Origin of the sequence: Curtobacterium sp. 22159, from assembly GCF_052045775.1 — a bacterium.
Classification (GTDB): Bacteria; Actinomycetota; Actinomycetes; order Actinomycetales; family Microbacteriaceae; genus Curtobacterium.
Window position 1 is genome coordinate 1 of record NZ_JBQEPN010000008.1, and the last position, 53,211, is coordinate 53,211.

The 53,211-nt window shown below is 71.3% G+C and carries 47 protein-coding genes, 1 tRNA gene and 2 pseudogenes; 42 read left to right on the forward strand and 8 right to left on the reverse strand.

Annotation, left to right across the window (positions count from 1 at the left end):
* The first annotated feature begins 16 nt into the window (after positions 1-16).
* The 6 genes from cydB to ACTJKO_RS10580 all read left to right on the forward strand — a co-directional run bounded on the left by cydB (position 17) and on the right by ACTJKO_RS10580 (position 8,482).
* On the forward strand, positions 17-1,021 hold the full coding sequence (gene cydB, locus ACTJKO_RS10555; protein ID WP_440688418.1) for a cytochrome d ubiquinol oxidase subunit II: 1,005 nt from the start codon (positions 17-19) through the stop codon (positions 1,019-1,021).
* A 9-nt stretch (positions 1,022-1,030) separates the two neighbouring features.
* The gene (gene cydD, locus ACTJKO_RS10560; RefSeq protein ID WP_440688420.1) at positions 1,031-2,680 is read left to right on the forward strand and encodes a thiol reductant ABC exporter subunit CydD; all 1,650 of its coding nucleotides are present in this window, start codon (positions 1,031-1,033) and stop codon (positions 2,678-2,680) included.
* Positions 2,677-4,365: a thiol reductant ABC exporter subunit CydC gene (cydC, locus tag ACTJKO_RS10565; protein ID WP_440688422.1), complete on the forward strand. Its 1,689-nt coding sequence runs from the start codon at positions 2,677-2,679 to the stop codon at positions 4,363-4,365. The genes cydD and cydC overlap by 4 nt, the downstream gene beginning before the upstream one ends.
* 111 nt (positions 4,366-4,476) lie before the next feature.
* Complete coding sequence (gene leuS / locus ACTJKO_RS10570; protein WP_440688424.1) at positions 4,477-7,038, forward strand: leucine--tRNA ligase; 2,562 nt, start codon at positions 4,477-4,479, stop codon at positions 7,036-7,038.
* 93 nt (positions 7,039-7,131) lie between these two features.
* Positions 7,132-7,875: a helix-hairpin-helix domain-containing protein gene (locus ACTJKO_RS10575; RefSeq protein WP_440688426.1), complete on the forward strand. Its 744-nt coding sequence runs from the start codon at positions 7,132-7,134 to the stop codon at positions 7,873-7,875.
* 223 nt (positions 7,876-8,098) lie between these two features.
* The gene (locus ACTJKO_RS10580) at positions 8,099-8,482 is read left to right on the forward strand and encodes a hypothetical protein (protein WP_440688428.1); all 384 of its coding nucleotides are present in this window, start codon (positions 8,099-8,101) and stop codon (positions 8,480-8,482) included.
* 53 nt (positions 8,483-8,535) lie between these two features.
* On the opposite strand, the gene ACTJKO_RS10585 is transcribed toward ACTJKO_RS10580, so the two are convergent.
* Both ACTJKO_RS10585 and ACTJKO_RS10590 read right to left on the reverse strand, forming a co-directional pair.
* Entirely contained in the window at positions 8,536-8,760 is a 225-nt protein-coding gene (locus tag ACTJKO_RS10585) for a cold-shock protein (protein ID WP_440688430.1), read from the reverse strand.
* A gap of 25 nt (positions 8,761-8,785) precedes the next feature.
* Positions 8,786-10,078 carry an arginase family protein gene (locus ACTJKO_RS10590; protein WP_440688731.1) on the reverse strand — a complete coding sequence of 431 codons (1,293 nt, stop codon included), beginning with the start codon at positions 10,076-10,078 and terminating at the stop codon, positions 8,786-8,788.
* Positions 10,079-10,616: 538 nt separating this feature from the next.
* Here ACTJKO_RS10590 and ACTJKO_RS10595 point away from each other — a divergent pair.
* Positions 10,617-11,678, forward strand: a pseudogene (locus ACTJKO_RS10595) (ComEC/Rec2 family competence protein); the annotation flags it as partial.
* A 611-nt stretch (positions 11,679-12,289) separates the two neighbouring features.
* Positions 12,290-13,309 carry a DNA polymerase III subunit delta gene (gene holA, locus ACTJKO_RS10600; protein WP_440688432.1) on the forward strand — a complete coding sequence of 340 codons (1,020 nt, stop codon included), beginning with the start codon at positions 12,290-12,292 and terminating at the stop codon, positions 13,307-13,309.
* A gap of 188 nt (positions 13,310-13,497) precedes the next feature.
* Here the strand turns inward: holA and rpsT are convergent, their stop codons facing one another.
* Positions 13,498-13,758 (reverse strand): 30S ribosomal protein S20, encoded by a 261-nt coding sequence (gene rpsT / locus ACTJKO_RS10605; protein ID WP_440688434.1) that lies wholly within the window; start codon positions 13,756-13,758, stop codon positions 13,498-13,500.
* Positions 13,759-13,978: 220 nt separating this feature from the next.
* Between rpsT and lepA the strand changes: the two genes are divergently transcribed.
* The gene (gene lepA / locus ACTJKO_RS10610; RefSeq protein ID WP_440688436.1) at positions 13,979-15,826 is read left to right on the forward strand and encodes a translation elongation factor 4; all 1,848 of its coding nucleotides are present in this window, start codon (positions 13,979-13,981) and stop codon (positions 15,824-15,826) included.
* 3 nt (positions 15,827-15,829) lie between these two features.
* Here lepA and ACTJKO_RS10615 read toward each other — a convergent pair whose 3' ends face one another.
* A complete protein-coding gene (locus tag ACTJKO_RS10615) occupies positions 15,830-16,315 on the reverse strand; it encodes a hypothetical protein (RefSeq protein ID WP_440688438.1) in 486 nt (161 codons plus the stop codon).
* Between the two features lie 122 nt (positions 16,316-16,437).
* On the opposite strand from ACTJKO_RS10615, the gene ACTJKO_RS10620 reads away from it, so the two are divergent.
* Entirely contained in the window at positions 16,438-17,085 is a 648-nt protein-coding gene (locus ACTJKO_RS10620; protein ID WP_440688440.1) for a DUF1990 family protein, read from the forward strand.
* Here ACTJKO_RS10620 and ACTJKO_RS10625 read toward each other — a convergent pair.
* Positions 17,082-17,780 carry an HAD family hydrolase gene (locus ACTJKO_RS10625; protein WP_440688442.1) on the reverse strand — a complete coding sequence of 233 codons (699 nt, stop codon included), beginning with the start codon at positions 17,778-17,780 and terminating at the stop codon, positions 17,082-17,084. The genes ACTJKO_RS10620 and ACTJKO_RS10625 overlap by 4 nt on opposite strands.
* Positions 17,781-17,808: 28 nt before the next feature.
* On the opposite strand from ACTJKO_RS10625, the gene hemW reads away from it, so the two are divergent.
* Complete coding sequence (gene hemW / locus ACTJKO_RS10630; RefSeq protein ID WP_440688444.1) at positions 17,809-19,026, forward strand: radical SAM family heme chaperone HemW; 1,218 nt, start codon at positions 17,809-17,811, stop codon at positions 19,024-19,026.
* 16 nt (positions 19,027-19,042) lie between these two features.
* On the opposite strand, the gene ACTJKO_RS10635 is transcribed toward hemW, so the two are convergent.
* The gene (locus ACTJKO_RS10635; protein WP_440688446.1) at positions 19,043-19,432 is read right to left on the reverse strand and encodes a DUF4870 domain-containing protein; all 390 of its coding nucleotides are present in this window, start codon (positions 19,430-19,432) and stop codon (positions 19,043-19,045) included.
* Positions 19,433-19,539: 107 nt separating this feature from the next.
* Here ACTJKO_RS10635 and hrcA point away from each other — a divergent pair, with 107 nt between their 5' ends.
* From hrcA to ACTJKO_RS10725, 18 genes are all read left to right on the forward strand, one after another.
* The gene (gene hrcA, locus ACTJKO_RS10640) at positions 19,540-20,556 is read left to right on the forward strand and encodes a heat-inducible transcriptional repressor HrcA (protein ID WP_440688448.1); all 1,017 of its coding nucleotides are present in this window, start codon (positions 19,540-19,542) and stop codon (positions 20,554-20,556) included.
* Between the two features lie 128 nt (positions 20,557-20,684).
* Positions 20,685-21,794, forward strand: coding sequence for a molecular chaperone DnaJ (gene dnaJ, locus ACTJKO_RS10645; RefSeq protein ID WP_440688450.1), 1,110 nt, complete (start codon positions 20,685-20,687; stop codon positions 21,792-21,794).
* On the forward strand, positions 21,794-22,534 hold the full coding sequence (locus ACTJKO_RS10650) for a 16S rRNA (uracil(1498)-N(3))-methyltransferase (RefSeq protein ID WP_440688452.1): 741 nt from the start codon (positions 21,794-21,796) through the stop codon (positions 22,532-22,534). Before dnaJ ends, ACTJKO_RS10650 begins: the two co-directional genes overlap by 1 nt.
* Positions 22,535-22,584: 50 nt before the next feature.
* Positions 22,585-22,938 carry a histidine triad nucleotide-binding protein gene (locus ACTJKO_RS10655; RefSeq protein ID WP_440688454.1) on the forward strand — a complete coding sequence of 118 codons (354 nt, stop codon included), beginning with the start codon at positions 22,585-22,587 and terminating at the stop codon, positions 22,936-22,938.
* A 58-nt stretch (positions 22,939-22,996) separates the two neighbouring features.
* Positions 22,997-24,058 carry a PhoH family protein gene (locus ACTJKO_RS10660; protein ID WP_440688733.1) on the forward strand — a complete coding sequence of 354 codons (1,062 nt, stop codon included), beginning with the start codon at positions 22,997-22,999 and terminating at the stop codon, positions 24,056-24,058.
* Positions 24,055-24,516 (forward strand): rRNA maturation RNase YbeY, encoded by a 462-nt coding sequence (gene ybeY / locus ACTJKO_RS10665; RefSeq protein WP_440688456.1) that lies wholly within the window; start codon positions 24,055-24,057, stop codon positions 24,514-24,516. The genes ACTJKO_RS10660 and ybeY overlap by 4 nt, the downstream gene beginning before the upstream one ends.
* 4 nt (positions 24,517-24,520) lie before the next feature.
* Positions 24,521-25,843 carry a hemolysin family protein gene (locus ACTJKO_RS10670; RefSeq protein WP_440688458.1) on the forward strand — a complete coding sequence of 441 codons (1,323 nt, stop codon included), beginning with the start codon at positions 24,521-24,523 and terminating at the stop codon, positions 25,841-25,843.
* Positions 25,840-26,781: a GTPase Era gene (gene era / locus ACTJKO_RS10675; protein WP_440688460.1), complete on the forward strand. Its 942-nt coding sequence runs from the start codon at positions 25,840-25,842 to the stop codon at positions 26,779-26,781. Before ACTJKO_RS10670 ends, era begins: the two co-directional genes overlap by 4 nt.
* Positions 26,782-26,849: 68 nt before the next feature.
* Positions 26,850-28,109 carry a sensor histidine kinase gene (locus ACTJKO_RS10680; RefSeq protein ID WP_440688462.1) on the forward strand — a complete coding sequence of 420 codons (1,260 nt, stop codon included), beginning with the start codon at positions 26,850-26,852 and terminating at the stop codon, positions 28,107-28,109.
* Positions 28,106-28,780 (forward strand): response regulator, encoded by a 675-nt coding sequence (locus tag ACTJKO_RS10685; RefSeq protein WP_440688464.1) that lies wholly within the window; start codon positions 28,106-28,108, stop codon positions 28,778-28,780. Before ACTJKO_RS10680 ends, ACTJKO_RS10685 begins: the two co-directional genes overlap by 4 nt.
* Before the next feature lie 108 nt (positions 28,781-28,888).
* Positions 28,889-29,641 (forward strand): ABC transporter ATP-binding protein, encoded by a 753-nt coding sequence (locus tag ACTJKO_RS10690; RefSeq protein ID WP_440688466.1) that lies wholly within the window; start codon positions 28,889-28,891, stop codon positions 29,639-29,641.
* Positions 29,638-31,038: an FtsX-like permease family protein gene (locus ACTJKO_RS10695; RefSeq protein WP_440688468.1), complete on the forward strand. Its 1,401-nt coding sequence runs from the start codon at positions 29,638-29,640 to the stop codon at positions 31,036-31,038. The genes ACTJKO_RS10690 and ACTJKO_RS10695 overlap by 4 nt, the downstream gene beginning before the upstream one ends.
* 240 nt (positions 31,039-31,278) lie before the next feature.
* Entirely contained in the window at positions 31,279-33,048 is a 1,770-nt protein-coding gene (gene leuA, locus ACTJKO_RS10700) for a 2-isopropylmalate synthase (protein ID WP_440688470.1), read from the forward strand.
* A 235-nt stretch (positions 33,049-33,283) separates the two neighbouring features.
* A complete protein-coding gene (recO, locus tag ACTJKO_RS10705; RefSeq protein ID WP_440688472.1) occupies positions 33,284-34,135 on the forward strand; it encodes a DNA repair protein RecO in 852 nt (283 codons plus the stop codon).
* Entirely contained in the window at positions 34,132-34,929 is a 798-nt protein-coding gene (locus tag ACTJKO_RS10710; protein ID WP_440688474.1) for an isoprenyl transferase, read from the forward strand. The genes recO and ACTJKO_RS10710 overlap by 4 nt, the downstream gene beginning before the upstream one ends.
* Before the next feature lie 118 nt (positions 34,930-35,047).
* Complete coding sequence (locus ACTJKO_RS10715) at positions 35,048-36,433, forward strand: glycine--tRNA ligase (RefSeq protein ID WP_440688476.1); 1,386 nt, start codon at positions 35,048-35,050, stop codon at positions 36,431-36,433.
* A 154-nt stretch (positions 36,434-36,587) separates the two neighbouring features.
* The gene (locus ACTJKO_RS10720; RefSeq protein WP_440688478.1) at positions 36,588-37,322 is read left to right on the forward strand and encodes a DsbA family oxidoreductase; all 735 of its coding nucleotides are present in this window, start codon (positions 36,588-36,590) and stop codon (positions 37,320-37,322) included.
* Entirely contained in the window at positions 37,319-37,492 is a 174-nt protein-coding gene (locus ACTJKO_RS10725; protein ID WP_440688480.1) for a hypothetical protein, read from the forward strand. Before ACTJKO_RS10720 ends, ACTJKO_RS10725 begins: the two co-directional genes overlap by 4 nt.
* A gap of 23 nt (positions 37,493-37,515) precedes the next feature.
* On the opposite strand, the gene ACTJKO_RS10730 is transcribed toward ACTJKO_RS10725, so the two are convergent.
* The gene (locus ACTJKO_RS10730; protein WP_440688482.1) at positions 37,516-37,998 is read right to left on the reverse strand and encodes an aminoacyl-tRNA deacylase; all 483 of its coding nucleotides are present in this window, start codon (positions 37,996-37,998) and stop codon (positions 37,516-37,518) included.
* Positions 37,999-38,045: 47 nt separating this feature from the next.
* Here ACTJKO_RS10730 and dusB point away from each other — a divergent pair, with 47 nt between their 5' ends.
* The 12 genes and pseudogenes from dusB to ACTJKO_RS10790 all read left to right on the forward strand — a co-directional run bounded on the left by dusB (position 38,046) and on the right by ACTJKO_RS10790 (position 51,587).
* Positions 38,046-39,218: a tRNA dihydrouridine synthase DusB gene (gene dusB / locus ACTJKO_RS10735; protein WP_440688484.1), complete on the forward strand. Its 1,173-nt coding sequence runs from the start codon at positions 38,046-38,048 to the stop codon at positions 39,216-39,218.
* Positions 39,215-40,495 (forward strand): deoxyguanosinetriphosphate triphosphohydrolase, encoded by a 1,281-nt coding sequence (locus ACTJKO_RS10740; protein WP_440688486.1) that lies wholly within the window; start codon positions 39,215-39,217, stop codon positions 40,493-40,495. Before dusB ends, ACTJKO_RS10740 begins: the two co-directional genes overlap by 4 nt.
* 217 nt (positions 40,496-40,712) lie before the next feature.
* Positions 40,713-42,653: a DNA primase gene (dnaG, locus tag ACTJKO_RS10745; protein WP_440688488.1), complete on the forward strand. Its 1,941-nt coding sequence runs from the start codon at positions 40,713-40,715 to the stop codon at positions 42,651-42,653.
* 540 nt (positions 42,654-43,193) lie between these two features.
* Complete coding sequence (locus ACTJKO_RS10750; RefSeq protein WP_440688490.1) at positions 43,194-44,810, forward strand: ABC transporter substrate-binding protein; 1,617 nt, start codon at positions 43,194-43,196, stop codon at positions 44,808-44,810.
* Between the two features lie 74 nt (positions 44,811-44,884).
* A pseudogene (locus ACTJKO_RS10755) lies at positions 44,885-45,181 on the forward strand (ABC transporter permease); the annotation flags it as partial.
* A 114-nt stretch (positions 45,182-45,295) separates the two neighbouring features.
* Positions 45,296-45,982 carry an ABC transporter permease gene (locus ACTJKO_RS10760; protein WP_440688735.1) on the forward strand — a complete coding sequence of 229 codons (687 nt, stop codon included), beginning with the start codon at positions 45,296-45,298 and terminating at the stop codon, positions 45,980-45,982.
* Between the two features lie 2 nt (positions 45,983-45,984).
* Positions 45,985-46,980: an ABC transporter permease gene (locus ACTJKO_RS10765; RefSeq protein WP_440688492.1), complete on the forward strand. Its 996-nt coding sequence runs from the start codon at positions 45,985-45,987 to the stop codon at positions 46,978-46,980.
* Entirely contained in the window at positions 46,977-48,695 is a 1,719-nt protein-coding gene (locus tag ACTJKO_RS10770; RefSeq protein WP_440688494.1) for an ABC transporter ATP-binding protein, read from the forward strand. Before ACTJKO_RS10765 ends, ACTJKO_RS10770 begins: the two co-directional genes overlap by 4 nt.
* Before the next feature lie 145 nt (positions 48,696-48,840).
* Entirely contained in the window at positions 48,841-49,773 is a 933-nt protein-coding gene (locus tag ACTJKO_RS10775; RefSeq protein ID WP_440688496.1) for an ATP-binding cassette domain-containing protein, read from the forward strand.
* Positions 49,770-50,810 carry a D-isomer specific 2-hydroxyacid dehydrogenase family protein gene (locus ACTJKO_RS10780; RefSeq protein WP_440688498.1) on the forward strand — a complete coding sequence of 347 codons (1,041 nt, stop codon included), beginning with the start codon at positions 49,770-49,772 and terminating at the stop codon, positions 50,808-50,810. Before ACTJKO_RS10775 ends, ACTJKO_RS10780 begins: the two co-directional genes overlap by 4 nt.
* Before the next feature lie 123 nt (positions 50,811-50,933).
* Positions 50,934-51,006: transfer RNA gene (locus ACTJKO_RS10785), tRNA-Asn, on the forward strand.
* Between the two features lie 101 nt (positions 51,007-51,107).
* Positions 51,108-51,587, forward strand: a complete 480-nt coding sequence (locus ACTJKO_RS10790; protein WP_440688499.1) for a hypothetical protein — start codon at positions 51,108-51,110, stop codon at positions 51,585-51,587.
* A gap of 38 nt (positions 51,588-51,625) precedes the next feature.
* Here the strand turns inward: ACTJKO_RS10790 and def are convergent, their stop codons facing one another.
* Positions 51,626-52,201, reverse strand: coding sequence for a peptide deformylase (def, locus tag ACTJKO_RS10795; protein ID WP_440688501.1), 576 nt, complete (start codon positions 52,199-52,201; stop codon positions 51,626-51,628).
* A 39-nt stretch (positions 52,202-52,240) separates the two neighbouring features.
* Between def and ACTJKO_RS10800 the strand changes: the two genes are divergently transcribed.
* Positions 52,241-53,155 carry a multidrug DMT transporter permease gene (locus tag ACTJKO_RS10800; protein WP_440688503.1) on the forward strand — a complete coding sequence of 305 codons (915 nt, stop codon included), beginning with the start codon at positions 52,241-52,243 and terminating at the stop codon, positions 53,153-53,155.
* Positions 53,156-53,211 lie beyond the last annotated feature (56 nt).

Genomic DNA, 53,211 nt, shown 5'->3' on the forward strand with positions numbered 1-53,211 from the left:
GTGACGGTGTACTGAGATGGATCTGCCTGTTCTCTGGTTCGCGATCGTCGGGGTGTTCTTCGTCGGGTACTTCGTCCTCGACGGCTTCGACTTCGGTGTCGGCATGTCCCTGCCGTTCCTCGGGAAGGACGACACCGACCGGCGCGTGCTGATCAACACGATCGGCCCGGTGTGGGACCTCAACGAGACCTGGGTCATCGTCGCGGGCGCGTGCTTGTTCGCCGCGTTCCCGGAGTGGTACGCCACGATGTTCTCCGGCTTCTACCTCGCCCTGCTGCTCATCCTCGCCGCGCTGATCGCCCGCGGTGTCTCGTTCGAGTACCGCCACCAGAACAAGCACCACGAGTGGAAGCGCCGCTTCGACCTGATGATCATCGTCGGCAGCGCGGTCCCGTCGTTCCTCTGGGGCGTCGCGTTCGGCAACGTCGTCCGCGGCATCCCGATGGACTCGGGGCACAACTACACCGGCACCCTGTTCGACCTGCTCAACCCGTTCGCGCTCCTGACCGGCCTGGCGACGTTGCTGGTGTTCTTCACCCACGGCGTCGTGTTCGTCGCGCTGAAGACCGAGGGCGAGATCCGCGAACGCGCCAAGCGACTCGCGACCCGCGCGGGCATCGTCACGATCGTCGTCGGTGCCGTGTTCCTGGTCTGGATGGCCTTCGTCCGCTCCACCCCGGCGTCGCTGGTCCTGTCGGTCGTGGCCGCCGTCACGCTCCTCCTGGCGGTGCTGTGCAACGCGTGGGGGAAGGAAGGACGCGCGTTCACGCTGATGGCCCTGACCATCGCGGGGATCGTGCTGGCGATGTTCACCGCGATCTTCCCGGACGTGATGCCCGCGACGAACGACCCGGCGAACAGCCTCACGGTCTGGAACGCCTCCAGCGGGTCCTACACGTTGACGGTGATGAGCTGGGTCGCGTTGATCTTCGTCCCGCTCGTCTTCGCCTACCAGGCCTGGACCTACTGGGTGTTCCGCAAGCGCGTCTCCCGCACCCACGTCACCCAGGCTGCACACTAGGCGGCGACGGTGAAGCCGCTCGACCCACGACTCCTGCGTCTCTCGAGGACGGCCCGCGGCTTCATCGTCGCGGCGGCCGGCACCGGCGTGCTCCGGACCCTCGCGACGATCGGGATCGCGTGGGGGATCGCCGCGTCGGTCACGCTCGGCGTGGACGCCGTGCACCGCGGGGTCGTCCCCGCTGCGCTCGCGCAGACATTGACGATCCTCGGGGCGGCGTTCGTCGTCCGCGCCGGTGCCGCCTGGGCGACCGACGACCTCGCAGCGCGAGCCGCGGCGACGGTGAAGAGCGAGCTGCGCGCGACGGTCCTGGCACGTGCGGCCGAGCGCGGTCCGTCGTGGCTCACGACTCGGTCCAGCGCCGGGTTCGCCACGACGCTCGGCCCCGGGCTGGACGCGCTCGACGCCTACTTCGGGCGGTACCTGCCGCAGCTCGCGCTCACCGCCATCGCGACCCCGATGCTCCTGGTGGCCATCGGCCTGGGAGACCTGACGAGCGGGATCATCATCGTCTGCGCGCTGCCGGTGATCCCCGTCTTCATGATCCTCATCGGGCTCGCGACCCAGTCGCTGCAACGCAGGCAGTCCGATGCCCTGGCACGGCTCGGTGGTGCCTTCACCGAGGCAGTCGAGGGGCTCGCGACCCTCAAGGTGTTCGGCCGTGCCCGGCGTCAGGTCGGGCGGATCGCCACCGTCACCGACCAGTACCGCCGCGGCACCCTGGGCGTCCTGCGGCTGTCCTTCGTGAGCGGCTTCGCGCTCGAACTCGCCGCGAGCCTCTCGGTGGCCCTCGTCGCCGTCTCCATCGGCATCCGGCTCGTCGACGGCTCCCTCGGTCTCGGTGCCGCGATGTTCGTGCTCGTCCTCGCGCCGGAGGCGTTCGCGCCCGTCCGGCAGGTCGGCGCCGACTTCCACGCGGCACAGGACGGCGTCGAGGCCTCGGCCGCCGTGCTCGACGTCCTCGACGACGACACCGCGCCGTCGGCCGGCCCGGTCGGGGAACCGGCTGCGGACGACCTCGTGCTCGAGGGTGTGACCGTCCGCCGGCCGGACGTGGTGATCGGACCGGTGGACCTGCGTGCGACACCGGGGACGGTCATCGTCCTGGCCGGACCGAGCGGTTCCGGCAAGTCCAGCCTCCTCGCGGCCGTCCGCGGCGTCCTGCCGCACGACGGGACCATCACGGTGCCCGGGGCAGCCGGCAGCACGATCACCGACCGCACGACGTGGGCCGACCAGCGCCCCCGACTCGTCCGCGGCACGATCGCCGAGAACGTCGCGCTCAGCGCGACCCCGGACGACGACGCCGTCCGGTCCGCGTTGCGTGCGACGGGGCTGGGTCTCGACCCGCGCCTCCCGGTCGGGTCCGACGGCAGCGGCCTCTCCGGCGGCCAGGCGCAGCGCGTCGCCGTGGCGCGCGCCCTGTACCGCGCACGTCGCGTGGGGACACCGCTCGTGCTGCTCGACGAACCGACCTCCGCGCTCGACGCGGAGGCCGAGGCGCACGTCGTCGCCGCCGTGCGCCGGCTCGCCGAGGACGGCGCGGTCGTCGTCGTCGCGAGTCACCGGCCGGCCGTCGTCGCCGCGGGCGACGTCCGTGTCGACCTGCACAGCGGCGGATCGGTGACGGTCGCCCGGGCGGACGGAGCGCGCGCATGAGCCGGGAGGCACGACACGACCCGGTCCTGCGGCTCGCCATGCCGCACGGGGCCGGTTGGGGCAGAGCCGTCGCGGCCGGGGCGCTCAGCGCTGCGTGCGCGGTCGCGCTCCTCGCTGCGAGCGGTTACCTCATCACCCGGGCGGCGGAGCACCCCCCGATCCTCTACCTGACCCTCGTGATGGTCGGCGTGCGGGCGTTCGCACTCGGCCGGGCGGCGCTGCGGTACGTCGACCGGCTCGCCGGACACGACGCGTCGTTCCGGCAGCTGGCCGTCGTGCGGACCGAGATGTACCGACGGCTGTCCTCGGTCGCGCCCGCGGGCCTCGGGTCCACCGGACGCGGGGACCTCCTCACGCGGCTCGTCACCGACACCGACCGGCTGCAGGACCTGCCGATCCGCGTCGTCGGCCCGCTGGTCTCCGCCGGGTGCGTCGCGGTGCTCTCCGTCGTCGCGGTGGCGCTCGTGTCCGTCCCGGCGGCGCTCGTGCTGCTCGTCGCGCTCCTCGTGGCGGCCCTGCTCGGGTCGGTCGTGACGCTGTCGATCGCGAAGCGGTCCGACGAGCAGACCGCGGCGGAGCGGGGGCGCGTGGCGGACCTCGTGCTCGACACCGTGCGGACGCTCGACGTCTTCGTCGCCTACGGGACGCTCGACGAACGTCTCGCCCACATCGCCCGGCTCGACGCGCGGGTGACCGCGGCCGTGCGCCGCCGCGGGACGGTGGAGTCGCTCGTCGGCGCGCTCGTCGGGCTCGTCGGCGGGGGCGCGGTGGTCGGCATCCTGGCCGTCGGTGCTCCCGCGGTCGTCGCCGGCTCGCTCGACGGTCCGCTGTGGGCGCTGGCGGTGTTCGTGCCGCTCGCGCTCTTCGAGGTCATCGGCGGTGTGCCCCTCGCAGTGCTGACGCTCCGACGCGTCCGTGCCGCTGCCGACCGCGTCGAGCAGGTGGTGCCCGCGGTGGTGCCCGCCGGCATCGTGCCGGAACCCGAAGCGGCGGCCGACCCGGCGTCACTCGAGGTCGAGGGGCCCGTCACGGTCCGCCTGCGCGACCTGACCGTCCGGTGGCCCGGCGCGACGACGGCCGCCGTCGACGGGGTCTCGCTCGACCTGCGCCCCGGCGAGGTGGTCGTGCTCGAAGGGCCGAGCGGCGCGGGCAAGTCGACGTTGGTCGACGCCCTCGTCCGGTTCGTCGACCACGAGGGCTCCTTCACGATCGACGGCGTCGAGGCGAAGGACATGCACCCCGACGCCGTGCGCGCCCGCATCGGCCTGATCGAGCAGGACCCGTTCGTGTTCGACCAGTCGGTACGACAGAACCTGCTCTTCGCGCGGGACACCGCGACCGACGAGGAGCTGCTCGCCGTGCTCGACCGGGTCGGCCTCGGCGAGTGGGTCGCCCGACGCGGCGGACTCGACGCGGGCGTGGGAGAGCGCGGCGCCCTGGTGTCCGGCGGGCAGGCGCACCGGCTCGCGCTCGCCCGGGCGCTGCTGCACGCGTTCCCGGTCCTCGTGCTCGACGAGCCGACCGCCGACATCGACCCCGACCTCGGCGACGCCGTGCTGCGCGACGTCGTCCGGGCAGCACGCGGGGCGGGGCGCACCGTCGTCGTCGTGTCGCACGTGCCGGTGCCCGCGGAGCTCGTCGACCGGACCCTCCGGATGCGCGACGGGCAGCTGGTGACAACCTGACGGGCCCGGGCCGACGGACCGCGCCGATCCGCGCCTCCAGGCCTTGTACCCTTGGTGACCGGAGCGCGTCCGACGGACGTGCGCCGTGCCTCCAGAGTGAATGAGAGTTCCGTGACCACCGAGCCGTACCCCGAGGACCCGAACGCCTACGACTTCCGTCGTCTGCAGGAGAAGTGGCAGCCGCGCTGGGAGGAGCTCGGACTCTTCACCACCGACCTCGACGACACGCGCCCCCGGAAGTACATCCTCGAGATGTTCCCGTACCCGTCCGGCGACCTGCACATGGGCCACGCCGAGAACTGGGCGCTCGGCGACTTCGTGGCGCGGTACTGGCGGCAGCAGGGCTTCAACGTGCTGCACCCGATCGGGTGGGACTCCTTCGGGCTGCCGGCGGAGAACGCGGCGATCAAGCGCGGAGTGGACCCGAAGGAGTGGACCTACGCGAACATCGAGCAGCAGAAGGCCTCCTTCAAGCGGTACGCGCCGTCGTTCGACTGGACGACCGAGATCCACACGTCGGACCCCGAGTACTACAAGTGGAACCAGTGGCTGTTCCTCAAGATGTACGAGAAGGGGCTGGCCTACCGGAAGGACAGCTGGGTCAACTGGGACCCGGTGGACCAGACCGTGCTCGCCAACGAGCAGGTGCTGCCCGACGGCACCTCGGACCGGTCCGGCGCGGTCGTCGTCAAGAAGAAGCTGACGCAGTGGTACTTCAAGATCACCGACTACGCGGACCGGCTGCTGGACGACCTCAACCAGCTCGAGGGACGCTGGCCGGCGAAGGTCATCGCGCAGCAGCGCAACTGGATCGGCCGTTCCGTGGGCGCCGACGTCGACTTCGTGATCGAGGGTCGCGACGAACCGGTGACGGTGTTCACCACGCGTCCGGACACGATCCACGGCGTCACGTTCCTCGTCGTGGCACCGGACTCCGACCTGGCCGCCGCGTTGGTCGCCGACCCGTCGGTGCCGTCCTCCGTCCGTGACGACTTCGACGCGTACCTCGTCGCGACCCAGAAGACCTCCGAGATCGACCGGCAGAACGCCGACCGTCCGAAGACCGGCGTGCCGCTCGGCCGGTTCGCGATCCACCCGCTGACGGGGGAGCGCCTGCCGATCTGGGCCGCCGACTACGTGCTCGCCGACTACGGCCACGGTGCGGTCATGGCCGTGCCCGCCCACGACCAGCGGGACCTCGACTTCGCCCGTGCGTTCGACCTGCCGGTGAAGGTCGTCGTCGACACGAACGCTGCGGTGACCGGAGCGATCCCCGTGATCCCGGAGGGTGCGACGCTCGACGACTTCGACGTGCCCGTGCTCGACCCGGCATCGACCGGCGAGGCGCTCACGGGACAGGGCCGGATGATCAACTCCGGGCCGCTCGACGGGATGTCGAAGCAGCACGCGATCAGCGCCGCGATCAAGCTCCTCGAGGAGCGCGGGACCGGTCGCGCCGCGAAGACCTACCGGCTGCGCGACTGGCTCATCTCCCGCCAGCGCTTCTGGGGCACGCCGATCCCGATCATCCACGGCGCGGACGGCTCGGAGCACCCAGTGCCGTTCGACGAGCTGCCCGTGCGGCTGCCGTCGACTGAGGGGCTCGACCTCAAGCCGAAGGGCACCTCGCCGCTCGGCGGTGCGACCGACTGGGTGAACGTGCCGAACCCCGTCGACGGCACGCCCGCGCTCCGCGACACCGACACGATGGACACGTTCGTCGACTCGTCGTGGTACTTCCTCCGGTTCCTGTCCGCGAACGACGACACCCAGGCGTTCGACCCCGAGGCCGCACGCCGATGGGCTCCCGTCGACCAGTACATCGGCGGCATCGAGCACGCGATCCTGCACCTGCTCTACGCCCGCTTCGTCACCAAGGTGCTGTTCGACCTCGGGTACCTCGACTTCACTGAGCCGTTCTCGGCCCTGCTCAACCAGGGCATGGTGCTCTCCGGTGGCTCGAAGATGTCGAAGTCGAAGGGCGGCGTCTCGCTCGGTGACGAACTCGACGCGAACGGTGTCGACGCCATCCGTCTCGTGATGGGCTTCGCCGGGCCGCCGGAGGACGACATCAACTGGGAGGACGTCTCCCCGTCGGCGTCTGCGCGGTTCCTGGCGCGCGCCTACCGGTTGGCGCTCGACGTCACGTCGTCGAAGGACGTCGTCTGGGCGGACGGCGACCGGGCGCTCCGTCAGGTCACGCACCGCTTCCTCGCCGATGCTCCGGGGATGATGGAGTCGTTCAAGTTCAACGTCGTGATCGCGCGGCTCATGGACCTCGTGAACGTCACCCGCAAGGCGATCGACAGCGGCCCCGGTGCCGGCGACCCCGCCGTCCGCGAGGCCGTCGAGACCATCGCCCTCGGGCTCAGCGTGTTCGCGCCGTACACCGGCGAGGAGATGTGGGAGAAGCTGGGCTACGAGGCCACCGTTGCCACGTACGGCTGGCGCAAGGCCGACCCGACGCTGCTCGTGCAGGAGTCGCTGACCGCCGTCGTGCAGGTCAACGGCAAGGTGCGCGACTCGTTCGAGGTGTCGAAGTCGATCGAGCCCGACGAGCTCGAGGCCATGGCCAGGGCGTCGGCGAACGTGCAGCGGTACATCGGGGACCGGGAGATCGTGAAGGTGATCGTGCGGGCGCCGAAGCTCGTGAACATCGCCATCAAGGGGTAGTCCCGCTCCTCCACAGCGGGGTCGGCGGGCGGATCGTCCACCGCAGCACGGTGCGGAGCCCGGCCCGAGGGTCGGGCTCCGTAGCGTTCCGGCATGTCCTCGGGTCCGTCGTCGCCGTCATCGTCACCGTCACCGTCACCGCCCTCCACTCGTGCGGCGTTCGTCCTGACACCCCGCGCTGCCGTGGTGCTGGCGGCCCTGGTCGTCCTCGTCGCCGTGGTGGTCGTGCTGCTCGCATCGCGTTCCGGAACGTCGCCTGACGACGGCGGGCGGGTGACCGTCACGGGTGCGCCGTCGGCCGGAGCGCCGTCGGACCCGACCTCCGGGGTGTCGCCTCGGGGTGCGGCGCCCGACGGCGCGACGCCGAGCGGCCAGGTGGTCGTGCACGTCGTGGGTGCGGTCGAGCGAGCCGGCGTGGTGACGCTCCCGGGCGGCGGGCGCGTGTCCGCGGCGATCGAACGGGCCGGAGGTGCGACCGGAGACGCCGACCTGGCTCGGCTCAACCTCGCGCGGGTGGTCGAGGACGGGGAACGCCTGTACGTGCCGCGGGTCGGTGAGGCGGAGATCCCGGCGGCGCTCGACGGTCCGGCGAACGGCGCGGCAGCACCCGGAAGCGGTCCCGCGTCGTCGCCCGGTGGTGCCGGAGGGCAGGTCGACCTCAACACGGCCGACCAGGCGGCGCTCGAGACGCTCCCGGGCATCGGTCCGGGACTGGCCGGCCGGATCCTCGCCTGGCGGGACGAGCACGGTCGGTTCGGAGCGGTCGACGACCTGCTCGACGTCAACGGGATCGGTGAGAAGCGGCTCGCCGAGCTCCGCGACCGGGTCCGTGTGTGAGCACCGGGTCGACCTGGGCCGTGTGCGAGCCTGGGACCCAGCCGTTCCGGGGCTGGCGGGGAGGGGAACATGGGGACCGCGGGTCCTGGGAAGTCGTCCCGGTCGAGATGCTGCGGTTGTACCCGCACCTCGTCGACGTGAACGGGGACTGGCGTTCGGTTCGGCGTCCGTGACCCCGATCGTTCGTCAGGGTGTGCGACGAGGGCCGGGCTATGGTCGGGTCGTGGGGTCTCGGGGGCGGATGCAGTGGGGACAGCTCAACGTCCGCGCGCTCGGCGCGATCGCGCTGATCGTCCTGTGGGGTGCGGTGCTCGTCGCGACCGGGGTCTTCGACCCTTCGTCGCAGACTCCGCCGTCGCAGTTCGACTACGACAACGGGGCAGTGCCGCCGTCGGCTGATGATCGCGCCGTCTCGTCCCTCCAGGCGGCCGCACTGATCGCAGCCCTGCCGGTGACGGTCCTCACCCTCTGCATCGCGGCGAGCTCGCTCCGCCTCTGGAAGGAACAGGTGTCCGCGATCATCGCGACGAGCGTCGCGAGCCTCTCGGCCCTGATCAGCATCGGCCTCGCATGGATGGGCGTCGGGACGCTGGTCTTCTTCACCTAGGCCGTGGCTCCGACCGCGCCGGTGCTGGGGTCGGGCAGAGCGTCGGGTGATGGTCAGATGGCTGTGACGTTGTGCGCGCGGAAGAAGTAGCCGTCCTGCCCTCGCGGGTAGGGCTCCACCTCGAACTGCACCCGTTGCCCGGCTTCGAGCGCGGAGTACCCCGTCGAGACGACATCGGCGAAGTGCACGAAGACCTCGGTCTCCACCGCGTTCGAACGGAGCGCGCCCCAACCGTCCTCGTCGCTCCACCAGACACACTCACCTCGGACGACCTGCACGAGCGCACGTTACCTGAGGCGGCTCCTACAACTCACGGCCGAGGTCGCCGAGGCCCGCGGTGAGGACGTCCGTGAGGAGCCGGGCGTGTGCGCCGTCCGGATCGAGGTCCGGGTCGTACACCGTGACCGATGCTCCGACGGCTGACGGTGCGAGACCGCGCAACAGCGCCGTCAGTTCGTCTGGTGTGCACCCGCCCGGGTCGGGGCTGTCGACCGCGGGCATGATCGACGCGTCGAGCACATCGACGTCGATCTGCAACCAGTACCCCGCAGCCCCTGCCGCCGTCCGAAGGACCTCGACGACCGGAGCGGTGCCGAGGGTGCGCCACTCCGATGTCGGGACGACCGCACCGATCCGCGAGCGGACTTCGGGCAGATGGGCGTCGTCGTCGCGGCAGCCGACGTGGACCGTCCGAGCAGCATCGAAGTACGGGCCGGCGCCGTCGATGTCGGACAGCGCTGGCGAGTGGAGCCCGACGGCGGCGGCCAGGTCTTCGCCCGCCATGCTCGCACAGTCCTCGCTGTTCCCCGGGTGCCGGAAGTCGGTGTGTCCGTCCACGTGCACGAGGCCGACTCCGCCACGACGCCCCATCGCGAGGCCGACGCCGAGGAGCACGCTGCAGTCACCGCCGATGACCAACGGGGTCGCCCGGGCGGCGAGGATCCCGTCGAGGCGGTCCGCGAGTCGACGCGCGTGGTCGATCATCGAGCGCTGGTTGCGAACGACGCCAGGGGCACGGGTTGCGTCGTCGTCGATGTACCGGCCGGGCAGGACCACGCCCGCGTCGGTGGCGCCCTGCTCCGTGAACCGGCGGTGGAGCCCGGCTTCTCGGAACGCCTCTGGTGCTTTCGCTGCGCCGGGCACTGCGCCCGGCTCTGGTGGTCGCAGCCCGAGGTTCGTGGGGGCCGAGAGGAGTGCGATCACCCGACCGAGTCTGGCAGAACGGCACCGCTCCGGCTCGCGGAGTCCTCCACAGGGCAGCGGCGCGGGTGCGTTGTGCACGACGGTCGGCGGTCGAGGCCATCGGGCTGGTAGGCCTTCGTAGCGTGGCGGGATGACCGGGACGGATTCGGGTGCGCGAGCAGGCGTGGTGGCGGCGCTCGCCCGGCGGAGGTCGAGCGGGTCACCGGTCGGCGCGGTGCGCGACCACGTGCGGGCGTGAGGGGCGGCCACCATGGACGTCGTCCCTCGGATCGCCGATCTCCGGATCGCGCTGCCCGCCGTCGTCGCCTGGGTGAGCGCCGCGGTGCTCATCGGGGTCCCCGAGGCCGCCGCGTTCGTCCTGCTCGGCGGAGCGGCCGTCGCGCTGGCCTGCATCGTGGCGTTGGTCCGCCACGTCCTGGTCGTGGCGGCGGCCGTCGTGTTCACCGCAGTGTCGTTGGTGGCGCTCGTCGCCGTCGCGGTCCTCGTCGGGGACGATCGACGCACCCCGGACGTCGTCGCATCACAGGCCGGGCGATCGGTCGAGGTGGCGGTCGTGCTCGATCGGGACCTCGGCCCGGCGGACCGGTCGGTGCTGGCGACCCTGGTGCGTCTCGGCTCCGCTGACGGGCTCCGGGTCCCGGTGCGGGTCGTTCCCGAGCGCACGGACGATGCTCCGGCGTGGGCTGCCGGCAGCAGTCTCGTGACGCGGGGGGTCGTCGAGCCGGACGATCCCGGCAAGTCGACGGCGTACGTGGTCTTCCTGCGCGGGGGAGCGGCCGTCCGACCGCCGGACGGCTTGCTCCGGGCGACGGACCGTGCTCGCGGTGCCTTCGCGTCGGTGACGTCCTCGCTGCCGGAACCGGGCGGCTCGCTGCTGCGGGGGCTCGCGATCGGGGACCGGAGCGGGCTGGACCCGGCGACCGAGGCGGCGATGGAGACGTCGGCGCTGACACACCTGACGGCGGTGTCCGGGGCGAACTGCGCGGTGATCGTCGGGCTCGTGGTCTTCGTCGGACGCTCCGTCGGGCTGCCCAGGGTCGTCCGGGCGGGAGCAGCGATCGTGCTCCTGCTGGCGTTCGTCGTCCTCGTCCGCCCGGACCCCTCGATCGTGCGGGCGACCGTGATGGCCGTCGTCGTCCTCGTCGTCCACCTCTCCGGGCGCCCGGTCCGCGGTGTCCCGCTGATCGCCCTCGCCGTCGTCGGCATGCTCGTCGTCGACCCCTGGTACGCACGGTCGTTCGCGTTCGCCCTCTCGGTGCTCGCGACGAGCGGCATCGTCGTGCTCGGGCCACCGCTCACCGCGCTGTTCGCACGCCGGATGTGGACGCCGGTGGCCGCGGCCGTCGCGGTGCCCGTCGCTGCGCAGTCGGCGTGCTGGCCCGTCACGATCCCGTTGTCCGCGGCGTTCCCGACGTACGCGGTGCCGGCGAACCTGCTCACGGAGCCGTTGGCGCCGATCGTCACGATCGTCGGACTGGCGTCGTGCCTCGTCGCGACGGTCTGGCCCTGGGGCGCGTCGGTGCTCGCCGGCGTCGCGTGGGTGCCCGCCAGTGCGATCGGTGCCGTCGCGCACGGTGCGGCGGCACTGCCCTACGCCGCCGCACCGTGGCCGGCCGGGGTCACGGGTGTGGTGACGGCCGCCGTGGTCAGCGCGTGCGTGGCCGTGGCGGTCCTCGCACCCCGCCGCGCCCGGGGCCTCCTGCTCCTGTCGGCCGGCACGGTGGCCGTCATCGGGATCGTCGCCGTCGCGCTCCCGCGGCTCGTCGTCCGGGCGGGCCTCCCCGACGACTGGGCGGTGGCCGCGTGCGACGTGGGGCAGGGCGACGCCGTGCTCGTCCGGAACGGGGACGCGGTGGCGCTCGTCGACGTGGGTGACGACGAAGGCCTGCTCGTCGCCTGCCTGGACCTGCTCGGCGTCGACCGGATCGACCTGCTCGTCCTGACGCACTTCGACCGAGACCACGTCGGTGCCGTCCCGGCGGTCGCCGGCCGTGTGGAGACTGCGCTCGTCGGGCCGGTCGGGCGGCCGTCCGACGCCCGTGTGGTGCGGACGCTGCGGGAGGCCGGCGCGGACGTCCGGCAGGCGGACGAGCACGCCTCCGGGATGCTGGGGCGGATGCGGTGGCGGATCCTCTGGCCGCGCGCCGGTGGGGGCGTCGCGGGGAACGACGCGAGCCTGGTCCTCCGCACCGAGTCGGGACCGGGCTGTTCGACGTGTGTGTCCGGGCTCTTCCTCGGCGACCTGGGGGAGTCCGCGCAGCGGCGACTCCGGGCGTCGGGCTCGTTGGACGTGGCCGCCCCCGTGGACGACCGTTCCGCCGCCGCAGCTCCGCTCGACGTCGTGAAGGTGTCGCACCACGGCTCGGCCGACCAGGACGCCGTGCTCTACCGACAGGTGGCTGCTGCCGTCGGGCTGATCGGTGTCGGAGCGTCGAACAGCTACGGGCACCCGACCCCGACGGCGCTCGCGATGCTGGAGGCTGCGGGCACCACGGCGTACCGGACGGACCTGCAGGGCACGGTGGCGATCGGGCGCGACGGACCGGGTGCGCTCCGGGTGTGGACGGAGCGATCGGCGTCGGCGGTCGCCCGTAGGATCGAGGCATGGCCGCCAAGAAGCCCGTCCGCGCAGCAGCGAAGATCGACCAGGTCCCCTGGTCGGGCATCCGTCCTGCGCCGGTCGTGCTCATCACCGGGCCGGAGACGTTCCTCGCGGATCGCGCCAGTTCGGTGCTCCGCGACCTCCTCGTCGGTGAGGATCCTGCGCTCGAGGTCCACGACCTCGAAGCCGACCAGTACGCACCGGGCCTGCTCGCGACCCTGGCGAGTCCGTCGCTGTTCGGTGAACCGCGGCTGGTCCGTGTCACGAACGTCGAGAAGTGCACCGACGCGTTCATCACCGAGACGATCTCGTACCTCGGCGCTCCGGCGGACGACGTCACGCTCGTGCTCCGACACGGCGGCGGTGTGCGCGGCAAGAAGCTGCTCGACACGATCCGCAGCGGGGTCGGCGGCGGGGTCGAGGTGCAGTGCGACGAGCTCAAGCGCGAGACCGACCGCATCGACTTCGTCTCGGCCGAGTTCCGGGCGGCGCGCCGGAAGATCGCACCGTCGGCGGTCCGGACCCTGGTCGCGGCGTTCGCGGACGACCTCGCTGAGCTCGCGGCCGCGTGCCGACAGCTCCTCGCGGACGAAGCAGAGGAGATCACGGACAAGGTCGTCGACAAGTACTACGGCGGCCGGGTCGAGACGAACGCGTTCAAGGTCGCCGACATCGCGCTGGCAGGGCGGTCTGCTCCGGCCATCGTCGAGCTGCGGCACGCGCTGTCGACGGGGGAAGCACCGGTGCCGATCGTCGCGGCGTTCGCGAGCAAGATCCGCACGATGGCGAAGGTGAGCGCGTTCCGCGGGCCGAGCGGGCAGGCTGCCTCGGCGCTGGGCATGGCGCCGTGGCAGGTGCAGCGGGCTCAGCGTGACGTCGCGGGCTGGAGCGAGGCGGGGCTGGCGAACGCGATCACGAGCATCGCCGAAGCGGACACCGCGGTGAAGGGCGGCTCGCGCGATGCGCACTACGCGCTCGAGGTCATGGTCCGCACCATCGCGCGCCGCGGCGAGTCCCGCTGACCCAGGCGCGCCCCGCCGGCCCGACTCCACCGGCGCTGCCCCGCCCGCGCCGCGCCGCGCCCCGCCCGCGCCGCGCCCCGCGCCGCGCCGCGCCCCGCCCGCGCCGAGTCCGGCAACGACGAAGGCCCCGCACCAAACGACGAAGGCCCCGCACCATCGGTGCGGGGCCTTCGATCGAGATCAGTGCGTCAGAGCGCGGCGACCTTCTTCGCGATGGCCGACTTGCGGTTCGCGGCCTGGTTCTTGTGGATGACGCCCTTGCTCACGGCCTTGTCGAGCTTCTTCGACGCGAGGGCGAGAGCCGCGGTGGCCTTGTCCTTGTCGCCGGCGACGACGGCCTCGTTGGTGTGACGGATGACCGTCTTGAGCTCCGAGCGGTAGGCCTTGTTGCGCTCCTGGGCCTTCAGGTTGGTCTTGATGCGCTTCATCTGCGACTTGATGTTCGCCATGCGTGTTGCTCCTTGATCGTCTCTACGGGTGGTCGCGACCGCTGGGTAGAGGGGCCCTTGGTCGCATCGCGTTCCACCCGTGGGCGGGGAACGCGGAAGCCAGCCACCAACACTACCAGCCCGGAGCGACTCCGCCAAAGGACCGGCTCCGCGCGGGGCGACGCCGGCCGCCGGCATCCGTGGGAGAATCGTCGGACCGTCCGACCCACCCCGAGGAACCGTGAGCCCACAAGCATCCGCCCCGCTCGAGCCCGCCTCGACCCCGGCCGACGCGATCCGCAACTTCTGCATCATCGCGCACATCGACCACGGCAAGTCCACGCTGGCCGACCGCATGCTGCAGATCACCGGCATCGTCGAGGACCGCGCGATGCGTGCGCAGTACCTCGACCGCATGGACATCGAGCGCGAACGCGGCATCACGATCAAGTCGCAGGCCGTCCGCATGCCGTGGGAGCTCGACGGCGAGACCTTCGCGCTCAACATGATCGACACGCCGGGCCACGTCGACTTCTCCTACGAGGTGTCCCGCTCCCTCGCCGCGTGCGAGGGCGCGATCCTGCTCGTGGACGCCGCGCAGGGGATCGAGGCGCAGACGCTGGCGAACCTCTACCTGGCGCTGGAGAACGACCTCGAGATCATCCCGGTCCTCAACAAGATCGACCTGCCCGCGGCCGAGCCCGAGAAGTACGCGGCGGAGCTCGCCCAGCTGATCGGTGGTTCGCCGGACGACGTGCTGCGCGTCTCGGGCAAGACGGGTGTCGGCGTGCCGGAGCTCCTGGACCGCGTCGTGCGGACGGTGCCGGCGCCGGTCGGTGACGTCGAGGCCGAGCCCCGCGCAATGATCTTCGACTCGGTCTACGACAGCTACCGGGGAGTCGTGACGTACGTGCGGATGGTGGACGGCACCATCAAACCGCGCGAGAAGGTCCAGATGATGTCGACGAAGACGACACACGAGATCCTCGAGATCGGGGTGTCGTCGCCGGAGCCGAAGCCGACGAAGGGCCTCAGCGTCGGTGAGGTGGGCTACCTCATCACGGGCGTGAAGGACGTGCGCCAGTCGAAGGTCGGCGACACGGTCACGAACGCGCAGAAACCCGCGACGGACGCGCTGCCGGGCTACACGGACCCGAAGCCGATGGTCTTCTCCGGTCTGTACCCGATCGACGGCTCCGACTACCCCGACCTGCGTGAGGCGCTCGACAAGCTCAAGCTGTCGGACGCCGCCCTGGTCTACGAGCCGGAGACCTCCGTCGCGCTCGGGTTCGGGTTCCGCTGCGGGTTCCTCGGCCTGCTCCACCTCGAGATCATCACCGAGCGGCTCTCGCGCGAGTTCGGGCTCGACCTCATCACCACCGCCCCGAGCGTGATCTACGACGTCACCACCGAGGACGGCGCCACGGTCGAGGTGACGAACCCGTCCGAGTTCCCGTCCGGCCGCATCGTCGAGGTCCGTGAGCCGATGGTGCGCGCGGCGATCCTCGCGCCGAAGGACTACGTCGGCGCCATCATGGAGCTCTGCCAGTCGCGTCGCGGTTCGCTGCTCGGCATGGAGTACCTCGGCGAGGACCGCGTCGAGCTGCGCTACCAGATCCCGCTCGGCGAGATCGTCTTCGACTTCTTCGACCAGCTGAAGAGCAAGACGCAGGGGTACGCCTCGCTCGACTACGAACCCTCGGGCGACCAGGCGGCCGACCTCGTGAAGGTCGACATCCTCCTGCAGGGCGACCAGGTCGACGCGTTCAGCGCGATCGTGCACCGCGACAAGGCCTACGCGTACGGCACGATGATGGCCGAGCGCCTCCGGAAGCTCATCCCGCGGCAGCAGTTCGAGGTCCCGATCCAGGCGGCCATCGGCGCGCGCATCATCGCGCGCGAGAACATCCGCGCGATGCGCAAGGACGTCCTCGCGAAGTGCTACGGCGGTGACATCACCCGCAAGCGCAAGCTCCTCGAGAAGCAGAAGGAGGGCAAGAAGCGCATGAAGATGGTCGGTCGCGTCGAGGTCCCGCAGGAAGCCTTCATCGCTGCGCTCTCCGGTGACGTCGAAGAGAAGAAGAAGTAGCGGTCAGCGCGTCGACCGGGCGCGCGCGGCCGCCAGGACGAGTGCCGGGAGGCTCGCCGCGGCCAGTCCTGCGAGCGCGGTCCGCAGGATGACGAGTCCGGTGGCCGCCTCGGCGTCGCGCTGCACCCCCGCGGCGGACCCGGCCACCACCGCCCCGACCACCATGGCCAGCGTCGCGGACGCGAGGACGTAGGGCAGGCCGGGCGCCCGGTGTCGGCGCACCGCGAGCACGAGCGTCGCTGCGAGGAGGAGCACCCCGGCGCCCGCAGCACACGCGGCGATCGCGGCGACGGCGTCGGCCGCGTCGAACGTGCCCGAGACCGCGGGCGGCACGGACCGGTACCGGACCGGCGCGCCGGTGCCGGCCGTCGCCCACGTGACGGCGGCGCGGGCCGTCGCGGCCAGCCCGAACGCGGCGACGGTGAGCACGGCGAACGCCGCCGTCGTGCGGTCGACGGTCTGCCGGAGTGCGGGGGTGGGGCGTGGCACGGACCAACGATAGGGGCGCGGCGGACGTGTGTCGGGCCTCCCGTTCGGGGTGCGCGGATCGTGGGCCCGGCCGACCGACGCTGGTTCGTGTCGTGCCGGACCCCACAAGTAGCATGGGCGCCATGAGCACCCGCGGCAGCTACCGGACCGCCCTGACGTACGGAGCCGTGGGTGCGACCCAGGCGCCGGACCTCATGACGTACCCGCCGGAGGGCTTCGTCCCGTCCGAGTCGCGCTCCCGGATCGGTCACGGCGACCAGCGCTTCGAGACCGCGGTCACGCAGGCGCTCACGTGGCAGATCCAGGAGCGCAGCGGCATCCGGGTGCACGTCGAGGACCAGCCCGACGACGACGAGGTGCGCTACAACCCGGTGACGTTCGACGACGCCGGTGTGCCGATCGCGCCGGCGTCGATCGGGACGCCCCGCGTCGAGAAGTTCGCGCCGGACGGCACGCCGCTGCTGACGGCGGGGACGACGGCGACGCTCACCATGCACGCGTTCGGGCAGACGGTGCAGGCGCCGGTCCGGGTCGTGTCGATCATCGACGAGACCGACCGCAAGGGGTTCGCGTACGGCACGCTCGAGGGGCACCCGCTCTCGGGCGAGGAGTCGTTCGTGGTCGAGCGGACGCCGGACGGGTCCGTGTGGCTGCAGATCCGGCAGTTCTCGCAGCCGTCCAGCCGGAAGTGGCGGTTCGTCGCACCGCTGCTGCGTCGGCAGCAGAAGGTGATGGCGGAGAAGTACCTGGCCGCCCTCCGCGGCGACTAAGCGCTGCGGAGGGGCGGCAGCGCCGCGATCGCGTCCTCGATGAGCTGTGCGTCGTCGACGCAGTTCCGCGCGACGGTCACCGCGCTGGTCGCCCGCAGCGCGGCGACGTCGTAGACGCCGGTCGCGACCGCGAGGAACGGGATGCCGACGGCGTCGGCGGCCTCGCCGTCGCGCGGGGTGTCCCCGACGATGATCGCCCGTGTGCCCGCGAGGGCCTCGGCGGCGCGCGCGGTCACCCCGGCCCGCTCGACCTCGGTGTCACCGAAGAACGAGTGCGCCCAGTCGAACGCGTCGACGTCGAACCCCGCACCCTGCAGCTTCACCCGGGCACGGTACGCGGAGTTGCCGGTCAGCAGTCCGTTGCGCCAGCCGAGTGCTGCGAACCGGGCGACGAGCGCCGCGGCCCCGGGCGCGGGAGTGCGGTGGTCGCCGGAGCGGTGGCGTTCCTCGGTGAGGTCGCGCAGGTGCCCGCTGACCGTCGGAATGAGGTCGTCGTCGAGGTCGTGCGCGCGGACGTGTTCGGCGATGAGGCCGGCGTCGGTCCGGCCGTGCTGGTGTCCGACCCGCAGCACCAGGTCCCGCCCGACCGCGCGTTCGAGCGCCAGGTGGTAGAGGTTGCCCGGCGACGAGGCGTTCATCACGAGGGTGCCGTCGATGTCCCAGAGCACGGTGGTGGGGACGCTGTGGTGCTCCATGCCTCCATCATGACGGACAATGGAGTCCATGCCGAGTGCTCTCCCGATCGCCGATCCCGCCCCCGCGGACGGGCTGATCTCGCCGGTGACAGGAGCGGGCGAGGTGCCGTTCGGCGTCTACGTGCACGTGCCGTTCTGCCGGGTCCGCTGCGGCTACTGCGACTTCAACACGTACACCGCGTCCGAGCTGCGCGGGGTGCGGCGTGACGACTACGCCGGGCACGCGGTCCGCGAGATCGCGTGGGCGGCGTCGGTGCTCGACCACTCCGGGGTGCCGCGGCGGCCGGTCTCGACCGTGTTCTTCGGCGGGGGCACCCCGACGATGCTCCCGGCATCGGATCTCGCGATGATCCTGCGCGCGATCGACGACACGTGGGGGATCGTGCCCGGTGCCGAGGTCACGACGGAGGCGAACCCCGACTCGGTCGACGAGACCTCGCTGGCGACCCTCCGCGACGGCGGGTTCACCCGCGTGAGCTACGGCATGCAGTCCGCGGTGCCGCACGTCCTCGCGACGCTGGACCGCACGCACGACCCCGAGCGGGTCCCGCTCGTCGTGGACCTCGCGAAGCAGCAGGGCCTGGACGTCTCGCTGGACCTCATCTACTCCACGCCGGGGGAGTCCCTCGACGACTGGCGCACGTCGCTCGACGCTGCCCTCGCTTGCGAGCCGGACCACGTGTCGGCGTACTCGCTCATCGTCGAGGAGGGCACGGCGATGGGCCGGCAGGTCGCCCGCGGCGAACTGCCCGCGCCGGACGACGACCTCGCCGCCGACATGTACGAGCTCGCGGACCAGGTGCTCGGTGACGCCGGGTACTCCTGGTACGAGGTCTCGAACTGGGCGCGCGGCGAGCAGCACGCCAGTCGGCACAACCTCTCCTACTGGAAGGGGCACGACTGGTGGGGGGTCGGCCCGGGCGCGCACTCGGCCGTCGCGGGCACCCGCTGGTGGAACGTGAAGCACCCGGCCGCCTACGCGAACCGGGTGCTGCAGGGGGAGTCGCCGGCCGCCGGCCGAGAGTCCCTCGACGACGAGACCCGCTACGTCGAACGCGTGCTGCTCGCGGCGAGGGTGCGTGGCGAGCTCGCGACCTCGGAGCTCCGCCAGGAGGCGCGGGGCCGGGTCGCCGGCCTCATCGCACGCGGACTCGTGGACGGGGCGGCCGCGGTGCGGGGGCGCATCGAGTTGACCCTGCAGGGGCGTCTGCTCGCCGACGCGGTCGTGCGCGAGCTGCTCGACTGAGCAGGCGGCCCGGCGGCTACTGCTTGATGAACTCGATCGAGAGCGGGTAGCGGTAGAACTGCCCGCGGTTCGCGGCGACGGCGGCCATGATCCCGAAGACCACGGTGAGGATGCCGATCACCGGGAGGAGCAGCGCGCCGATCAGGACGATGGTCAGCAAGCCCGCGACGACGTAGGCGATCCCCATCGTGATGTGGAAGTTGAGGGCCGCACGGGTGTGCTCGCGGATGAACTGCCCACGGTCGCGCAGCACGAGGTAGGCGACGAGCGGCGCCACGAAGTTGAAGAAGATGCCGCCGATGTGGGTGAGCGTGGCCCAGAGGCGCTGGTCCTCGGGGGTCATCGGCTGCGGCGGGGTGTACCCGGCGGGGTACTGCGGGCCGCCGGGCTGCTGTCCGTAGGTCATGCGGGCAGCGTATCGGCAGGCTGTGGAGAAGTCCCGGTCCGTCGGCGGTCGGGCGTAGGATCAGCAGTCGACACGTCCGAGTGCCAGAACGAGTGGAAGGGGTCCGGGTGGTCAGCGAACGCAGCGTCGAGGTCCTCAAGGCCATCGTGCGGGACTACGTCGCCTCCCGCGAACCGGTGGGCTCGAAGACGATCGTGGAGCGGCACGCCTTCGGGGTCAGCGCCGCGACGATCCGCAACGACATGGCGCAGCTCGAGGACGAACAGCTCATCGCGGCACCGCACACATCGTCCGGCCGGGTCCCCACCGACAAGGGGTACCGGGTGTTCGTCGACCACCTGGCCGGCGCGCGCCCGCTCTCGAGCGCACAGCGGCACGCCATCGAGACGTTCCTCGGGGCGCCGAACGACCTCGACGAGGTCCTCGGCCGCACGGTCCGGCTGCTCAGCCAGCTCACCAACCAGGTCGCGCTCGTGCAGTACCCGTCGATGGTCCGCGCCCGGGTGCAGCACATCGAGCTCGTGCGCCTCGGCGACAACCGGCTCATGGTGGTGCTCATCACGGACACCGCGCGGGTCGAGCAGCGGGTCGTCGAGACCGACGTGGTCCTCGACGAAGCGGGGCTCACCGAACTCCGGGCCGTGGTGAACGGTGCCACCGTCGGGCTCCTGCTGCAGGACGTCGCACCGGCGCTCCGGGCCGTCCCGCAGCAGATCCGCCCCGACGCCCAGCCGCTCGCCGGCGTGGTCGTGGCCACGCTCATCGAACAGCTCGCGGCGAACCGGCAGGACCGCCTCGTGATGGCCGGCGCGGCGAACCTCGCGAAGAGCGAACAGGACTTCTCCGGCGGCCTCTTCCCCGTGCTCGAGGCGATCGAGGAACAGGTCACCCTGCTCCGGCTGTTCGGCGAGATGCAGATCGACGACGGCGTCGCGGCCCGCATCGGTGTGGAGAACGCCGAGTACGGGCTCGACGCGACCAGCATCGTCGCCGGCGGCTACCTGGCCGGCGGCGAGGTCGCCCGGCTCGGGGTGCTCGGGCCGACCCGCATGGACTACGGCACGAACATGGCCGCCGTGCGCGCCGTCGCCCGGTACCTGTCCAAACTCCTGGGCGAACATTGATCCCGGCCCCGCACGCCTGAGCGGGTCGACCCGAGCGGGCGATCCGCGCCTCCAGGCCCACCGACGACCACCCGGACCACGGCGACCGCCGCTCCGGACCGACCGAACCGAAACCGACTGAGGGATACGTGGCAGACCACTACGACGTCCTCGGCGTCCAGCCGGACGCCTCCGATGCCGACATCAAGAAGGCGTACCGCCGTCTGGCGCGCGAACTGCACCCGGACGTGAACCCGAGCCCGGAAGCGGCAGAGCGCTTCAAGGAGGTGACGCACGCGTACGACGTGCTGAGCGACCCCGAACAGCGACGCCGGTACGACGCGGGCCCGCAGGCCGACAGCCCGTTCGGCGGCGCCGGCGGGTTCAGCGACATCTTCGACGCGTTCTTCGGCGGCGGGGGCGGTGGTGGCCGCGGCAACGGGCCCCGGAGCCGTGCCGAGCGCGGTCAGGACGCCCTGCTCCGGATCGACGTCGACCTCGACGAGGTCGTCTTCGGCACCCACAAGGACGTCGAGGTCGACACCGCCGTCCTGTGCGAGACGTGCGGCGGATCGTGCGCCGCGCCCGGCACCCACCCGCAGACGTGCGACATCTGCGGCGGCACCGGGCACATCCAGCGGCAGGTCCGGTCGCTGCTCGGCAACGTCGTGACCAGCGCACCGTGCGGCACCTGCCGCGGCTACGGAACGGTCATCCCGAACCCCTGCCCGACGTGCCAGGGGCAGGGACGCGTGCGTGCCCGGCGCACCGTGCCGGTCGACGTCCCCGCCGGCGTCGAGACCGGTCTGCGCCTGCAGATGCCCGGCCAGGGCGAGGTCGGACCGGCCGGCGGCCCCTCGGGCGACCTCTACCTCGAGATCCGGGTCCGTCACCACGACGTGTTCAGCCGCGACGGGGACGACCTCCTCGCCACGCTCGAGGTGCAGATGACCGATGCCATCCTGGGCACCACGGCGACGATCGACGGGCTCGACGGGCCCGTCGACCTCGAGATCCGCCCGGGCGTGCAGAGCGCGGACGTCCTCGTGATCAAGGACCGTGGCGTCACGAAGCTCCGCGGGAACGGTCGCGGTGACCTGCGGGTCGGCGTGCAGGTGGTGACGCCCACGAAGCTGTCGCACAAGGAACGCCAGCTCGTCGAACAGCTCGCGAAGTCGCACAAGGCCGCCAAGCCGCAGCTCGCCCGCTTCCAGCAGGGCATGTTCGGCAAGCTCCGCGACCGGTTCTTCAACTTCTGATGGCCTCGCTCTACCTCGTCGGGTCGCTCGACGGCGTCGCGGTCGGCGACACGGTCCCGCTCGACGGGGCGGAGGGGCGCCACGCGGTGTCCGTCGCCCGGGTCCGCGTGGGGGAGACCCTGCGGCTCGGCGACGGTCGGGGCACGGTGGTGACCGGCGCCGTCACGTCCCTCGGTCGAGACACGCTCACACTGTCGGTGTCGTCCGTGACCGTCGACGAACCACCGTCGCCCTCGCTCACCCTCGTGCAGGCGCTCGCGAAGGGCGGGCGCGACGAGATGGCGGTGCAGGCGGCGACGGAGATCGGCGTCGACCGCGTCGTCCCCTGGTCCGCGGCGCGCAGCGTCTCCCGGTGGGAGGGCGCGAAGGTCGACAAGGGCCGCGCGCGGTGGGCGTCGATCGCGCACGAGGCGTCGAAGCAGGCGATCCGCTCGCGGGTGCCCGTGGTCGACGAGCCCGTCACCACCGCCCAGCTGGCCGCCGCGGGAGCGGGTGGTCCGCGTGCCGTGCTCGTGCTGGACCCGGTCGGCGACGTGCGGTTGTCCGAGTGGGCACCGGCGGCCGACGTCGACGAGATCGTGCTCGTCGTCGGGCCCGAGGGCGGCATCGACCCGTCCGAGTTCGACCGGCTCGTCGCCGCGGGAGCGGTACGGGTGCGGCTCGGCGACACCGTGCTCCGGACCTCGACCGCGGGCCCGGCTGCGCTCGCGGTCCTCCAGACGCGCCTCGGACGCTGGTGACCAGCCGATCGGGAAGGCGGTGCGTCGGTGCCGCGTTCTACGATGGAGCAATGAGCACCAGCACGCCGAGCATCTTCTCCCGGATCATCGCGCGCGAGATCCCGGCCACCGTCGTCGCCGAGGACGACCGCGTGATCGCGATCGAGGACATCGCGCCGAAGGCGCCCGTCCACGTGCTCGTCATCCCCAAGACCGAGGAGTACGCGAACGTCACCGAGCTCGCCGCCGGCGACCCGGACCTCCTCGCCCACGTGGTCGCCACCGCGCAGCGCATCGCCGACGAGCGCGCCGGCGGCCAGTTCCGACTCGTCTTCAACACCGGCGAAGCCGCCGGTCAGACCGTGTTCCACGTGCACGCGCACGTACTCGCAGGTGAACTGCAGGAAGGCACCCTTGCCGGCTAACGAACCAGCTTCCTCCGCTCCCGAGACGACCGTCGACATCCAGGTCGACGGCATCGCGATGGTGCAGCTCCTCGGTCCGCAGGACCGGCTGCTGAAGACCGTCGAACGGCAGTACCCCGGCGTCCGTGTGCTCGTCCGCGGCAACGAGGTGTCACTGTCCGGACCGGAGCGCGACGTCAGCCGCGCGCACGCCCTCGTCGACGAACTCGTCGCGATGGTCAAGCGCGGCCAGGACATCGGCCCGTCCGACATCCCCGTCTCGGCACGCCTCCTCGACGAGGACCGCAAGCCGTCCGACACCTTCGGCACGCCGATCGTGTCGAGCCGCGGCAAGTCCGTCCGTCCGAAGACCGACGGGCAGCGCGCCTACGTCGACGCGATCGACGAGCACACCATCACGTTCGGCATCGGCCCGGCCGGTACCGGCAAGACGTACCTCGCCATGGCCAAGGCCGTGCAGGCACTCCAGCGGCGTGAGGTGAACCGCATCATCCTGACGCGCCCCGCGGTCGAGGCCGGCGAACGGCTCGGCTTCCTGCCCGGCACCCTCACCGACAAGATCGACCCCTACCTGCGACCGCTGTACGACGCCCTCAACGAGATGATGGACCCCGAGCTGGTCCCGAAGCTCCTGGCGGCCGGCACGGTCGAGGTCGCGCCCCTGGCCTACATGCGCGGCCGCACGCTCAACGACTCCTTCGTGATCCTCGACGAGGCGCAGAACACCACGCCCGAACAGATGAAGATGTTCCTGACGCGTCTGGGCTTCGGGTCGAAGATGGTCGTCACGGGCGACATCACGCAGGTCGACCTGCCCGGCAACCTGTCGGGCCTCCGGCTCGTGACCCGGATCCTCGACAAGGTCGACGACATCCACTTCGCCCGACTCGGCAGCGAAGACGTCGTGCGGCACACGCTCGTCGGTCGGATCGTCGACGCGTACACCGCGTACGACGAAGAACGCCTCGCCGAGCAGGCCGGCTACCGGCCGGGTGGTCGCGGGTCGGCTCCGACGCCGAACCCGGCGGGTGCCAACCGCGCAGAACGTCGTGGTCGCCCGCCCCAGGACCGCCGTTCCGCGCCCTGGCCCCACAACGATCCCCGAGGAGGGAACCGGTGAGCATCGAGCTCAACAACGAGTCCGGCGTCGAGGTCGACGAGGCAGCTATCCAGCGTCTCGCCGCCTTCGCGCTCGACGCGCTGCACGTCCACGCCGACGCGGAGCTCGCGATCGTGCTCGTGGACGAGGGGGCGATGGAGCAGCTGCACGTCCGGTGGATGGACGAGCCCGGGCCGACGGACGTCCTGAGCTTCCCGATGGACGAGCTCCGCCCGGGCACCGAGGACGACCCGACCCCCGCGGGGCTGCTCGGGGACATCGTGCTCTGCCCCCAGGTCGCCGAGGAGCAGGCGAAGACCGCCGGACACTCCACGACCGACGAGATGCTCCTGCTGACCTGCCACGGCATCCTGCACCTGCTCGGGTTCGACCACGCCGAACCGGACGAGAAGGCCGAGATGTTCGGGCTGCAGGGCGAGATCCTCAGCGCGTTCGCCGCGCAGCGCCGCGGGCGGTGACCTGATGCTGCTCGTCGCCGTCATGCTCGCGGTGGCGTTCGTGCTGGTCGTGCTCGGCGGCCTGCTCGCCGCCTCCGACGCCGCGCTGTCCGTCCTGTCCCGAGCCGACCTCGACGAGATCGCGCGGACGAGCAAGCACCGGCGTGCGATCGAGGCGGTCGGCGACGACGTCGGCGCACACGTGAACGCCCTCAACTTCTTCCGTGTCCTCGCGGAGACGGCCGCGGCCGTGCTCGTGACGATCGCGCTCGTGATGGTGTTCGACACCTGGTGGGTCGCCCTGATCGTCGCGGCGGCGATCATGACGGCCGTGTCGTTCGTCCTGGTCGGGTCGAGCCCCCGCAGCGTCGGTCGCGCGCACGCCGAGCGCCTCATCGGGACCACCGGCGGGATCGTCCGTGGCGTCCGCATCGTGCTCGGTCCGCTCGCCGGACTGCTCGTCGCCATCGGGGACCGCGTCACGCCCGGTCGTGGCCGGAGTGCGTCGACGGTCTCGAGCGAGGAGCAGCTGCTGTCGCTCGTCGACGAGGCGACCGAGAGCAACGTCCTCGAGCAGGACGACCGCGAACTGATCCACTCGGTCTTCGAGTTCAGCGACACCCTGGTGCGCGAGGTCATGGTGCCGCGCACCGACATGGTCACCGTCGACGGCGCGGACACCCTCGCCGCGGGCATGGAGCAGTTCCTCGCCGCCGGCGTCTCGCGGATGCCGGTGACGGGCAAGGACAGCGACGACGTCCTCGGGGTCCTGTACCTCCGCGACGTCTCGCGTGCGCTGTACGAGCGACCCGGGTCCGGTACCCGCTCCGTGACCACGCTGCTGCGCCCAGCCGAGTTCGTGCCCGAGTCGAAGGCGGCGGACGAGACCCTGCGGCACATGCAGGTGGCGAAGAACCACCTCGTCCTGGTCGTCGACGAGTACGGCGGGGTCGCCGGCCTCGTCACGATGGAAGACCTGATCGAGGAGCTCGTCGGGGACATCTCGGACGAGTACGACCGCGCCGTGGTCGACCGTGTCGAGGTCGAACCGGGTGTGTGGCGCATCTCCGCCCGCCTGCCGATCGACGAGCTCGGGGACCTGTTCGGGATCGAGCTCGAGGACGACGACGTGGACACCGCCGGCGGTCTGCTGACCAAGGAACTCGGTCACCTGGCCATCCGCGGCGACACCGTGACCGTGTCCGGCGTCGTGCTGACGGCCGACCGGGTGGAGGGCAAGCGCCGCCACCTCATCACCGTGCTCGCCGAGCGCACCCCCGAGCTCGCGGGCGTCGAGGACGCCTTCGACGACGCCGCTACCACCACGACGGGAACCACGAACGCATGACCGACACCACCCCCGCCGCCGAGGCCACGAGCGGCGAGCCGTACCGCGCCGGGTTCGTCTCGTTCGTGGGTCGTCCGAACGTCGGCAAGTCCACCCTCACGAACGCGCTCGTGGGTGAGAAGGTCGCGATCACCTCGTCGAAGCCGCAGACCACCCGTCGTGCGATCCGCGGCGTGGTCCACCGGCCGAACGGGCAGGTCGTCATCGTCGACACCCCGGGCGTGCACCGCCCCCGCACCCTGCTCGGCGAACGGCTCAACGACCTGGTGCAGTCCACGCTCGGCGACGTCGACGTCATCGGGTTCTGCGTCCCGGCCAACGAACCGATCGGCCCGGGGGACCGCTTCATCAACGAGACCCTCGACCAGTACCCGCGGGCGAAGAAGGTCGCGATCGTGACGAAGATCGACCGGACCCCGAAGGACAAGGTCGGCGAGCAGCTGCTCGCGGTGTCCCAGCTGCGCGACTGGGACTCCGTCATCCCGACGTCCGGCACGAAGGGGCTGCAACTCGAGGTGCTGCTCGACGAGATCACGAAGCTCCTGCCCGAGTCGCCGCAGCTGTACGACGCGTCGACGGTGACCGAGGAGACCGACGAGGACCGCATCGCCGAACTCATCCGCGAAGCCGCGCTCGAGGGCGTCCGTGACGAACTCCCGCACTCGCTCGCCGTCGCGATCGAGGACGTCGTCGAGCCCGACGAGGACGACGACCCGGACGGGCCGCTGCGGATCTTCGCGAACCTGTTCGTGGAGCGGGACAGTCAGAAGGCGATCGTGATCGGTCGCAAGGGTGAACGGCTGAAGGACGTCGGTTCGCGCGCTCGCGCCGAGATCGAGTCGCTGCTCGGCGGTCGGCACGTCTACCTGAACATCCGCGTGAAGGTCGCGAAGGAGTGGCAGCGCGACCCGAAGCAGCTCGGGCGCCTGGGGTTCTGACCCGACCACGGCCGGACGTCATTCGCGAGGCGGACGCGCACCGCGCCTCCTGGCCGTACCGTGGTGTGGTGTTCCGTCCCATGCTGCGCGCGCAGGTGATCGCCGACGTCCTCGTCGCCGTGGTCCTCGGCGGCCTGGTGCTCGTGGTGACGGCGCGGGGGATGGACTCGCCGCTCGCGCTCCTGACCGTGCTCGGGATGACCGGGGCGCTGGCGCTGCGGCGGCTCTCGCCGGGGTTCGCGCTCGGCACGGCGTGGGCGTTCGCCCTGTTCGAGATGGTGACCGGGCAGAACCCGGACCTGTCGAACGTGTTCATCGCCGCCGTCATGTACACGACGAGCGCGTACGGCACTCGGCGTGTGCGCCTCGCCGGGCTGGTGTCGGCGATCGTCGGGCCGGTGATCGCGGCGGCGTACCTCGGACTCGACGACTACCGGTCCCGGCTCGGGATCGAGACGGCGACGACACCGGCGCAGGAGTCCCTCAAGGTCGCGGTCTCCTACTTCGCGGTCGTGCTGCTCCTGCTCCTGCTGCCGTGGCTCGCCGGCCTGGTGCTGCGCACGCGGCGTTCGGCGAGCATGAGTCGCGAGGCCCAACTCCTCGCCGAGCGCGACGCCGCCCGAGCCGACCGCGCGGTCGCCGTCGAACAGGAGCGCGTGCGGATTGCCCGCGACATGCACGACATCGTCGCGCACTCGCTGGCGGTCGTCATCGCGCAGGCCGACGGCGCGCGGTACGCCCTCAAGGCGGATCCAGCCATCGCGGACGAGGCACTCGGGACGATCTCGAGCACCGCCCGGCGTGCGCTCGGCGACGTCCGCGAGCTGCTCGGCGCGCTCCGGCACGAGCAGGGCAGCGCCCCGACGCCCGAGATCGACGACATCGACCGTCTGGTGGGCGAGATGCGCGGAGTCGGGCTCGACGTGCGGGTGGAGCGCGAGGGCGACCCCGCCGACCTGCCCACCACGACCCAACTCGCCGTCTACCGCATCGTGCAGGAGAGCCTGACGAACGCGTGGAAGCACGGCGAACCCGGGACCCCGGTGCACGCCGCGCTCACGTACCGCCCAGACACGGTCGAGATCTCCGTCGTCAACCGCCGCGCCGACGACGGCACGCGCGGCCCGGGGACGGGCCACGGCCTCGTCGGGATGCGCGAGCGTGCCACGATGACCGGGGGCGCGATGACCGCGGGTCCGCGTGGGGACGACTTCGCGGTCGCCGTCCGGATGCCCGCCGTGCCCTCGACCGGCCAGATGCCCCGCGGGCTCGTCCCGACCGGCACCACGACCACCACCTCGACCCCGCAGGAGCGCCCCGGCCGATGAACGACACCCCGATCCGCGTCGCACTCGTCGACGACCAGGCCCTGTTCCGCACCGGCATCCGGATGCTCATCGACTCGCAGCCCGACCTGCAGTTCGTCGGTGAGGCCGGTGACGGTGCCGACGGGGTGGAACTGGTCCGACGGGGCCGACCGGACGTCGTGCTCATGGACGTCCGGATGCCCGTGATGGACGGGATCACCGCGACGTCGCGCATCGTCGAGGACAGCGGCACGGACGGCGCGAAGGTGCTCGTCCTCACGACGTTCGACTTCGACGAAGCGGCGGCGAAGGCGATCCGCGCCGGCGCCAGCGGCTTCGTGCTGAAGGACGCCGACCCCGAGTTCCTGCTCGCCGCCATCCGCACCGTCCACTCGGGCACGGCGGTGTTCGCGGCCTCCGCCACCCGTGAGCTCCTGCGCCGGTACGAGGACACGAGCGAGCAGGCGGCGACGGTCCCGCCCGCCTTCGCCGAGCTGACACCCCGGGAGCGCGAGATCTTCGACCTGGCCGCCCGGGGGTTCAGCAACAGCGAGATCGCCCAGCACGAGTACGTCAGTGAAGCCACGGTGAAGACCCACATCTCGCGTGTCCTCACGAAGCTCGAGCTGCGCGACCGGGTCCGGCTCGTCGTGTTCGCGCACCAGCACGGTCTCGTCTCCAAAGCCGACTGAGCGTCATCCGCTCGGATGACCCGCCCACAGCGATCCGAGCCGAGCGGACCATCCACAGCAACCGTCGGACCGACGCGCAGCAGGGTCGCCGAGCGAGATCGTGGACGCATGACCACCAGCCACGCACCGATCATCCGCCTCGACCACGTGTCCAAGCACTACGGCGACGCCGCCCGACGCGTGACGGCGCTCGACGACGTCAGCGTCGACATCGGAGCGGGGGAGTTCACGGCGGTGATGGGCCCGTCCGGCTCCGGCAAGTCCACGCTCATGCACGTCGCGGCGGGACTCGACGCGGTGTCCGCCGGCCGGATCCAGATCGACGGGGTCGACATCACCGGACTCGGCGACAAGGACCTCACCGAGCTCCGGCGTCGTCGGCTCGGGTTCGTGTTCCAGTCGTTCAACCTCGTCCCCACGCTCGACGTCGGGGAGAACATCCGGCTGCCGTTCCTGCTCGGCGGGCACAAGCCCTCGCGCGAGGAATCCGCGTGGATCGACCGCCTCGTCGAGATGCTCGGGCTCGGCAACCGTCTGTCGCACCGGCCGCACCAGCTCTCCGGCGGGCAGCAGCAGCGGGTCGCGATCGCCCGCGCGCTGGCCTCACGCCCGGCGGTGGTCGTCGCGGACGAACCGACCGGGGCGCTCGACTCCCTGACCGGGCGGGACGTCCTGCAGATCCTGCGGGGCGCGGTCTCCGACTGGGGGCAGAGCGTCGTGATGGTCACCCACGACCCCGTCGCCGCCGCCAACGCCGACCGGATCCTGTTCCTCGCCGACGGTCGCGTCGTGGACGACCGGCCCGCGATGGACGCCCCGTCGATCTCCGCCACGATGCTCGGGATGGAGGCCGCGGCGTGACCGGCATCCGCGCGTTCGCGCCCACCGTCCTCGTCGCTGCGCTCGGCTCGACGTTCGGGTCGGCGCTCGTCATCGCCCCGGGCATCGTCGCCGAGGCCCTGGGGGCCACCGGGTACGCCGACCTGCAACCCGTCCGGGCGATCCTGTCCGTGATCGGGTGGCTCTTCCTCGGGATCGCGCTGTACGTCGGAGCGATCGTCACCGCGAACACCTGCGCGACGGTGATCGCCGGGCAGACGCGGATCATCGCGCTGCAGCGCCTCGTCGGGGCGACCGGCGCGACGCTCCGCGGACGCATCACCCGGACCGGGCTGGTCGTCGGCGTGGTCGGCGGGCTCATCGGTGCCGTGGTGGGCACCGGGCTCTCGGCGCTCTTCGTCGTGGTCCTCCGGGGCAACGGGTTCCTGCCCGACACGGCGTACACGCTCGTGCCGTGGCAGCTCGTGCTCCCCGTGGTCGCGGTCGTCCTCGCCACCTGGGGCGCCTTCGCCGCGGGGTCGCGTCGGGTGCTCACGGTCACGCCGCTCGAAGCGCTCTCGTCGACCGTCGAGCCCAGCCACGACGACGTCCGGTCGGGCACGGCGCGCAAGGTCTGGGCGATCGTGCTGATGGCCGTCGGTGGCGCGCTCCTGCTCGTCGGACTCCTCCTCAGCACGGCGTCGCCGATGGCGGTGTTGCCCGCGGCGCTCGGCGGCTTCGTGTCGTTCGCCGGGGTCGCGGTCGGAGCGACCATCGTGATGCCGCCGGTGCTGCAGCTCATCGGACGGATCGGCTCCCGCGACCCCGTCGTCCTGCTCGCCGGTCGGAACGCCATGCGCGCACCGGGACGGTCCTCGCGAGCGACCATCGGACTCGTGATCGGGGTCACCCTGCTGGTCACGTTCGCGGTCGCCCTCGGCATCATGCAGCACGTGCTCGAAGCGCAGCTGCACGCGATGGACGACGGCACGATGACCGCCGAGATGATCCAGGGACAGCGGGACTTCTTCGTGCAGCTCAACGCCGTCGTCAGCGTGATCGTCGGGTTCTCCGCCGTGATCGCCGCCGTCGGGGTCGTGAACGCCCTCGCGCTCGGCGTGCTGCAGCGCCGCCGGGAACTCGGACTCCTGCGCGTGCTCGGGCTCACCGGCGCCCAGGTCCGTCGCATGATCGTCACCGAGGCCGTCCAGATGGTCGTGGCCGCGGTCGTGACCGGTCTCGTGCTCGGCACCTTCTACGGCTGGGTCGGCGGGCAGACCCTCCTGGGCTCCCTCGGCTTCGCCACGACCCCGGTGCTGCCGCCCCTGACGGTCGCGATCGTCGTGGTCGGCGCCCTCGTGCTCGCGGTGGCCTCGACCATCGCACCGGTCCGGCGCGCGATGCGCGTGCCGCCGACGGAGGCGCTGGCCGTGGACTGACAGCGGATCAGTGCTGCGCGACCAATGGTGGGCCTGGAGGCGCGGTGCGGGTTCCGCACGTGCCTCCAGGCCCACGACGTCACCGCCTGGCGACGCTGGTACACCAGTGCTACGGTGGTCGAGACATGTACTCGGCACTCCTCCTCCTTCGCTGCCGCGACGAGGCCTGACACAACGGCCCACCTCGTCGCGGAGTCCGTCGTGGCCGCTCACCACCAAGACGACGAAAGCGACGAAACGATGCAGAACACGCAGCGCCCCTCCGGGATGCCGATCCACAAGTACGTTCCCTTCCACGAGCAGATCCGCGTCGAACTCCCGGACCGCACCTGGCCGACGAAGCGCATCGAGCAGGCGCCGCGATGGTGTGCCGTCGACCTGCGTGACGGCAACCAGGCCCTCATCGACCCGATGGACTCCGAGCGCAAGCGCGCCATGTTCGACCTGCTCGTGCGCATGGGCTACAAGGAGATCGAGGTCGGGTTCCCGAGCGCGTCACAGACGGACTTCGACTTCGTCCGCTCCCTGATCGACGAGGGCGCGATCCCGGACGACGTCACGATCCAGGTGCTGACCCAGGCGCGCGAGCACCTCATCAACCGCACCTACGAGGCCATCGACGGCGCGAAGCAGGCCATCGTGCACCTGTACAACTCGACGTCGATCGTCCAGCGCGAGGTCGTCTTCCGGACCGACGTGCAGGGCGTCGTCGACATCGCGGTCGAGGGCGCGAAGCTGTGCAAGGCCGCCGAAGCCCGGCTGCAGCACGACACGCAGGTCTTCTACGAGTACTCGCCCGAGTCCTACACCGGCACCGAACTCGAGGTCGCGGTGCAGATCTGCAACGCCGTGCTCGAGGTCTTCGAGCCGACGCCCGGCCGCAAGGTCATCATCAACCTGCCCGCCACCGTCGAGATGGCGACGCCGAACGTCTACGCCGACTCGATCGAGTGGATGTCGCGACACCTCGCCCACCGTGAGGACGTCATCCTCTCCCTGCACCCCCACAACGACCGCGGGACGGCCGTCGCCGCAGCGGAGCTCGGCTACATGGCCGGCGCCGACCGCATCGAGGGCTGCCTGTTCGGCAACGGGGAGCGCACAGGCAACGTCGACCTGGTCGCCCTCGGCATGAACCTGTTCACGCAGGGCATCGACCCCCAGATCGACTTCTCCGACATCGACCAGATCAAGCGCACCGTCGAGTACTGCAACCAGCTGCCGGTGCCCGAGCGGCAGCCGTGGGCGGGCGACCTCGTCTACACGGCGTTCAGCGGCTCGCACCAGGACGCCATCAACAAGGGCTTCGACGCGATGAAGGCCAAGGCGTCCGCTGCGGGCAAGTCCGTCGACGAGATCGCGTGGGCGGTGCCGTACCTGCCGGTCGACCCGAAGGACATCGGCCGCTCGTACGAGGCCGTCATCCGCGTCAACTCGCAGTCGGGCAAGGGCGGCGTCGCGTACCTGCTCAAGACGGACCACGCGATCGACCTGCCCCGCAAGCTGCAGATCGAGTTCTCCGGCGTCGTGCAGCAGCACACCGATGCCGAGGGCGGGGAGTTCTCCTCCGAGCGGATCTGGGACCTCTTCCGCGACGAGTACCTGCCTGCGGAGGACGAGTCCGACAAGTGGGGCCGGTACGAGATCACGAAGACGGCGACCTCGTCCGACTTCGACGGCACGACGAAGCTCTCGGTCGCGATGCGCGTCGACGAGGGCTCCGTCTCGGCCGAGGCCGTCGGCACCGGTCCGATAGACGCGTTCCTCTCGGTGATGCGGGAGCAGGGCGTGGCCGTCACGCTGTACGACTACTCGGAGCACACGATGAGCGCGTCCGGCGATGCGAAGGCCGCGTCGTACGTCGAGCTCGACGTCGACGGCGTCCGGCTGTGGGGCGTGGGCATCGACGCGGACATCGCGACGGCGTCGCTGAAGGCGATCGTCTCGGCGGTGAACCGTGCGGTGCGTGCGGGTGCCGTCTCGGGCGCGTCGGAGCTGGTCTCGGCGTAGGTCCCGTCCGGCTCGCGGGCGTCCCGGGTCCTGGGGCGTCCCAGGTCCTGGGGCGTCCTGGGTCCGGGGCGGTCCTGGTCCGGGGGCGGTCCTGGTCGCACGACGTGCCGTGTTGCCCGGGGCGGGCGGCGTGTCGTGCGATCGGGGCGTCCGCGGGCGGCACGTCGTGCGACCGGAGCGGGCGGTCGGCGCCACCCCGGCGCCCGCTGTCGGTGCGCAGTGGGATGATCAGAGGATGCCGCTGTACCGAGACGAGTGCGTCGTGTTGCGCACCCACAAGCTCGGAGAAGCCGACCGCATCGTCACGATGCTGTCCCGGCAGCACGGCAAGATCCGTGCCGTCGCGAAGGGCGTCCGGCGCACGGCGTCGAAGTTCGGCTCCCGGCTCGAACCGTTCATGGTCGTGGACGCGCAGTTCTACGAGGGTCGCTCGCTCGACATCGTCACGCAGGCAGAGTCGCTCGGGTCGTACGGTGCACAGATCGTCGCCGACTACGGGGCGTACACCGCCGCGAGCGCCATGGTCGAGACCGCCGACCGGTTGAGCGAAGCGGACGCCGGACTCCAGCAGTACCTGCTGCTCGTCGGCGCGCTCCGGTCCCTGTCACGGCACGAACACGTGACCACGGCGACGCTCGACTCGTACCTGCTCCGGGCGATGAGCATCGCGGGGTGGGCGCCGTCGTTCCGTGACTGCGCGGTGACGGGGGAGCCCGGGCCGCACTCGGCGTTCGTCGTGCAGCTCGGCGGCGTCGTCGCAGACCGTGCAGCGCCTCCCGGCACGCCCCGGCTCGACCCGGCGACGCTGCACCTGCTCGGTGCGCTGCTCGCCGGTGACTGGCAGACGGTCGACGCGGCCGACGAACGGACGCGTTCCCGTGCGTCCGGCGTGGTCGCGGCGTACGCCCAGTGGCACCTGGAACGATCGCTCCGGTCGCTGCCGCACGTCGACCGCACCGAGCACCCCGCCCCGGTCGCCCCGACCCCCGGCGGTGTCCCCGCGGCCGTCGCCGCCACCCCCGCCCCGGCGGTGCCCACCGCGACGGCGGAGTCCCTCCCGTCCGACCCCGAAGGAACGTCTGCATGAGCCCACGTCGGTACGCCGAGTCCGAGCCCCTGCGGCCCGTCGACTGGACGGGCGAGCAGCCCCCGGCGATCCCGCGGCAGTTCGTGCCCGAACACGTCGCGATCGTGATGGACGGCAACGGCCGGTGGGCGAACCAGCGCGGACTCACCCGGGTCGAGGGGCACAAGGCGGGCGAGGCCTCGTTGCTCGACGTGGTCGCCGGTGCCGTCCAGATCGGCGTCAAGCACGTGTCGGCGTACGCGTTCTCGACGGAGAACTGGAAGCGTTCCCCGGACGAGGTCCGGTTCCTCATGGGCTTCAACCGCGAGGTCCTGCACCGCCGCCGCGACCAGCTGAACGCCTGGGGCGTGCGGATCCGCTGGGCCGGACGGCGCCCGAAGCTGTGGCGGAGCGTGATCGACGAGCTGCAGACGGCCGAGCGCATGACCGCCGACAACGACGTCTGCACGCTGACGATGTGCGTGAACTACGGCGGCCGGAACGAGATCGTCGATGCCGTCCGCGGGATGGCGGAGGACGTCGCTGCCGGGCGCCTCAAGCCGAGCCAGGTCACCGAGAAGGCCTTGGCGAAGCGTCTGTACGTGCCGGAACTGCCGGACGTCGACCTCTTCCTCCGGAGCTCCGGCGAGCAGCGCACGTCCAACTTCATGCTGTGGCAGTCGGCGTACGCCGAGATGGTGTTCCTCGACCGGCTCTGGCCGGACTTCCGCCGCACCGACCTGTGGGGAGCGATCGAGGAGTACGCGCGCCGCGATCGCCGGTACGGCGGGGCAGTGGACGCTCCCACGGTCTGACGGGCGGCGGCTTCTCCACAGGGGCCGAGCCGCGCCTCCCGGTCGGCCCGATCGCCGGTACGCTTGCCCGGTACGTTTCCGCACCGAGCACCCAGCTCGGCGACCTCTGGAGCACCCTTTGGCACAGCCCTCCCGTCTCGACAGCGTCATCGCCCTGGCCAAGCGCCGCGGCTTCGTCTTCCAGTCGGGCGAGATCTACGGAGGGTCCCGTTCCGCGTGGGACTACGGGCCCCTCGGCGTCGAGCTGAAGGAGAACATCAAGCGCCAGTGGTGGCAGCGGTTCGTCCGCGGCCGCGGGGACATGGTCGGACTCGACTCGGCCGTCATCCTGCCGCGCAAGGTGTGGGAAGCATCGGGACACGTCGCGACGTTCACCGACCCGCTGGTCGAGTGCCTGCACTGCCACCACCGCTTCCGTGAAGACCACCTGATCGAAGCGTTCACCGCCAAGAAGGACCGCGCGCCCGAGGGCGGCATGGCCGAGATCGCCTGCCCGAACTGCGGGACTCGCGGGCAGTGGACCGAGCCGCGTGAGTTCTCCGGCATGCTCAAGACCTACCTCGGGCCGGTCGAGTCGGAAGAGGGGCTGAACTTCCTCCGCCCCGAGACCGCGCAGGGCATCTTCGTCGACTTCGCGCAGGTCGTCACCACCAGCCGCATGAAGCCGCCGTTCGGCATCGGTCAGGTCGGCAAGGCGTTCCGCAACGAGATCACGCCCGGCAACTTCATCTTCCGCACGCGTGAGTTCGAGCAGATGGAGATCGAGTACTTCGTGCCGCCGGCGGACGCTGAGACGCACTACGAGCAGTGGATCGCCGACTCGGTCGCGTTCTACACCGACCTCGGCATCGACCCCGAGAACCTCCGCCGTTTCGACGTGCCGGACGGCGAGCGGGCGCACTACTCCGACGCCACCGCGGACATCGAGTACCGCTTCGGGTTCGCCGGCTCCGAGTGGGGCGAGCTCATGGGTGTCGCCAACCGCACCGACTTCGACCTCACGAACCACATCGAGGCGTCGGGGCAGGACCTCCGCTACTTCGACCAGGCCGCCAACGAGAAGTACGTGCCCTACGTGATCGAGCCGTCGTTCGGTCTGACGCGCGCGCTCATGGCGTTCCTGCTCGACTCCTACCACGAGGACGAAGCGCCGAACGCGAAGGGCGGCGTCGACAAGCGCACGGTCCTGCGGCTCGACCCGCGACTGGCTCCGGTGAAGGCGGCGGTCCTGCCGCTGTCCCGGAACGAGCAGCTCTCGCCGGTCGCCCGGGGCCTCGCCGACGACCTGCGGAAGTACTGGAACGTGGACTTCGACGACGCCGGTGCGATCGGCCGTCGCTACCGTCGCCACGACGAGATCGGCACGCCGTTCTGCATCACGGTGGACTTCGACACGCTCGAGGACAAGGCCGTCACGGTGCGAGAGCGGGACACGATGTCGCAGGAACGCGTCGCACTCGACCAGCTGCAGGGGTACCTGGCCGCGCGGCTGCTCGGCGCGTAGGCGGCGCCAGCGCGTCCGGCGCGACGCGGTCGCCTGCCCCGGAGCGGCGCGGTCGAACCAGCGAACCGACATCGAACCAGGGCACAGGCCCGGTTCGATGTCGGTTTCGTGGTTCGCACAGGAATAGCCCCGGGAACGCCGCGTTGCACCCACCATGAACGACTCTGTGAAGGTCGACGTCTGGTCGGACATCGCCTGCCCCTGGTGCTACATCGGCAAGCGGAAGTTCGAGGCCGGCGTCGCCGCGTTCTCCGCCACCGAGGACGCCCGCCCCGTCGAGGTCGAGTACCACTCCTTCGAGCTGAGCCCCGACACCCCCGTGGACTTCGAGGGCACCGAGGCGGAGTTCCTCTCGGGCCACAAGGGCATGCCCGTCGAGCAGGCCCAGCAGATGCTCGACCACGTCAGCGGCATCGCCGCGAGCGTCGGCCTCGACTACGACTTCGAGTCGATGCACCACACGAACACCGTGAAGGCCCACCAGGTCATCCACCTCGCGAAGCAGCAGGGCAAGCAGCTCGACATGGTCGAGCGACTCTTCACCGCCTACTTCGAGCGGGGCGAGCACGTCGGACAGGACGAGTCGCTCGCGGACCTGGCCGCCGAGGTCGGGCTCGACCGTGACGAGGTGCTCGCCACTCTCCGCGACGACGCGCAGCTCGCCGCGGTGCGCGCCGACCAGGCCCAGGCGCAGGCGTACGGCATCAACGGTGTCCCGTTCTTCGTCATCGACGGCAAGTACGGCGTGTCCGGTGCTCAGGACCCGACGGCGTTCGAGCAGGTGCTCACGCAGGTGGTCGCCCTCCGAGAGACCACGCCCGAGGAACTCGCGGAGGCGTCCCAGCGTGCCGCCGACGACGCGGCAGCGGATGCGGAGGCGACCCGATGACGGACCTCCGCCTCGATGGCCCGGCCGAGCCGCGCCTCCAATCCGACGAGGCCCCGGAGGCGCGACCCGGCCTGCTCACGCTCGTCACGCCCGGCGGCGCGCCGGTCTGTGAAGGCGACTCGTGCTTCGTGCCCGGTGCGGAGGGGGACTGGAGCGAGGTTCCCGACTGACGTCGGCGCGACCCGTCCGCTCGCTAGCGGACGGGTTCCTCGTCGGTGATGTCGGCGACCGTCGCGCCGTACGCGGCGACGAGTTCGTCGGCGTCGACGAAGGCGCTCGCCCCGTGACGGCCGGCACCGAGCGCGACCCGGCGGCCGCGGATGCGCTCGTCGGCGTACACCGGCAGGTCGCCCGTCGCGCCGATCGGCGTGATGGTGCCGCGCTCGTAGCCGGAGGCCTCGAGCGCCGTCGCTGCGTCGGGCATCGAGAGCTTGTTGACGCCGACCACGGAGCGGAGTTTCTTCCAAGCGATGCTGCGGCCACCTGGGACCAGGGCGAGCAGGAACCCGCCGTCGTGCCGCTTCACCACCAGGGTCTTGACGATGTCGCCGGGTTCGATGCCGAGCAGGCCGGCGGCTTCGTGGAGGGAGTCCGCCGCGGGGCGTTCCACGACGTCGACGTGGAGGCCGCGAGCGGTGGCGTCGGCGTCGAACCGGGTGATGGCATCGGTCGTCATGTGGAGAACGCTACCGGCGCGCACCGACGTGGGAGAATGGGACAGGTATGACGATCACAGACGCACCCGGAACGGCGACCCGTCCGGCGAAGCCCCTGCGCATCGGCCCGATCGAGGTCGACGTGCCGGTGGTGCTCGCACCAATGGCGGGCATCACGAACATGGCGTACCGCAGACTCTGTCGTGAGTACGGCGCCGGACTGTACGTCTGCGAGATGATCACCTCCCGGGCACTGGTCGAGCGCACGCCGGTGTCGATGCAGCTCATCCAGCACCACGAGTCCGAGACCCCGCGGTCGATCCAGCTCTACGGTGTCGAGCCGAACACGGTGGCCGAGGCGGCGACGATCCTCGTGGGTGAGGACCGTGCCGACCACATCGACCTCAACTTCGGGTGCCCGGTGCCGAAGGTCACGCGGAAGGGCGGGGGAGCGGCCCTGCCGTGGAAGCTCGACCTCTTCAAGGACCTCGTCACGAAGACCGTCCGTGCCGCCGGTGACGTCCCGGTCACGGTGAAGATGCGCAAGGGCATCGACGGCGACCACCTGACCTACCTCGACGCAGCCCGCATCGCGCGGGACGCCGGTGTCGCCGCGGTCTCGCTGCACGCCCGCACGGCGAACGAGCACTACTCCGGGCACGCCGACTGGTCGGCGATCGCGACGCTGAAGGAAGCGATCACGGACATCCCGGTGCTCGGCAACGGCGACATCTGGTCCGCCGCCGACGCGCTCCGCATGGTCGACGAGACCGGGTGCGACGGCGTGGTCGTCGGACGCGGGTGCCTCGGTCGCCCGTGGCTGTTCGGCGACCTCGCGGCGGCGTTCCGCGGCGAGGGGCTGCGCTACATGCCGTCCCTCGGCGAGGTCGCGGACGGGTTCCGCCGGCACGCCGAGCTCCTCGTCGAGTTCTTCGGCTCGGAGGACCAGGGCTGCCGTGACATCCGCAAGCACGTGGCCTGGTACTTCAAGGGGTACCCGATCGGCGGCGACGTCCGGTCCGGGCTCTCGATGGCGTCGACCCTGCAGGAGATCGACGACCTGCTCGGGCAACTCGACCGCGACGCCCCCTACCCGGGCGCCGACGCCGAAGGCCCGCGCGGACGTGCCGGCCACCCGAAGCGGACCGCGCTGCCGGACCGCTGGCTCGAGTCGCGCGACGTCGACGCCGAGTTCCGCAAGGTCCTCGCCGCCGCCGAGCTGCACCACAGCGGCGGATGAGCGCCACCGCATCGTACGGTCCGGCCGACGCCGAACGCTGGCTGCCCGAGACCCACGGCAACCGTCGCTCCGACTTCGCCCGCGACCGTGCACGACTGCTGCACTCGAGCGCGCTCCGACGTCTCGCCGCGAAGACCCAGGTGCTCAGCCCGACCACGGGGCTCGACTTCGCCCGCAACCGGTTGACGCACTCGCTCGAGGTCGCCCAGGTCGGCCGCGAGCTCGCCGACTCGCTCGGCCTCGACCCCGACGTGGTCGACACCGCCTGCCTCGCGCACGACATCGGCCACCCGCCGTTCGGGCACAACGGCGAGACCGCGGTGAACGCGTGGGCAACAGGCATCGGCGGGTTCGAGGGGAACGCGCAGACCCTGCGGCTCCTCACCCGGCTCGAACCGAAGGTCTACGGCGACGACGGTCGGGCCTACGGGCTGAACCTCACCCGCGCCTCGCTCGACGCCAGTTGCAAGTACCCGTGGCCGGCCGCCCAGGGCGTGTCCGAGGCATCCTCCGGTCGCACCAAGTTCGGGTTCTACGACGACGACCACGACGCCTTCGAGTGGCTCCGTGCCGGCGCTCCCCGCCGCCAGCGCTGCATCGAGGCCCAGGTGATGGACCTCTCGGACGACATCGCGTACTCGGTGCACGACTTCGAGGACGCCGTCGTCGCAGGGTTCATCGACGTCGCAGCGCTCGGCGATCGGGTGGGCGAGAACGACATCGTGAGCGCGATGCACGCCTGGGTCGGGGACGACCTCAGCCGTGACGAGCTGCTCGAGGCGTTCGACCGGCTCCGCTCGCTGCCGCTCTGGATGACCTCGTACGACGGATCTCGGCAAGACCTCGCCCGGTTGAAGAACCTCACGTCGCAGCTCATCGGCCGGTTCGCACGGACGGCGACGGCGGCGACGCGGCAGTCCTACGCCTCTGGGTCACTGGTCCGGTTCGCTGCGTCGGTGGTGACCCCGCCGGAGATCATCGGCGAGATCGCGGTCCTCAAGGGCATCGTCGCCGCGTTCGTGATGACGCAGGGCGACCGGCAGCCGGTGTACGAGGAGCAGCGTCGTGTCCTGACCGAACTGCTCGACGCCCTCGCCGCCAGCGGGAGCGCGGACCTCGAGCCGGGGTTCGCTGCGGACTGGCGTGCGGCGTCGGACGACGCCGGGCGGCTGCGGGCCGTGGTCGACCAGGTCGCGAGCCTGACCGACCAGGGGGCGCTCGCGTGGCACAAGCGGCTCGTCGTCGGCGACCGGGAGGCCGTCCACATCCCGGTCTGACCGGACCGCCCGATCGTTGCGCGCAGCGCCGGAGGGCAGCACGGCGGACCGCACGTACCCGGCAACACTCGGCGACACCGCGCACGACGACGAACGAGGCCCCGAGGCGGACGCGCGGTGCGGGACCACGGCGACCCGCGCCTCCAGGCTGCGCCGCCGCTCCACAGGAGGACTGCCGGCGGCGTCCGGCGTCGGTGCCAGGAACTAGGATCGAGGGGTGGCTGGGAGGATCGCGCGGAACGACATCGACGAGGTCCGCTCGCGTGTCAACATCGCGGACGTCGTCGGCGACTACGTGACCCTGAAGTCCGCCGGGGTGGGCTCGCTCAAGGGCCTCTGCCCCTTCCACGACGAGCGTTCGCCGTCGTTCCACGTCCGCCCGCAGGTCGGCCGGTACCACTGCTTCGGCTGCGGTGAGGACGGCGACGTCTTCGACTTCGTGATCAAGCAGGACCACACGACGTTCCAGGAAGCCGTCGAGCGGATGGCCGCGAAGATCGGCTTCACCCTCCACTACGAAGAGGGCGACGGGCCCCGCACGGACTACAACACCCGGGCGCGGCTCATCGCGGCGAACGAAGCGGCGCTGCAGTTCTACATCGCGCAGCTCACGACCGCCGCGGCCGAACCCGCACGCCAGTTCCTGGGGGAGCGCGGGTTCGACCCCGCCGCAGCGCAGCACTTCGGCGTGGGGTTCGCGCCGAAGTCGTACGACGCCCTCAAGGACCACCTGCGCGGTCGCGGTTTCACGATGGAGGAGATCATCTCCGCCGGACTCGTCAGCCAGGGCGACCGCTCTCCGTACGACCGGTTCCGTGGGCGACTCATGTGGCCGATCCGCGACGTCACCGGGGCGACCATCGGGTTCGGCGCCAGGCGGCTGCTGGACGACGACAAGGGCCCGAAGTACCTCAACACGCCCGAGACCCCGATCTACCACAAGAGCCAGGTGCTCTACGGCATCGACCTCGCCCGGCGTGAGATCTCGAAGCAGAAGCAGGTCGTGATCGTCGAGGGGTACACGGACGTCATGGCGTGCCACCTCGCGGGCATCACGACCGCGGTCGCGACGTGCGGCACCTCGTTCGGAGTCGACCACATCAAGGTGCTCCGGCCGATGCTCGGCGACCTGGCCGGTGCGGATCCGAACGCCAACGGCGAGGTCGTCTTCACCTTCGACCCCGACGAAGCCGGACAGCGTGCCGCGTCACGCGCCTTCGCCGAGGAACAGCGGTTCGCCGCGCAGACCTTCGTCGCCGTGGCGCCCGGCGGGCTCGACCCGTGTGACCTCCGCCTGGCGCGCGGCGACGACGCGATCCGCCGACTCGTCACGAACAAGCGCCCGATGTTCGAGTTCATGATCCGCCGGACGCTCGACGGGCACGACCTCGAGACCGTCGAGGGACGCGTCAGTGCGCTCCGAGCCGCAGCCCCGGTGCTCGCCGGCATCCGCGACCGCTCGCTCACGCAGGGCTACGTCCGCGAACTCGCCGGCTGGCTGGGGATGGACATCCCCGAGGTGCGCCGTGCTGTCGACAACGCCCGGCAACGCGCGGGCGTGGGCTCCGGTGGGCGTCACGACGACCACCGTCCAGGAGGCGCGGTGCCGGCAGCGCAGGCCGGCCCCGGTGGCGAGGCGGTCGCCCCTCCGGACGAGCCGGTCGCGGGGCTCCGGCTGCTGCCGAACGACCCGATCACCCGCATGGAGCGCGACGCCGTGATGGCGATGGTCCAGCAGCCCGGGCACGTCGGGGCACCGCTCCTCGGGCTCGCGGCGTCGGCGACGTTCTCGGCGCCGATGCTCTCGGTGGTGCGCGACGCCGTCGTGGCGAACGTCGACGCGGTGGGCGCGGGGAACTGGCTCGACCGGCTGTTGCAGGACGTGCCGGCGCCGTTCCGGGGTCTCGTGCAGGAGCTCGCGCTGGCACCCATCCCGGCCCGCACCGACGAGGACCTCGCGTTGTACGCGCGGAGCATCGTCGTGGCCCTGGTCGAGCGTGACCTGCTCGCACGCAAGGCCTCGCTCCTCGGGCAGCTGCAGCGGGCGGACCCGCACGAGCAGGCCGACCGTCGCGCCGAGATCCAGCGGCAGCTCGTCGACATCGACGCCCAGCGGATGCGCCTGCGGGCCGACGCCGAGGCCGCTTCCCAGGGCTGACCGCGCCACCCTCGGGCGCGAGGTGCTCGGCGCGCGTACCAGCGCCTGTCGGAGGTGGGGCGCGCCTCCTGGCCTGGCGTCAGTTCCGGTCGCAGGACATGCCGCGTGTGTGGCGTCGTGGTCGCACGACGTGCCGTCGGGCGACACCGGGCGCGGCATGTCGTGCGACCTGAACCCCCGCCGAACGCCGACCGGCGCGCCCACACGCGGCGTGCCGAGCGTGCAGGACACGCCGTGACGCCGACGCCGAGCGTGCACGAAGTGCCGTCGGGCGCCTCCGAGCGTGACGTATTTCGCCCGCTCGGCGCCCCCGATCCCGCCCCGTTGCACGACGCAACTTTCCTGCGCGACCCGCCGGCCGGTGCTGCACGAATCATGCGTCATGCGACGCTCTCGTGCATTACAGCGGTGTAAACAAATCGGCCCCGAGCCACGAACTTTCGTGACAGGGTGATAGCAATGAGCGTTCCTGGCCGGTCACACAGCGATCCATCGCCCGGCTCAGGACCCTTGCATTCATCACCGAGAGAGGCATCGGACATGGCATCCGTGACCAAGTGGGGCAAGCGCTACATCGCGCTCGGCGCCGGGGCAGCAGCGACGGCGCTGGTGCTCACCGGCTGCGCGGGCGGCAGCGTGAGCGACACCGACCTGAACGGCCTGAGCATCGGGACGACCGACACGATCACGTCGCTCGACCCGGCGGGCTCGTACGACAACGGCTCCTTCGCCGTGCAGAACCAGGTCTTCCCGTTCCTGATGAACACCCCCGTGGGCAGCCCGGACGTGAAGCCGGACATCGCCACGAAGGGCGAGTTCACGAACGACACCACCTACACGGTGACCCTCAAGAAGGGCCTGAAGTTCGCCAACGGGCACGACCTCACGTCGAGCGACGTGAAGTTCTCGTTCGACCGTGAGCTGAAGATCAACAACGAGAACGGCCCGCAGTCGCTGCTCGCGAACCTCAAGAGCATCGACACGCCGGACGACACCACGGTCGTGTTCCACCTCGACCACGCCGACCAGACCTGGCCGCAGGTGCTCTCCAGCCCGGCCGGCCCGATCGTCGACGAGCAGGTCTTCTCCGCCGACAAGCTCACCCCGGCGGCGGACATCGTCAAGGGCAAGGCGTTCGCCGGCCAGTACGAGATCACCTCGTACAAGGAGAACCAGCTCATCCAGTACAAGGTCAACAAGCAGTACGACGGCCTGCTGGGCAAGGCGAAGACGGACGAGGTGACGGCCAACTACTACACGAAGGAGACCGACCTCAAGCTCGCCGTGCAGAAGGGCGACGTCGACGTGGCGTACCGCTCGCTGACGCCGACGGACATCTCCGACCTCCGCAAGGACAAGTCGCTCAAGGTGACGGACGGCCCCGGCGGCGAGATCCGGTACGTCGTCTTCAACTTCAAGACGCAGCCGTTCGGTACCGGCCAGTCCGGTGCCGACGAGAAGAAGGCCCTCGCCGTGCGCCAGGCGGTCGCGGACGTCGTCGACCGTGCCGCGCTCGCGAAGGAGGTGTACGAGAACACGTACACCCCGCTGTACTCGATGGTCCCGGACGGCCTGACCGGCGCCGCGACCCCGTTCAAGACGATGTACGGCGACGGCAACGGCGCCCCGGACCTCGACAAGGCGAAGAAGACCCTCGCCGACGCCGGTGTCACGGGCAAGGTGCAGCTCGACATCCAGTACGCCCCGGACCACTACGGCTCGGCCTCGGACGACGAGTACGCGCTGCTCAAGACCCAGCTCGAGAAGTCCGGTCTGTTCGACGTGAACATCCAGTCGACGGTCTACACGACCTACGCGCAGGAGCGCACGAAGGACGCCTACCCGGAGTACCAGCTCGGTTGGTTCCCGGACTTCTCGGACGCGGACAACTACCTGTCGCCGTTCTTCACGAAGGAGAACTTCGTGCAGAACCACTACGACGACCCGGTGATCCAGGACCTCATCGCCAAGGAGCAGGCCGAGTCCGACCCGTCGAAGCGCGCCGACATCATCGAGCAGGCCCAGCAGCGTGAGGCCGAGCAGATCTCGACCCTCCCGCTCCTCCAGGGCAAGTCGGTCGCCGTCGCGAACAAGGACGTGAAGGGCCTCCAGCTCGACGCCTCCTTCAAGTTCCGGTACGCAACCCTCTCCAAGTAACACCGACCGCACCCAGGGGGCGTCCTCGCACAGGACGCCCCCTGGGCGCGTCACGCGAAAGGCATCACCTCCCCGTGACCCTCACCACGCCAGAGGCGATCGAGACCGAACCGACCAAACCCCAGGCACAGCGGCGTGCCGGCGGCGGTGGCGGCGGACTCGGCCGGTACGTCCTCGTCAGGTTCCTCCTCATCTTCCCGACCGTCTTCATCCTGGTGACGCTCGTGTTCTTCCTGATGCGCGTCATCGGGAACCCGATCACCGCGTCCGTCGGCGGACGTCTCACGCCGACGCAGCTGCAGGAACGCCTGCACGCGGCGGGGTACGACCGGCCGGTGCTCGTGCAGTACTTCGAGTACCTCGGCAACATCGTCCGCGGCGACTTCGGCACCACGTCGACCGATCACCGCCCGATCACCGACATCATCCTGCAGTACGGCGGCGCCACCGCGGAGCTCGTCTTCTACGCGCTCATCGTCGCCCTCGTGCTCGGCATCCCGCTCGGCATGCTCGCGGCCTACGTGCGCGACAAGTGGCCGGACGTCCTGTTCCGCGCGCTGGCGATCCTGACGTACGCCACGCCGGTGTTCTTCGGCGGTCTGCTGCTCAAGCTCGTGTTCTCGGTGTGGCTCGGCTGGCTCCCGCTCAGCGACCGGGCGTCGACCAGGGTGGAGCTCGTGCTCGATCGCATCCCGGGAGCGACGGGGATCTACATCATCGACGCCCTGCGGACCGGCAACGCCGAGATCATCACCGACGTGCTCCTGCACGCCGTGCTGCCGGCGCTGACGCTCGGCCTCCTCACGGCCGGCATCTTCCTGCGCCTGGTGCGCGCGAACATGATCGGCTCGCTCGGTTCCGAGTACGTCGACGCGGCGCGGTCGCGCGGCGTCCGGGAGGCGCGGCTCGTCCGGACGCAAGCGTTCCGTCCCGCCCTCGTGCCGATCATCACGGTGATGGGACTCCAGATCGCCATGCTCCTCGGCGGTTCCGTCCTCACCGAGACCACCTTCGGGTGGCGCGGGCTCGGCTTCGAGCTCAACCAGTACCTGTCGGCCCGCGACTTCGTCGCGGTCCAGGGCATCGTCGCGATGCTCGCGGTGATCGTCGCGGTGACGAACTTCGTCGTCGACGTCGTCGCCGCCCTCATCGACCCGAGAGTGAGGTTCTAGCAATGGTCGACACCTCCCTCGTCGACCGCCACGAGCCGCTGTGGAAGCGGCTGCCCGTGGTGGTGCAGCTCCGCAAGAGCACGGGCTGGCAGCGCGCCATGCTCGTCACCGGCGTGGTCATCTGCGCCCTGTACGTCGTCGTCGCGATCGCCGCGCCGCTCATCGCCCCGTACGGCTTCGGCCAGCTGCAGGGCGCCGACGGACACAACTTCCCGCGCACCGGCGAGCCGAGCTCCGCGCACATCTGGGGCACGACCGTCGGCGGCTTCGACGTGTTCAGCCGCGTCGTCTTCGGCGCTCGGACCGCGGTGCTCGTGGTGATCGTGGCCGTCGTGGTGTCGATCATCATCGGCGTGCTGCTCGGCATGGTCTCCGGCTACATCGGGGGCTGGCTCGACCGGATCCTCGTCGTGGTCGCGGACGCGATCTACGCGTTCCCGTCGCTGCTCCTCGCGATCGTCGTCTCGATCGTGATCTCGGGTGGCAACTCGAGCTACGCGGGCGGCATCGTCGCCGCGGCGATCTCGATCACGGTCGTGTACGTGCCGCAGTACTTCCGGGTCGTCCGCGCCGAGGCCGTCCGCCTGAAGAACGAGGCGTTCGTCGAGTCGGCGCGCGTGATGGGCACGAACCCGTGGCGCATCATGACCCGGCACGTGCTCCGGAACTCGACGCGCTCCCTGCCGCTGATCCTGACCCTCAACGCGAGCGACGCGATCCTGACGCTCGCGGGCCTCGGCTTCCTGGGCTTCGGCATCGGCCCGACCAGTGGCGCCGAGTGGGGCTACGACCTCAGCCGCGCGCTGTCCGACGTCGCGAGCGGCGTCTGGTGGACCGGTGTCTTCCCGGGCGTCGCGATCGTGGTGCTCGTGCTCGGCGTGACGTTCATCGGCGAGAGCCTCAACGACATCTCCGACCCCCGCCTGCGTGCGCGCCGGCGGCTGAAGCAGCTGGTCTCGCGCAAGCAGGCGACCAGCACGGAAGGGGCGACCGCATGAGCGACGCGACCGCAGGGCCGGGCGCATCCACGCGCCTCCAGGCCGGTGACACCACGACCGAACCGGTGGTCGTCGTCGACGACCTCACCGTGACCTTCGCGACCGACGGCGGCGCCGTCGACGCGGTGAAGGGCGTCAGCCTCGACGTCCGGCCCGGCGAGGTCCTCGCCCTCGTCGGCGAGTCCGGGTCCGGCAAGTCCGTCACGGCGCGGAGCATGCTCCGGCTCATGCCCGAGACGGCGACGCTCGGCGGTGCCGTCTACCTCGACGGCACGGACGTCGTCAGCGTCGGGTCGCAGAAGCTCCGCGAGCTCCGCGGCACCGCGGGCGCCATGGTCTTCCAGGAGCCGTCGACCGCGCTCAACCCGGTCTTCACCGTCGGGTGGCAGATCGCCGAGGGGCTCCGTGCGCACGGCGGCGTCTCGAAGAAGGAGGCCCGGGCGAAGGCGATCGACTACCTCCGCCGTGTGGGCATCCCCGACCCGGAGACCCGCGTCGACCACTACCCGCACCAGTTCTCCGGCGGGCAGAAGCAGCGTGTCGTCATCGCGAGTGCGCTCGCCCTCGAGCCGTCGGTGATCATCGCCGACGAGCCGACGACCGCCCTCGACGTGACGGTGCAGGCGGAGATCCTCGACCTGCTCCGCCGCTGCCGTGACGAGTTCGGCGCCGCGATCGTGATCATCACCCACAACATGGGCGTCGTCGCCGACCTGGCCGACCGGGTCGCCGTGATGTACCAGGGCGAGGTCGTCGAGGAGGCCCCGGTCGCCGAGCTGTTCGCGGCACCGCAGGCCGACTACACGAAGCGCCTGCTCGCCGCGGTGCCCCGGCTCGAGGCGTCGACCGGGACCGCGCGCCGCGCCGCGATCAGCACCGACGTCGAACCGCTCGTGAGCGCGAAGGGCCTGGAGATCGAGTACCCGGGTCGGCTCGGCTCGCACGCGTTCAAGGCCGTCAAGGGCGTGGACCTCGACATCCGGCCCGGCGAGGTCCTCGGACTCGTGGGGGAGTCCGGCTCCGGCAAGACCACCATCGGCCGGGCCATCGCCGGGCTGACGAAGGTCACGGGCGGCTCGCTGAACGTCCTCGGCACCGAGATGCTCGGGTACCGAGAGCGCGACTTCAAGCGGCACCGCAAGGACATCGGGTTCGTCTTCCAGGACCCGGCGACCTCGTTCAACCCGCTGCTCACCATCTCGGAGTGCGTGGCGGAACCGCTCGTCGTGCACGGCGAGGCGTCGAGCCCGCGGGCTGCCCGGAAGCGTGTCGGCGAGCTGCTCGAGGCCGTGCAGCTGCCCGCGTCCTACGGCGACCGGTACCCGCACGAGCTCTCCGGCGGCCAGCGCCAGCGCGCGTCGCTCGCCCGGTCGCTCGCGCTCCGGCCGAAGCTGCTCATCGCCGACGAGCCGACGAGCGCACTCGACGTCTCCGTCCAGGCGCGCGTGCTCGAGCTGTTCCTCGAACTGCAGCAGGACCTCGGGTTCGCGTCGCTGTTCATCAGCCACGACCTCGCGGTCGTCGGCGCGCTGAGCGACCGGATCGCCGTGCTCTACCGCGGCGACCTCGTCGAGACGGGGACGACCGCCGAGGTCCTCGGCGCGCCGCAGCACCCGTACACGCAGCGACTCCTCGCGTCGCTGCCGGTGCCGGACCCGGCGGAACAGGCCGAGCGACGGCGTACGCTGGTGGAACTGGAGAACGCCGGGTCCTGACCCGGCGTGACCAGCCTGGAGGCGCGGCCCGCGTCGACGACGGACGCCGCGCTTCCAGGCGGTCGCCTCCACCGCAGCACGCACGACGGCCGGTGGTCCCGGCTCGTCGCGGACCGCCGCCCGGGGGCGGCGTGGAAGGGGACCCATGATCGCGGTGAACGGACCGGCCGTCGTCGCTGACGACGTGTCGATCGAGTACCGGAGCGGACGGGGGACGGACGCGATCCGCGCGGTGGACGGCGTCAGCCTGACCGTCCGCCAGGGGGAGATCCTCGCGGTGCTCGGGGAGTCCGGGTCCGGCAAGTCGACGTTCGCCGCAGCGATCGCGGGGCAGCTCGGTGCCACGGGGGAGGGCGAGGGCGCCCACCGTCGTCACATCGTCGGCGGCGAGCTCACCGTCCTCGGGCAGAAGACGCGTGGGCTCCGGGCGACGTCCCGGAAGCTCGAACGGCTCAGCGGCCGCATCGGGTACCTGCCGCAGGACGGCGCGGACCGGCTCAGCCCCGACCTCACCGTGGGCGAGGCGATCGCCGAACCGATCTACGCCCGCGACCGCCGGTTCGACCGCAAGGAGGCGGGCCTCATCGTCGCGCGACTCGTCGACGCGGTGCACCTGCCGCTCGGCGTGATGCGCCTCAACACCTGGGAGCTCTCGAGCGGTCAGCGGCAGCGGGTCGCCCTGGCGCGTGCGCTCGTCCTCGAGCCGCAGCTCCTCGTCGCCGACGAACCCGCACGCGGCGTGGACGTCCTCGTGCGCCAGTCGGTGCTCGAAGCCCTCGCGAACCTGCAGCGGAACCGGCAGTTCTCCGCGGTGGTCGTGTCGAGCGACCTCCGCGAGGCCCGGGCCCTCGCCGACCGCGTGGCGATCATGGCCGAGAGCCGCCTCGTCGGCCTCGGCACCTTCGACGAGGTCCTCGACAACCCCGTCGACCCCTACGTCAAGACGCTCGCTGCGACGGCTGCACGGCCGGTGAAACGCCGCCAGCCGGCAGGCGCCACGCCCCGTCGGTCGACCGCGCCGCGTCGCCCGGTCGCCGCCGGCACCGGCCCCCGTTCGGAACGGCAGGAGAACGCGTGAGCGGCCGGACCGCCGAGGGCGGATCGACCGAGGTGCGAGCACCCCGCGGGCACCGCGCGGTCGTGACCGACGCCGGCGCGGCCCTGCCCGTCGCACCGCCGACCGCCGGACCCGTCGCGATCCTGCCCGCGGGAGGCGCGACCGCGCTCCACGAGGAAGCGGTCGCTGCGGCCGGCGGCACGGTGGCACCCCTCGGCCCGGACACGGCCGGCCTCGTCTGGCTCGACCCCCGCGACCCTGCCGGCCTCGCCGACGCGCTCGACGCCGCACCGTCCGTCGGGTGGGTCCAGCTGCCGTTCGCCGGGGTCGACGCGTTCGCCTCGTTGATCGCGTCGCACGGCGACCGGGTGCTGTTCACCTCCGCGAAGGGCGCGTACGCCGAGCCCGTCGCCGAGCACGCCCTGGCGCTCACGCTCGGCACGCTGCGGGTGCTGCAGAAGCGGGCGCGAGCACGCTCCTGGGCGACCGAGCCCGAGGGTGTCTCCCTGTACGGCCGGCACGTCGTCGTCATCGGCGCCGGCGGCATCGCCCAGGAGTACATCCGCCTGCTCGCCCCGTTCGAGGTCTCGGTGACCGTCGTCCGCCGTTCGGCCGACCCGGTCCCCGGAGCGAACCGCACGGTGACGACCGACGCGCTCGACGAGGTCCTGCCCGACGCCGACGTCGTGATGATCGCCGCGGCGATGACCTCGGGGACGTCGAAGCTCTTCGGCCGGCGTCAGTTCGCGCTCATGAAGCCGTCCGCACGCCTCGTGAACATCGCGCGCGGCGGACTCGTCGACACCGACGCGCTGGTGGACGCGCTCCGGGACGGATCGATCGCGGCGGCCGCGCTCGACGTCACCGATCCCGAGCCGCTCCCGGACGGCCACCCGCTGTGGGACGAGCCCGGGGCGATCATCACGCCGCACCAGGCGGACACCCCGGAGATGGTCGCGCCGTTGCTCGCGGAGCGCGTGCGGCGCAACGCCGCGGCGTTCCTCGGGGGAGCGGGCACCGGGTTCGTCGGCGTCGTCGATCCCGCAGCGGGGTACTGAGCGGGCGACCACGCCGGACGAGGCAGCGGCGCGCCCGGGATGCACGGCGGATGCGCGGGGCGCTGCCGGGTTGCTGCTATGCTGTTACCCGTTGTTCAGACGGCCTCGTCCGCTGAGCAGTGATCCTCGATAGCTCAATTGGCAGAGCAGCCGGCTGTTAACCGGCAGGTTGTTGGTTCGAGTCCAACTCGGGGAGCGTCAGGCCCTCATCGTCCGCGGTGGGGGCCTTCCGCGTTCCCGGTCGCGGTTCGCAGCGGACGCATGGGGAAAGGCTGTTAGCGTTCACAGGTGTCCACCGTGCGTCGAACCACCGCCCTGTGCGTGGTCCTCGCGGCCGCGATCGCCCTCGGCGGCTGCACCACGAGCGTGGGGACCGAGCCGGAGGACGCCTTCGATGAGGCGCCCACCACGGGGGTGTCCGCGTCCGGGACCTCCCCGATCGTCTTCGCGTTCGTGTGCGCCGACGGGGAGACCGGCCGGACCGAGACCTACACGACGTACTCGGCCGCCTGGCGGGACGACCGGACCGACTGCCGCGCCGAACGGATCACCGGCACCGAGATGTCGTCGCAGCAGCGTGCCGCGGTCGACGCCGCCGGCGGCGACGCCACGCTGGAGGAGCTGGCCGCCGGCTGCGCGGTGCGCGGGACCGGCCCGTGGGCTGGTGCGGTGCGGACGGCAGCGGGCGCACACGTCGCCGTGGGTCTCCTCGACTACTGCCCCGGCCACCCGGACGGTGACCGTCTGCGCCACGCGCTCGCTGCGTGGCGGAGCTGAGCCGCGCCTCCAGGACGACCGTCGTCCCGCCCGCGCCCTCAGCCCTCGGGGTGGTCGCGTCCGGGGAGCCAGGACTTGCCCGGGCCACCCCAACTGTTCTTCCGGATCGCCTTCGCGACCTGCTTGCCGTACGGGTGCACGAGTCGGTCGGCGTACAGCCACCCGTCCAGGTGGTCGTACTCGTGCTGGAAGATGCGGGCGAGCCAGCCGTCCGCCTCGACCTCGAACGGCTCGCCGTGCTCGTCGACGGCGCGGAGCAGCGCGCGGTGGGACCGTCGGAGCGGGAAGCGTTCGCCGGGTACGGAGAGGCAGCCCTCGGACTCCTCGTCCTCGTCGAGCTCCTCCACCGACTCCGGGACCGGGGGTGTGATCCACAGGACGGGGTTCACGGCGACGCCGCGGTGCAGGACGTCGGCGTCGTCCGTCCACGAGTAGACGAAGAGCCGCTTGCCGACGCCCACCTGCGGCCCGGCGAGGCCGACGCCGGGCGCCAGGTCCATCGTCTCGTACATGTCGGCGACCAGGGAACGGAGGTCGTCGTCGAACTCGGTGACCTCGGTCGCACGCTCGTGCAGGACGGGTTCGCCGGTGATGCGGATCGGGAGGACGGCCATTCACCCAGGTTATCCGGCGTGGGACGGTAGCCTCGACGCGTGACGACGGACCTGCAGCTCCCCGACGCCGTGAGCAACCTCACGCCGTTCCAGGCGCTGATGATCCCGGTCGCGTTGATCGGTGCGGTGTTCCTGTCGCTCGGCGCGCAGTTCCAGAGCCGGGGCGTGCAGCGGGTGGAGGCCCGGCTCGGTCGTCAGTCCAAGGGCCTCAGCGTCCGGCACGTGCTCGGGCTCGTCTCCAGCGGGTACTGGGTGCTGGGGACCCTGATGCTCGGCGTCGCCGTGGTCCTGCAGCTGGTCAGCATCACGTTCGCGCCGCTCATCGTCGTGCAGCCGCTCGGCGCCGTGGCACTCGTGATCACGACGTGGTTCTCCTCCCGCTCGACGGGCGTCCCGCTCGGACGGCAGGCACGCCGAGCCGTGTGGACGTGCATCATCGGTGTCGCGATCTTCGTCGGGATCGCGGCGTTCGTCGGACACGAGAGCGCGATCACCCGGCAGCAGCTGGTGACCGTGCTCGTCATCCTGGCGGTGGTGCTCGCCCTGGTGCTGGTCTCCTTCCGGTTCGTCGCGAAGCACCGCAACGCGCTCTACTACATCGTCGGCGCCGGGATCCTCTACGGCTTCGTCGCGACGCTGGCGAAGGTGACGCTGAACCGGTTCGTGAACCACACGTTCGACTGGCTGACGGTGCTCGCGATCGTCGGGGTGATCGTGGCGGCGTCGCTCGGCGGGTACTTCGTGCAGAACGCCTACTCCAGCGGTTCGGCCGACCTCGTCATCGCGGGACTCACGGTCATCGACCCGATCGTCGCGGTCGGCATCGGTGTGATCGTCCTCGACGAGGCGGCGGGCGCGCCGTTCATCGCCGTCGCCGGGTTCGTCGTCGCGGCGGCGATCGCGATCACCGGGGTGTTCCTGCTCGCCAAGCACCACCCGCAGGGTCGCGGCTGACCCGCGCGCCGGGCGCAGGGCGTCGGGCGTCGGCGGGTTGCGCTGGGCGTCGGCGG

Excerpts from the sequence above, each read along its gene's own strand:
- cydB (WP_440688418.1), top strand. The coding sequence starts at position 17 with ATGGATCTGCCTGTTCTCTGGTTCGCGATCGTCGGGGTGTTCTTCGTC.
- cydC (WP_440688422.1), top strand. The coding sequence starts at position 2,677 with ATGAGCCGGGAGGCACGACACGACCCGGTCCTGCGGCTCGCCATGCCG.
- ACTJKO_RS10575 (WP_440688426.1), top strand. The coding sequence starts at position 7,132 with ATGTCCTCGGGTCCGTCGTCGCCGTCATCGTCACCGTCACCGTCACCG.
- ACTJKO_RS10590 (WP_440688731.1), bottom strand. The coding sequence starts at position 10,078 with ATGCAGGCCAGCGCGACGGCCGCTCCGCCGAGCAGGACGAACGCGGCG.
- holA (WP_440688432.1), top strand. The coding sequence starts at position 12,290 with ATGGCCGCCAAGAAGCCCGTCCGCGCAGCAGCGAAGATCGACCAGGTC.
- rpsT (WP_440688434.1), bottom strand. The coding sequence starts at position 13,758 with ATGGCGAACATCAAGTCGCAGATGAAGCGCATCAAGACCAACCTGAAG.
- ACTJKO_RS10620 (WP_440688440.1), top strand. The coding sequence starts at position 16,438 with ATGAGCACCCGCGGCAGCTACCGGACCGCCCTGACGTACGGAGCCGTG.
- ACTJKO_RS10625 (WP_440688442.1), bottom strand. The coding sequence starts at position 17,780 with ATGGAGCACCACAGCGTCCCCACCACCGTGCTCTGGGACATCGACGGC.
- hemW (WP_440688444.1), top strand. The coding sequence starts at position 17,809 with ATGCCGAGTGCTCTCCCGATCGCCGATCCCGCCCCCGCGGACGGGCTG.
- ACTJKO_RS10635 (WP_440688446.1), bottom strand. The coding sequence starts at position 19,432 with ATGACCTACGGACAGCAGCCCGGCGGCCCGCAGTACCCCGCCGGGTAC.
- ACTJKO_RS10650 (WP_440688452.1), top strand. The coding sequence starts at position 21,794 with ATGGCCTCGCTCTACCTCGTCGGGTCGCTCGACGGCGTCGCGGTCGGC.
- ACTJKO_RS10655 (WP_440688454.1), top strand. The coding sequence starts at position 22,585 with ATGAGCACCAGCACGCCGAGCATCTTCTCCCGGATCATCGCGCGCGAG.
- ACTJKO_RS10660 (WP_440688733.1), top strand. The coding sequence starts at position 22,997 with ATGGTGCAGCTCCTCGGTCCGCAGGACCGGCTGCTGAAGACCGTCGAA.
- ACTJKO_RS10670 (WP_440688458.1), top strand. The coding sequence starts at position 24,521 with ATGCTGCTCGTCGCCGTCATGCTCGCGGTGGCGTTCGTGCTGGTCGTG.
- era (WP_440688460.1), top strand. The coding sequence starts at position 25,840 with ATGACCGACACCACCCCCGCCGCCGAGGCCACGAGCGGCGAGCCGTAC.
- ACTJKO_RS10685 (WP_440688464.1), top strand. The coding sequence starts at position 28,106 with ATGAACGACACCCCGATCCGCGTCGCACTCGTCGACGACCAGGCCCTG.
- ACTJKO_RS10690 (WP_440688466.1), top strand. The coding sequence starts at position 28,889 with ATGACCACCAGCCACGCACCGATCATCCGCCTCGACCACGTGTCCAAG.
- leuA (WP_440688470.1), top strand. The coding sequence starts at position 31,279 with ATGCAGAACACGCAGCGCCCCTCCGGGATGCCGATCCACAAGTACGTT.
- recO (WP_440688472.1), top strand. The coding sequence starts at position 33,284 with ATGCCGCTGTACCGAGACGAGTGCGTCGTGTTGCGCACCCACAAGCTC.
- ACTJKO_RS10710 (WP_440688474.1), top strand. The coding sequence starts at position 34,132 with ATGAGCCCACGTCGGTACGCCGAGTCCGAGCCCCTGCGGCCCGTCGAC.
- ACTJKO_RS10720 (WP_440688478.1), top strand. The coding sequence starts at position 36,588 with ATGAACGACTCTGTGAAGGTCGACGTCTGGTCGGACATCGCCTGCCCC.
- ACTJKO_RS10725 (WP_440688480.1), top strand. The coding sequence starts at position 37,319 with ATGACGGACCTCCGCCTCGATGGCCCGGCCGAGCCGCGCCTCCAATCC.
- ACTJKO_RS10730 (WP_440688482.1), bottom strand. The coding sequence starts at position 37,998 with ATGACGACCGATGCCATCACCCGGTTCGACGCCGACGCCACCGCTCGC.
- dusB (WP_440688484.1), top strand. The coding sequence starts at position 38,046 with ATGACGATCACAGACGCACCCGGAACGGCGACCCGTCCGGCGAAGCCC.
- ACTJKO_RS10740 (WP_440688486.1), top strand. The coding sequence starts at position 39,215 with ATGAGCGCCACCGCATCGTACGGTCCGGCCGACGCCGAACGCTGGCTG.
- ACTJKO_RS10750 (WP_440688490.1), top strand. The coding sequence starts at position 43,194 with ATGGCATCCGTGACCAAGTGGGGCAAGCGCTACATCGCGCTCGGCGCC.
- ACTJKO_RS10765 (WP_440688492.1), top strand. The coding sequence starts at position 45,985 with ATGGTCGACACCTCCCTCGTCGACCGCCACGAGCCGCTGTGGAAGCGG.
- ACTJKO_RS10770 (WP_440688494.1), top strand. The coding sequence starts at position 46,977 with ATGAGCGACGCGACCGCAGGGCCGGGCGCATCCACGCGCCTCCAGGCC.
- ACTJKO_RS10775 (WP_440688496.1), top strand. The coding sequence starts at position 48,841 with ATGATCGCGGTGAACGGACCGGCCGTCGTCGCTGACGACGTGTCGATC.
- def (WP_440688501.1), bottom strand. The coding sequence starts at position 52,201 with ATGGCCGTCCTCCCGATCCGCATCACCGGCGAACCCGTCCTGCACGAG.